General features: G+C 65.1%; 35 protein-coding genes and 4 pseudogenes. 31 read left to right on the top strand and 8 right to left on the bottom strand.

The annotated features are described in order from the left end of the window. Positions 1-113, bottom strand: a pseudogene (locus A5646_RS28990) (SDR family mycofactocin-dependent oxidoreductase); the annotation flags it as partial. A 16-nt stretch (positions 114-129) separates the two neighbouring features. Between A5646_RS28990 and A5646_RS14240 the strand changes: the two are divergent. From A5646_RS14240 to A5646_RS14230, 3 genes are all read left to right on the top strand, one after another. Continuing rightward, positions 130-951 carry a mycofactocin-coupled SDR family oxidoreductase gene (locus tag A5646_RS14240; RefSeq protein ID WP_067022183.1) on the top strand — a complete coding sequence of 274 codons (822 nt, stop codon included), beginning with the start codon at positions 130-132 and terminating at the stop codon, positions 949-951. 336 nt (positions 952-1,287) lie between these two features. Continuing rightward, positions 1,288-1,989, top strand: coding sequence for an alpha/beta fold hydrolase (locus A5646_RS14235; RefSeq protein WP_067022181.1), 702 nt, complete (start codon positions 1,288-1,290; stop codon positions 1,987-1,989). Positions 1,990-2,135: 146 nt separating this feature from the next. Continuing rightward, positions 2,136-2,993 (top strand): class I SAM-dependent methyltransferase, encoded by an 858-nt coding sequence (locus A5646_RS14230; protein ID WP_231997790.1) that lies wholly within the window; start codon positions 2,136-2,138, stop codon positions 2,991-2,993. 34 nt (positions 2,994-3,027) lie between these two features. On the opposite strand, the gene A5646_RS14225 is transcribed toward A5646_RS14230, so the two are convergent. Further along, positions 3,028-4,206, bottom strand: coding sequence for an acyl-CoA dehydrogenase family protein (locus A5646_RS14225; RefSeq protein WP_082984742.1), 1,179 nt, complete (start codon positions 4,204-4,206; stop codon positions 3,028-3,030). Positions 4,207-5,034: 828 nt separating this feature from the next. On the opposite strand from A5646_RS14225, the gene A5646_RS14220 reads away from it, so the two are divergent. Next, positions 5,035-6,081 carry an AraC family transcriptional regulator gene (locus A5646_RS14220; RefSeq protein WP_369806943.1) on the top strand — a complete coding sequence of 349 codons (1,047 nt, stop codon included), beginning with the start codon at positions 5,035-5,037 and terminating at the stop codon, positions 6,079-6,081. Then, the gene (locus A5646_RS14215; protein WP_082984741.1) at positions 6,072-7,115 is read left to right on the top strand and encodes an AraC family transcriptional regulator; all 1,044 of its coding nucleotides are present in this window, start codon (positions 6,072-6,074) and stop codon (positions 7,113-7,115) included. The genes A5646_RS14220 and A5646_RS14215 overlap by 10 nt, the downstream gene beginning before the upstream one ends. A gap of 58 nt (positions 7,116-7,173) precedes the next feature. On the opposite strand, the gene A5646_RS14210 is transcribed toward A5646_RS14215, so the two are convergent. After that, on the bottom strand, positions 7,174-7,533 hold the full coding sequence (locus A5646_RS14210) for a hypothetical protein (protein ID WP_067022173.1): 360 nt from the start codon (positions 7,531-7,533) through the stop codon (positions 7,174-7,176). Between the two features lie 84 nt (positions 7,534-7,617). On the opposite strand from A5646_RS14210, the pseudogene istA reads away from it, so the two are divergent. From istA to A5646_RS14180, 6 genes and pseudogenes are all read left to right on the top strand, one after another. Then, positions 7,618-8,863, top strand: a pseudogene (gene istA, locus A5646_RS14205) (IS21 family transposase). 148 nt (positions 8,864-9,011) lie between these two features. Continuing rightward, the gene (istB, locus tag A5646_RS14200) at positions 9,012-9,734 is read left to right on the top strand and encodes an IS21-like element helper ATPase IstB (RefSeq protein WP_231998327.1); all 723 of its coding nucleotides are present in this window, start codon (positions 9,012-9,014) and stop codon (positions 9,732-9,734) included. Positions 9,735-9,989: 255 nt separating this feature from the next. Further along, positions 9,990-10,994: an MBL fold metallo-hydrolase gene (locus A5646_RS14195; protein ID WP_067022171.1), complete on the top strand. Its 1,005-nt coding sequence runs from the start codon at positions 9,990-9,992 to the stop codon at positions 10,992-10,994. After that, the gene (locus A5646_RS14190; RefSeq protein WP_067022169.1) at positions 10,991-11,515 is read left to right on the top strand and encodes a carboxymuconolactone decarboxylase family protein; all 525 of its coding nucleotides are present in this window, start codon (positions 10,991-10,993) and stop codon (positions 11,513-11,515) included. Before A5646_RS14195 ends, A5646_RS14190 begins: the two co-directional genes overlap by 4 nt. Before the next feature lie 24 nt (positions 11,516-11,539). Next, positions 11,540-13,216, top strand: coding sequence for a CocE/NonD family hydrolase (locus A5646_RS14185; RefSeq protein ID WP_067022168.1), 1,677 nt, complete (start codon positions 11,540-11,542; stop codon positions 13,214-13,216). Positions 13,217-13,294: 78 nt separating this feature from the next. Continuing rightward, complete coding sequence (locus A5646_RS14180; RefSeq protein WP_067022167.1) at positions 13,295-13,894, top strand: TetR/AcrR family transcriptional regulator; 600 nt, start codon at positions 13,295-13,297, stop codon at positions 13,892-13,894. A 111-nt stretch (positions 13,895-14,005) separates the two neighbouring features. On the opposite strand, the pseudogene A5646_RS14175 reads toward A5646_RS14180, so the two are convergent. Together A5646_RS14175 and A5646_RS28130 are read right to left on the bottom strand one after the other, a co-directional pair. Continuing rightward, positions 14,006-14,722, bottom strand: a pseudogene (locus tag A5646_RS14175) (LLM class flavin-dependent oxidoreductase); the annotation flags it as partial. Between the two features lie 436 nt (positions 14,723-15,158). After that, the gene (locus A5646_RS28130; RefSeq protein ID WP_197497956.1) at positions 15,159-15,656 is read right to left on the bottom strand and encodes a nitroreductase/quinone reductase family protein; all 498 of its coding nucleotides are present in this window, start codon (positions 15,654-15,656) and stop codon (positions 15,159-15,161) included. Positions 15,657-16,382: 726 nt separating this feature from the next. Here A5646_RS28130 and A5646_RS28125 point away from each other — a divergent pair. The 12 genes and pseudogenes from A5646_RS28125 to A5646_RS14115 all read left to right on the top strand — a co-directional run. Beyond that, positions 16,383-16,748, top strand: a pseudogene (locus A5646_RS28125) (oxidoreductase); the annotation flags it as partial. 172 nt (positions 16,749-16,920) lie between these two features. Beyond that, on the top strand, positions 16,921-17,913 hold the full coding sequence (locus A5646_RS14165; RefSeq protein ID WP_082984739.1) for a Crp/Fnr family transcriptional regulator: 993 nt from the start codon (positions 16,921-16,923) through the stop codon (positions 17,911-17,913). Beyond that, on the top strand, positions 17,906-18,928 hold the full coding sequence (locus A5646_RS14160) for a nitronate monooxygenase (protein WP_369806942.1): 1,023 nt from the start codon (positions 17,906-17,908) through the stop codon (positions 18,926-18,928). The genes A5646_RS14165 and A5646_RS14160 overlap by 8 nt, the downstream gene beginning before the upstream one ends. A 24-nt stretch (positions 18,929-18,952) precedes the next feature. Continuing rightward, on the top strand, positions 18,953-19,243 hold the full coding sequence (locus tag A5646_RS14155; RefSeq protein WP_067022162.1) for a hypothetical protein: 291 nt from the start codon (positions 18,953-18,955) through the stop codon (positions 19,241-19,243). Positions 19,244-19,273: 30 nt separating this feature from the next. Beyond that, positions 19,274-20,905, top strand: a complete 1,632-nt coding sequence (locus tag A5646_RS14150; RefSeq protein WP_082984737.1) for a GMC family oxidoreductase — start codon at positions 19,274-19,276, stop codon at positions 20,903-20,905. Further along, the gene (locus tag A5646_RS14145; protein WP_067022158.1) at positions 20,905-21,795 is read left to right on the top strand and encodes an alpha/beta fold hydrolase; all 891 of its coding nucleotides are present in this window, start codon (positions 20,905-20,907) and stop codon (positions 21,793-21,795) included. The genes A5646_RS14150 and A5646_RS14145 overlap by 1 nt, the downstream gene beginning before the upstream one ends. Before the next feature lie 515 nt (positions 21,796-22,310). Further along, complete coding sequence (locus tag A5646_RS14140; protein WP_067022156.1) at positions 22,311-23,519, top strand: cytochrome P450; 1,209 nt, start codon at positions 22,311-22,313, stop codon at positions 23,517-23,519. Positions 23,520-23,587: 68 nt separating this feature from the next. Continuing rightward, complete coding sequence (locus tag A5646_RS14135; protein ID WP_066868068.1) at positions 23,588-24,220, top strand: ComF family protein; 633 nt, start codon at positions 23,588-23,590, stop codon at positions 24,218-24,220. Between the two features lie 333 nt (positions 24,221-24,553). After that, positions 24,554-25,219 (top strand): ribosome hibernation-promoting factor, HPF/YfiA family, encoded by a 666-nt coding sequence (gene hpf / locus A5646_RS14130; protein ID WP_067022154.1) that lies wholly within the window; start codon positions 24,554-24,556, stop codon positions 25,217-25,219. A 151-nt stretch (positions 25,220-25,370) separates the two neighbouring features. Continuing rightward, positions 25,371-28,199, top strand: coding sequence for a preprotein translocase subunit SecA (secA, locus tag A5646_RS14125; protein WP_067022152.1), 2,829 nt, complete (start codon positions 25,371-25,373; stop codon positions 28,197-28,199). A 131-nt stretch (positions 28,200-28,330) separates the two neighbouring features. Beyond that, entirely contained in the window at positions 28,331-29,881 is a 1,551-nt protein-coding gene (locus tag A5646_RS14120; protein ID WP_067022150.1) for an HD domain-containing phosphohydrolase, read from the top strand. A gap of 65 nt (positions 29,882-29,946) precedes the next feature. Continuing rightward, positions 29,947-30,756: an adenylate/guanylate cyclase domain-containing protein gene (locus tag A5646_RS14115; RefSeq protein ID WP_067022149.1), complete on the top strand. Its 810-nt coding sequence runs from the start codon at positions 29,947-29,949 to the stop codon at positions 30,754-30,756. A 92-nt stretch (positions 30,757-30,848) separates the two neighbouring features. On the opposite strand, the gene A5646_RS14110 is transcribed toward A5646_RS14115, so the two are convergent. Next, positions 30,849-32,570, bottom strand: coding sequence for an ATP-binding cassette domain-containing protein (locus A5646_RS14110; protein WP_082984736.1), 1,722 nt, complete (start codon positions 32,568-32,570; stop codon positions 30,849-30,851). Positions 32,571-32,733: 163 nt separating this feature from the next. Between A5646_RS14110 and mddA the strand changes: the two genes are divergently transcribed. The 3 genes from mddA (at position 32,734) to A5646_RS14095 (ending at position 35,207) form a co-directional block, all read left to right on the top strand. Beyond that, entirely contained in the window at positions 32,734-33,498 is a 765-nt protein-coding gene (mddA, locus tag A5646_RS14105; protein WP_067022147.1) for a methanethiol S-methyltransferase, read from the top strand. Positions 33,499-33,565: 67 nt separating this feature from the next. Beyond that, positions 33,566-34,048, top strand: coding sequence for a cation:proton antiporter regulatory subunit (locus A5646_RS14100; RefSeq protein ID WP_066868047.1), 483 nt, complete (start codon positions 33,566-33,568; stop codon positions 34,046-34,048). Between the two features lie 4 nt (positions 34,049-34,052). Next, the gene (locus A5646_RS14095) at positions 34,053-35,207 is read left to right on the top strand and encodes a cation:proton antiporter (protein ID WP_066868044.1); all 1,155 of its coding nucleotides are present in this window, start codon (positions 34,053-34,055) and stop codon (positions 35,205-35,207) included. 37 nt (positions 35,208-35,244) lie between these two features. On the opposite strand, the gene A5646_RS30420 is transcribed toward A5646_RS14095, so the two are convergent. Continuing rightward, complete coding sequence (locus A5646_RS30420) at positions 35,245-35,814, bottom strand: Rv3235 family protein (protein ID WP_369806941.1); 570 nt, start codon at positions 35,812-35,814, stop codon at positions 35,245-35,247. 209 nt (positions 35,815-36,023) lie between these two features. Here A5646_RS30420 and A5646_RS14085 point away from each other — a divergent pair, with 209 nt between their 5' ends. The 5 genes from A5646_RS14085 (at position 36,024) to A5646_RS14065 (ending at position 41,541) form a co-directional block, all read left to right on the top strand. Then, positions 36,024-37,445 (top strand): wax ester/triacylglycerol synthase family O-acyltransferase, encoded by a 1,422-nt coding sequence (locus tag A5646_RS14085; RefSeq protein WP_066868037.1) that lies wholly within the window; start codon positions 36,024-36,026, stop codon positions 37,443-37,445. 41 nt (positions 37,446-37,486) lie between these two features. Then, positions 37,487-38,347, top strand: coding sequence for a polyphosphate kinase 2 (ppk2, locus tag A5646_RS14080; protein ID WP_066881900.1), 861 nt, complete (start codon positions 37,487-37,489; stop codon positions 38,345-38,347). A gap of 5 nt (positions 38,348-38,352) precedes the next feature. Next, entirely contained in the window at positions 38,353-38,865 is a 513-nt protein-coding gene (locus A5646_RS14075; RefSeq protein WP_066868031.1) for a hypothetical protein, read from the top strand. A gap of 110 nt (positions 38,866-38,975) precedes the next feature. Continuing rightward, complete coding sequence (locus A5646_RS14070) at positions 38,976-40,163, top strand: ferredoxin reductase (protein ID WP_369806940.1); 1,188 nt, start codon at positions 38,976-38,978, stop codon at positions 40,161-40,163. Between the two features lie 97 nt (positions 40,164-40,260). After that, positions 40,261-41,541 carry a fatty acid desaturase gene (locus A5646_RS14065; RefSeq protein WP_066881909.1) on the top strand — a complete coding sequence of 427 codons (1,281 nt, stop codon included), beginning with the start codon at positions 40,261-40,263 and terminating at the stop codon, positions 41,539-41,541. A 110-nt stretch (positions 41,542-41,651) separates the two neighbouring features. Here A5646_RS14065 and A5646_RS14060 read toward each other — a convergent pair. Next, positions 41,652-42,489: ABC transporter substrate-binding protein (locus A5646_RS14060; RefSeq protein ID WP_156765603.1), on the bottom strand; the 838-nt coding region annotated here is incomplete at its 5' end.

The following is a 42,489-nucleotide window of genomic DNA, read 5'->3' as shown; positions in this document are numbered from 1 at the left end:
TCGATAGCAATGATGTCAGCGCCTTCCTCGGCGAACCGCACCGCATGCGAGCGGCCTTGCCCACGCGCCGCGCCGGTAATGAGTGCAACTTTGCCTTCGAATTGTCCTGCCATCATTTCCTCCTAACCGTTGCCGATCAATGTGCGCGCGCCAACCGGCGCGGCGCGTGGGCAAGGCCGCTCGCATGCGGTGCGGTTCGCCGAGGAAGGCGCTGACATCATTGCTATCGATCTGTGCGCGCAGATCGATAGCGTGACGTACGAGATGGCGAAACCCGAAGACCTCGATGAAACCGTGAACCTCGTCGAGAAGGCCGGACGACGCATCGTGGCCGAACAAGCCGACGTTCGAGAAGTAACACAGCTCAAATCCGTAGTTGCCAAAGGCATGGACGAGCTGGGGCGTATCGACTTCGTGTTGGCCAACGCCGGGATATTGCCGGGTCTTGGAGGCACTGACCCGACCATTTCGGCTTATCTCGATGCGGTGAACGTGATGCTCAACGGCGTTTACTTCACCATCGAGGCCGCCCTGCCGGCCTTGCTGAGCCACGGCGATGGTGGCGCCATCGTCATCACCAGCTCAGCTGCCGGGTTGAAGTCGGTTGCCTCGTCCTTCGACATGCGCGACCACGGCGCCGCTGGATACGTCGCTGCAAAACACGGTGCGGTCGGTTTGATGCGCTATTTCGCACACACGCTGGCCGAGAAGAATATTCGCGTCAACTCCGTGCACCCGAGTACCGTTGCTACCCCGATGGCCATGAGCCAACAGGTTGCCCGGTTCGCTGCCGAACATCCAGAATTCACTGAACGGTTCCAAAACCTGCTTCCGGTACCGGTCATCGAGCCGGCCGACATCACGGAGGCGATGGTCTTCCTGTGCGGCTCACCTGCCCGGTGCATCACCGGCGTCACTTTGCCGGTGGATGCCGGCTTCAATCTGAAGTAAGGCGACCATTTCTGCCTCAACTACGCGGGCCCATCGAGGATGGCCGCGCTCGACCGGAGCCGTCAGTGAGGAGAACGGCTGAAGCGGTGGGATTGCACAAGTGCGAAGATTCGCGTGTTGCGGCCGCACGATTGAGCGACATTGCACGTTGCGCACCTCTCTCGCTGCGTCGGCTGGCCACGAGCGCACGCTCCGGGGCTAGTCGTATTGCGATGCCCTTCCTAACGTCGCCGTCATGGAATATAACTACCGCTTCGGGTGCGCCGATCGCACGCTGCTGCAACACAACGTCGGGCAAGCCTCGTCAACACATCTCGAATCACCTGGAGTCGTCTAATGGCAGGCGATTCTGTGAGTGACCAGCCGACGCTGGCGTTTGTGCACGGTGCTTTTCACCGATCGTGGGTGTGGAAGGCGGTACTTGATCAGCTGGCGAGGCGAGGGTGGCGAATGAAAACCGTCGATTTACCAAGTGTGGCACCAGAAGTCGAGCCCAGGGTGGGTATGCACGCCGACGCGGAAGTCATTAGCGAAGTCCTCGGCCGGACGAATGGCCCCCAGATCGTCGTCGCACACTCATACGGGGCAATACCGGTCACCCAGATTGCCCACGAACTGCCCCAAGTGCGTCACATCATTTATGTTGCGGCGTTCCAACTCGAGGTCGGCGAAAGCCTTTTGGGCTCAGTCGGCGGACGAATCCCATCCTGGTTCAGAGTCGACGGCGACAGCGTTACCGCGCGGCGCCCCCTCGAGGTTTTCTACAACGACGTCGAACCGCGGACTGCCGCCTGGGCGGAAAGCCGACTGCTGCCAAGCACCTTCTCCGCGTTCACCGACCCCGTCACCGCGGCGGCGTGGCGATACGTCCCCTCCACCTACGTCGTCTGTGAACGCGACCAGTCCGGTCCGCGGTCTTGGCAAGAAACCATGGCGCGTCGTGCCGACAGGATCGAGCGCCTTTCGGCGGGGCATTCGCCGATGCTGTCACAACCCGGGGCATTGGTCGACATCGTCGAGAAGGTTGCCGCACTGTGACGCGCGAGATCATCTTCGCGCCTCGCTCGTCCTACGAGCGAGGCGCGCGAGGCTCCGGCCGGCGTACGAGCTATGGATACCAGATGATATTGCGCAACTGATGTGACAGAGCCGGTCGGGAGCATGCGTGTTCTGAGGTGGAGGAGATGGAGCGGTACGGCATCAACGGGATGTTTGGCAAGGATGCTGGGATGAAGCTTGTTGCTAACCAGCGGAATTGGGATGCGCGGGCACCGATCCATGCGCTCAGCGCGTTCTACGGCATCGGTGAGCGCGATCCGATGAGCTGGTTCGCGCCCTTCGAGTGGCAAGACCTCGGCGAAGTCGAAGGGCGTGAGGTCGTGCATCTGCAATGCCACTTGGGGACGGAAACGATGGCTTTCGCCCTCGAGGGCGCGCGGACCACCGGACTGGACTTCTCGGGTGCTTCTTTGCGGGAGGCGCGGCGGATTGCACACAAGGCGGGCCTGTCAATCGAGTACGTACACGCCGACGTCTATGCTGCGGTCGAGGCACTGGGAGCGGAACGCTTCGACGTTGTCTACACGGGCAAGGGCGCCCTATGTTACCTGCCTGACTTGACGGCATGGGCTCAAACGGTAGCGCTTCTACTCAAGCGTGGCGGCTTCCTTTACCTGGTCGAATTTCATCCGCTGTTGAACGCGCTCGGCCCTACTCAATCCCCAAACCTTCCCGGCGACTTGGTGATTCGTCATGACTACCTCGGCGGGGGCGGTGCCGTCGAACGTGACGGCAGCCATAGCTACACCGACGGTCCGCCGCTGGCTGGCGACACATTGCACTACGAGTGGCCACACGGCTTAGGCGACGTCATCACCGCAATTGCGCAAGCCGGCTTGACCATCGAAAGCCTCACCGAAACAAGCCTTCTTCCATGGCAGCGCTGGCCGCAGATGGTCCGAACGGACAATGGATGGTGGGTGATGCCGGAATGCGAACCGCGATTTCCGGTTCTCTATGGCCTCAAGGCAACCAAACCATAGTGGTATCAGCGCACGACCCTCGTCGGTCCGCGCGTCAGTAGACGGCGACCGGAGGCTGCGTGCCGAAATACAGTGCCCCCGACCAGTCCCATACTCGCTTTGTTGTCAGCGCGTGTTGGGCCACCATGTTGAGGTCGCGCAATTGCCGTTGCAGCGGAGATGACCGGTGTAACGCCCCCGCGCCGACCGCATCGACTAAGAGTTGTACCGCGTCACGACAGGATGTTCCGGCGTGGACGACGGCACCTGCCCAGCGGGCGCGTTGGTCAAAAGAAGGCTCGTTCCCGGCCTGCAACGTCGCAAACACGTCACCTAGTGTGTCGAAGATGTAGCTTCGGGACGCACCTATCATGGCCGCCGCCCTTGCCACGCCGGCCAAAACGACCGGGTCCTCCTTCGCGGGAAGGCTGGTCACCTTACTGACCTTGGTCTGCAACGTTTCTCGCGCGTTATCCAACGCTTCGGCAGCCACGCCAAGCGCGACGCCGACACCGCACGCGGGCAGCAGTCCATACCAGGCGTACAAGGGTTCGGGCCGTTGGTGTTGTCCAGGGAGGAAGGTGTATTCCTCTGGAACGTAGGCGTTTTTAATCGCATAGTCGTGGCTGCCGCTGCCGGCCAGCCCGACTGGATCCCAGGTGTCGAGTATCTCCCAATGTTCGGCTGGCAGCATCGCGACCCGGTACTCGGGCTTACCCGATCGGCTGAGTCGTGGCCGACCGTCCTGGGTAACTATGGCGCCACCCGCGATGACGTCAGCGTGTGTGACCGCGCTGCCGAACGCCCATCGCCCCGACAGGCGGTAACCGCCCTCACACGCTTCGAGGCGGCCGGCCGGACCTTGAAACGCCGCACTGATCATGTCCAATTCGGGAAAGAGAGTACGCGCCGCGGACTCATCGATGTATGAAGCGAAGAACCCGCTTTCCATGCCAATCATGGCGCACCACGCCGCCGACGCGTCTGCCCTGGCCAACCGCTCGATGACCTCGACCTGGGTGCAGACGTCAAGCTCGGGGCCGCCCCATGCGGCGGGCATCGCCATCCGGAACACACCGGCCCACCGCATAGCATCAACGACGGGTTGACTAAGGCGACGAGCCGTTTCCGCTTCGTCGCTGTGCTCGCGGATGACGGGGTCGATCTTATTCACCCGATGCCAAATCGCTGATGCGTCCGAATCGGCGACCAACGGATCACGCAGGATAGACACAATTCACCTCCCAGGGTGTCGTTTTCGTACTACACGCGTAACGCTAGGGAGACAACATGCTTTCGGGTATCCACGCGGCGCAAGCGCCCAGACGGCGAGCGCAAGGGCTGGTGGTCGATTGCCATGTTGGACTGCGCGCGGTGTGACGCACGAACCCGAAGGAAACACATTTCACCTATCGCCGCGATCACCGGCGCCGGGACGACGAAGATTCGTCGTTGATGGCGGGATGATGCCCCAGAGGTTCTCTGTCCGGTTCGCGCACCGCGGTGGAGATTCGTGCAAACAGCCGCGCTGCGTGGCCCGGCACAGGCTGCGCCGTTATCCTCACGTGAACTGGATGGCGCCGGCGGACGGTACCGCGTTCTGCTATCAAGCGCCAGGTTCCAGTGACCGGCTACAGGGTGAGATCGGCCTCCGCAATAATGCTTGGCTCCGCCGCGGTTGAAGAGTATTTTTCGGGTGATGCCGATTGCGATGCCGGAGCACTTTCTTCGCAACCCGTTGCCATTCGAATTCATAACTATCAACGTGGGCGTCCAGAACGTACGTGATTCGAGTAGTTTTTATGCCGGCCGGCTACGCATGGTCATATGGCACATTCCCAAGGACTACTTCCACATCGCCTGTCGAATGCACACAGATCAGTGAGGTAGCCGCGTGAGCCATTCGTCCAGGTCGCCTTCCACCATGCAATTGGATGTCCAGGGCTCGTACGGCGGCTAGCCACATCGCGCGCCATTCTGGCCAGATTGCGCATACGCCCTGCTGCGCCATACCGGATCGAGGCTAGCGGCGTTACCGTTAGGTGCGCAGTGTGGACGAGGTGTGGCCGCAGAAAGCGAGGGAGAGGACGCAGTGGCGGAACGACCGATAACAGGCGCGTCGCGAAGGCACACATGGACGCGAGCCACGAGGTTCGACGACTTTGCCATCGCGTGCTGCGGCCGGCGCCACCTCCATCTGCTGAGCGACCCGGATTCGTTTGCATTGGTACAGCGGGCCGGTCGCATGGGGCCAGTCACGCTCGCCGAAATCGTCGTCGGGTCCGACATGTCGATGGATTGCTGTGAAGGTTGCGACAATTACCGGGTTCTTATGCTGAGCGCGGGCCGTACGGAGTGTGTAGAAAAGGGTGAGCGTGCCCCCGCCGGCCCCGGCACTGCCGCCGTGTTCTCTCCGCAGGATCATCGCGAAACGCGATGGGTGGCAGGCGCCAATCTGATCTGTTTCAACATTGATCGTTCCGCCGTCGATGATGCTCTCAGCGATGCATTGGGTCGGCAGGTGACCTCGCAAATAGAATTCACGCCCATCTTGCCAGTTACTACGGCACCGGCCCAGAGCTGGATCAACATGTTGGGACTATTCAAGGAGCAATTCTTCCGGCCGGAAAGTCTGTTGAATCAACCGCTGATCGGAATGCCGTTTGTCGACAGCCTCGTGCGCGGGTTATTACTCGCCGCTGAGCATCCCTACCGTGACGCTCTCGCGGGAGATCCGCGGCTGGTCGCGCCTCGTGCGATTCGTACCGCGGTCGACATCATCGAAGCGGAAGCACATCTGCCGTTGACGCTGTCTTTGATCGCCGCGCGTTGTCACGTAAGCGCTCGTTCGCTACAGCTAGGTTTCCGACGTCATTTGGAGATCTCGCCGATGGCGTATTTACGCCAGGTGCGGTTGCGTCGAGCACATCAGAACTTGCTCGAGTCCGACCCATCCACGGTCACCGTGGCTTCGGTTGCGTACCGGTGGGGCTTCACCAATCTCGGCCGGTTTGCCGCCGCCCACAGCGCCCGCTACGGTGAACCGCCGGTGAAGACGTTGCGCCGGAAAGTGATCGGCGCAGAACGCAGGAGAATGCGATGCGCATGAGGGAGCAGAGCGCGCTAACGGCCTCGACGGAAGACACCAATACGTGGGTTGAGGTGCGTTCGTTGGATGACTTCGCCGAACTACGCCACGGCCGGCTCGAGTCTTCACGGTACTGGTGGCCAGATATTGGTCCGCTAGGAGACACAAGGTCCTTTTCCTTCACGCACCGCAGGCGTTGTCTCGGTCCGATTAACGTACTTGACATAGGTTTTCACGACGAAGTATGGGTGAACGGCGGCGAAATTCGCCCGCACTACCACGTGGCTCTGCCGCTCGCGACGTCGGCCGAGATGAATAGCCGTTTCTCAATTGCCGCACCTGGCTCCGTCCCGGTTTATCGGCCCGAGGGACAAGCCGGCATCTCAGGCTACGTCGGCCGCCTGCTGGCCGTGATGTTGGATCGCCACGCTGTCGAGGAGGCTCTCGGGGATGCCCTCGGGCGCTCGGTCAGCTCCCTAATCGACTTGCAACCCAGCATGCGGACCACTTCTCAAGCCGTTCGTAGCTGGATCACCATGGTGTCGCTGTTCACCGAGGAGCTCTTCCGGCCTCGCAGCATCGTGCATCAGCCAATCGCCGGGATGCCATTCGTCGACAGCCTGGTCCGCGGCTTCTTGCTGGCCACAGACCACTCATATCGCGCGGCCCTGGAAGGCGAAGCGACCGAGCCGCCGCCGCGCGCTGTCCGGGCAGCAATCGACATCATCGAGACTGAAGCTCAACTGCCGCTTACGATTTCTGCGTTGGCCGCGCGCACTTACGTGAGCGTGCGTTCCCTGCAGCAGGGCTTCCGAGCTCACGTCGGCACTACGCCTATGGCCTACCTCAGGGAGGTCCGTCTGCGACGCGCCCACCAGCAGTTGCAACAATCCGATCCATCGGTCGATACGGTGGCGTCGATCGTATCTCGTTGGGGATTCAGCAATCAGGGCCGTTTCGCTGCCGCGTATGCAGCTCGCTATGGCGAGATGCCCGCCGTGACTCTGCGTCGTCCAGGCGGCTCCGCAAGAACACAGCCGAGACTTATTGCCTAGATCCGCCACTGCACGTCGGCACGCCTGTCGGTGCGCATACTGAAGGCCGGTCTCGCTGTCACAGCTTTTGCAGCCCACGCAGGATCCGTTGCAGCGGGATACCGGCGGAGAGCGCGCGACTTAGGCTTGGCTGCAGCACGCTCAGGTTGCAGAGCACGATGTAGCGCACGCCACTGTCGCGCCACACCGCGGCTTGGTCAATGATGTCGTCCGGAGTGCCCGTCAAGAAGGCCGCCCTCATGAGTTTTCGAGGCACCGCGGCAGCCGCCGCGAGCACGGTCGCAGCATCGAGGGTCTGCGGAAGCGCATCGGAGAAGCCGGCGAAGTCGTTTCCAAACGGGTGCTCGGCACCGTGGCGCGCCCAGAAATTGGCGGAGATGTTGAGAGCGAACGATTTTGCGATATCGGAATCGAGCACCGCGTCGACGTCTGTTGACGATCCCTGAAAAGTAGACCTCCACGGGTCCCGCAAGTTTGACCCACCCGATGGTCTTTTGGAGGGGTGATTTCGGTGGAGGATTGGGCCCAGATCAGGCGATTACATCGGGCCGAGGGGGTGCCGATCCGCGAGGTGGCACGCCGGCTGGGTGTCTCGCGGAACACGGTGCGAGCGGCCTTGGCCTCTGATCGACCACCGCAGTACCAACGTCCTCCGCATGGCTCGGTGGCAGATGCCTACGAGTCGCAGATCCGGGCGTTGCTCGTGGAGTGGCCGAAGATGCCCGCGCCCGTGATCGCCGAGCGGATCAGATGGCCGCATTCGATGTCGCCGCTGAAGAAGAAGTTGCAACGCATCCGAGTACGTAGGGATCGATCCGGTCGACCGGTTCGTCTACCGGCCCGGCGAGATCGCCCAATGCGATCTGTGGTTTCCCGAGCCGCGGATTTGTGTCGGCGAGGGCCAGCACCGCATGCTGCCGGTGTTGGTGATGGTGTTGGGGTTCTCTCGCATGATCAACGCGGTGATGCTGCCCTCACGCCAAGGCGGGGACATCTTGTCCGGCATGTGGTCGTTGATATGTGGCTGGGGCCGAGTGCCAAAGACGCTGGTGTGGGACCGCGAGGCCGCGATTGGAGGCACTGGGCGGGTGTCTGCGGCGGCGGCGGCGTTCGCCGGCACGTTGGCCACTCGTATCCAGTTGGCCCCGCCCCGAGATCCGGAATACAAGGGCCTCGTCGAGCGCATGAACGGCTACTTGGAGACCTCGTTCCTTCCGGGGCGGCACTTCGCCTCCCCATCGGATTTCAACGATCGACTCTCAAAGTGGTTGATCAAAGCCAACACTCGTGCAGTTCGGGTGATCGGTGCCCGACCGGTCGATCTGTTCGAAACCGACACTCAGGCGATGCTGGCGCTCCCGCCCATCAGCCCGTCGGTTGGCCTGGCGTATCGGGTCCGGTTGTCGCGTGACTACTACGTCCGTGTCGACGCCGTGGACTACTCGGTCGATCCTCGGGTCATTGGCCGATTCGTCGACATCACCGCCTCGCCGCAGGAGGTCACGGCGCGATGTGAGGGCCAGGTCGTTGCTCGTCACCAGAGGTGCTGGGCCAGCCACGCCGTCATCACCGATCCCAGCCACGTGGCCACCGCCGCGGGGCTGCGCACCGCGCTGACCGACCAACGTGCCAGCCGCGTTGCCGCAAGCCGCCGTCATCACGGTGACGGTCACCCGGTAGCGCTACGTGCGCTACCGGACTACGACGCCCTTTTTGGTGTCGAATTCGGTTCCACCCCAACAATGTGAGGACACGTTCGTGACCACGGCGCCGAAGACCCAGAAACAACCTTATCCAGAGCTCTCCACGCCGATGCCTGCCGACACCCCGCCGTTGGCGTCGATACCCTCCGATGGATTGCCCGCCCAGATCGCCTACCTAACCCGCGCATTGTAGATTCCCACCATCGGCCGCTGCTGGGAGGGCCTGGCCGATCAAGCACGCGACGACAATTGGTCCCACGAGGAGTACCTCGCCGCACTGCTGCAACGCCAGCTCGCAGACCGCGAATCCGCCGGAACCGTCATGCGTATCCGCACCGCGCACTTCCCGGCGGTCAAGGCATTGGAGGATTTCAACCTCGACCATCTCCCCTCTTTGCGGCGAGACGTATTGGCGCACTTGGCAACCGGAATGTTCGTGCCGAAGGCCGAGAACGTCATCCTGCTTGGTCCGCCTGGGATCGGCAAAACCCACATCGCCATCGGGCTCGGAGTCAAGGCTGCCCACGCCGGCTACTCGGTACTCTTCGACACCGCCAGCAACTGGATCGCCCGGCTGGCCGGGGCACATCACGCCGGTCAGCTTGAGGCCGAGCTGAAGAAGGTCCGCCGCTACAAGCTCATCATCATCGACGAGGTCGGCTATATCCCGTTCGACCAGGACGCGGCAAACCTGTTCTTCCAGCTCATCGCCTCGCGCTACGAACAGGGCTCGAGCATGGTCACCTCGAACCTGCCGTTCGGCCGCTGGGGCGAAACCTTCTCCGACGACGTCGTCGCCGCAGCCATGATCGACCGCCTCGTCCATCACGCTGAAGTGCTCACCCTCACCGGCGACTCCTACCGCACCCGTACACGTCGCGAACTCCTCGGCAAGAACCGCACCAACGGCAGCTGAGCCCCACACCAGCGGTGAGTGTAGAAGCGCGCCCCACGCCCTCCTCGTGGAACATGTCGCCGGCCGCTGGATGCCAAGCTCATGATCGACCTCGAATGTTGCTTCGCCGGATGGCCACCCTGGCAGCGAATCGGCAATCCGCTTGTGTTCCACAAGCGTGGAGTTCTACACTCGTGGAGTTAATGCGGTTTGATCGCTCGAACACCGACGCAGGTGCCTGCAAGGGATCGGGCCTGTGGAATTGGAGGAGGACTTGTGTCAGAGAAGACGTATCCGCACACACGGGGTCTGCATGATTTGGGCGGCGGCGCGTACGCGTGGCTGCACGGACCCGGGATGGGGGGCGGCACCGCGAACGCGGGGCTGATCACCAACGGCGGGGAATCACTGATCATCGATACGCTTTTCGATCTCGACCACGCACGGGCATTCCTGGAGGCGATCGAGCCGATCACCGCCAATGCGCCGGTGAAGTATGTGGTGAACACCCACAGCGACGGTGACCACATCTACGGCAACCAGTTGTTCGGTGAGGACGTCGACATCATCGCCACCGAGGCGGCGACGGCCAAGATGTTTCAGAGCACGGCGGACCTGTTCGTGGCCACGACGGTCAGCGGCGAGCAGCCGGACAGCTACTTCGCGCCGATCAAGGCGGCCTACGGCGCGGAGTTCGATTTCCGGCCCGTCCGGGTGCGCAAGCCCAACGTGACGTTCTCCGGCCGCAAGACTCTGACTGTCGGTGCCTTGCAGGTCGAGCTGATCGACCTCGGACCGGCCCACACCGCCGGCGACCTCATCGTCAGCGTCCCCGAACTCGACGTGGTGTTCACCGGGGACCTCTTCGGCGCGGGCATCGGCACGCCGGTGTGCTGGGACGGCCCGCTGGACCGCTGGATCGAGGCCGTCGATGTCATCCGCAAGCTCGACGCCCGCACCATCGTGTGCGGTCACGGCCCCCTCCTGACCGGTGATGACCGCGCGAAGGCGTACGACTCGGTCACCGAGTACCTGCAGAACACCCTTGATGCGGCAACCCGCGCCTTCAACGACGGCCGATCGGTGCTCGAGGCCATCGAGTACTCGCCGTACTACGGCAAGTTGCCGAACGAACTGCTGCTGCAAAACACCAGCATCGCGTTCCACCACCTCGACAAGCGCTTCCCGAAACCTCAGCAGGAGGAGGGCATCTTCGCCACCGCGTTGTTGGCAGCCGAGGCGGCCCAGCTGGAGAAGTTCGGTAAGGACGCAGCGAAATGAGGGTTCCCGACATCGCCGGCGTGGACTTCACCGGGCTATTGCCCGCTGGTGTCGAGGCGCCGAACATCATCAGAATGCTGTCGCGCACCGGAGTCAACATGCGGCCGTTCTGGGCATTTGGCATGGCGTTCCGCGACAATGACCAGCTCTCGGACCGGCAGCGTGAGTTGGTGATTCTGCGGGTGGCCGCGTTGACCCGAAGCGAATTCGAACGGGTGCAGCACGAGCCGATGGCCCGTGTGGCCGGATGCACTGATGCTGAGGTGGCCGCCGCTCTGGACCTGGCGCGCGACTTGGACACCGTCTTCGCGCCCGATACCGCGGCGCTGCTGCGCTTCGTTGATGACGTCGTCGCCAGTTTCGGCGACCCGGCCGCCGTCGAGGGGGTGCAACCGCACTTCACCGACGATCAGATTGCCACCTTCACGCTGCTCGTCGGGCACTACGTGATGACCGCGATGTTCCTCAAGACCACCGATGTCCCCTTGGACCCGCCGGCAGTGCCCCCGCCCGCCAACTGACCACCACAAGCGCTGAGGAGAAAAATGACGAACATTCCTGTCGCTTTCCGACCAGCCCCGTCCCCTGAACTTCCGGAGGCCAAGTGGCGCGGCTTCCAGCCGGGCACCACGGTCCTAAAAGCCGGGTCGACCCACGCACCAGGCGGGCGGGCGCTGTCCTGTGACATCCGCCTGGACCGCGACGTCGAGGTCGCGTTGCGCGACGGAACGATCATCTACGTCGACGTGTTCCGGCCGCTCACCGAGGACCCGGTACCGGCAATCATGGCGTGGAGCCCCTACGGCAAACAGGGAGGGTTCATCACACTCGATACCTTCCCCAATCGTGCGGGAGTGCCTCACGACGCGGTGTCCGGTCTGCAGAAGTGGGAAGCCCCCGATCCGGCCTACTGGTGCGCGCACGGCTATGCCGTGGTCAATCCCGACGCCCGCGGCGCCTACGAATCGCACGGCGACATCCAAGTCTTCTCCCCCCAAGAAGGCCAAGACGCCGCCGACACCGTGGAGTGGATCGGCACCCAGCCCTGGTGTTCAGGCAAGGTCGCGATGGCAGGCAATTCGTGGCTCGGGGTGGCGCAGTGGCTGACCGCCGTGCAGCGACCGCCCCACCTTGCGGCGATCGCACCCTGGGAGGGCTTCAGTGACGTTTACCGCGAGCTGACCTACCTCGGCGGCATACCGCAGCCCACGTTCATCGAAGGTTTGGTCTCTCATCAGTACGGCCGCAACAAGATCGAGGACGTGCCGGCGATGATGACCAAATACCCTCTGTTCAACGAGTATTGGGACACCAAGCGCATCCACACCGAGGTGATCGACGTGCCGGCCTACGTGGTGGCTAGCTACACCAATGCGCTGCACACCCGGGGCACGCTGCGCGCCTACGCCACCCTCGACCCCACCAAGACGTGGCTGCGCATTCACAACACCCAGGAGTGGCCTGACTTCTACGCCCATCAGGACGACCTGCGCCGCTTCTTCGATCACGTGCTCAAGGGCCTGGACAACGGGTGGGAGCAGACACCGCGCGTGCGGATGGCCATCTACGATCCTGGGCACGACGACGTGGTCGATATGCCGCAGACCGCGTTCCCCCCGCCTGCGGCCATCGAGCGCAGCTTCTACCTTGACGCGGCGCACTCCACGATCAGCGAGCAAGCCGACGGGATCGAGGAAGCGTCGGTGAGTTACGTCGCGGCCAGCGAATCCGCGGTTTTCGAAGCCGATTTCGGCGACCTGACGATCGCCGGTCCGATGTCGCTGCGCTTGTGGGTGCAAACCGACGGCGAGGACGACATGGACCTGTACGTCGCCGTCCAGAAAACCGGTGCCGACGGCACCGTCCTCGTGCCCGACGTCTTTCCAGGCCTGTCCAGTCACGGTGCCAAGGGCCAACTGCGGGTGTCGCACCGTGCCCTCGACGCCACCAGAAGCACCCCTTTGGCGCCGTACCACACCTACGACAACCCTCAGCCGCTGAAGGTTGGGGAGATCGTGGCCGTCGACATCGAGATCTGGCCGATGGCGATGCGCTGGCACGCCGGGGAGAAACTGCGAATCGTGGTCGCCGGCAGAGATTTTCAGACCACGATCGGAGCGGCCGGTGAAAAGGCGACCACCACCAACCCTGGCCGCCACATCATCCACACCGGCGGACGCTACGATTCCCACCTTCGGGCACCCGTGCTCCCGTCAGACTAAACCGCAGCCGGTCATCGCAGAAATGAGAGATCAGTGACATCGCCGACGCCGGGACCGGCACCACACCAACAGGATTCTGTGGCGAAGAATCCCGGTGGACGCCGGCCCGGCGACAGCGGGACCAAGGACGCCATCCTCGATGCCGCGCGGGATCAGTTCGGTGCCAAGGGGTATCAGGCAGCCACGATCCGAGGCATCGCCGCCCAAGCCGGCGTCGACCCGGCACTGATCCGGCACTTCTACGGCAATAAGGAGCAGCTTTTCGCGGCCACCCTCGATCTGCCGACCTGGTTTGGAGACCACATCGAGGGGGTCTTCGACGGGGACGTAGACGGTCTGGGTGAGCGCTGTGTCCGGTCCTTCCTAAACCTGTGGGAAAACCCCGAATCCAGTGCCCCGGTGCAAGCCATGCTGCGGTCTGCCTTCGCCAGCACCGACGCCGCCGAACTGCTGCGAGACTTTCTCAGCGCCCGAGTCACCCGAAAACTGGCCAGTGATCTCCCGACCGACCACCCCGATGTGCGGATCGCGCTGACCAGTTCAACTCTGCTCGGCGTCGCCATCGCCCGCTATGTCACGCATGTAGAGCCTATCGCCGACCTCGAAATGGACACGCTGGTCGCTATGCTCGCCCCCTTGATCCAGCAGATATTGACTGACCAGCTACCCGGCTCCTAGCTCGACAACTGGGTCTGGTTGAACTGAACGGTGCGTCTCACCAATCTTCGCTGCGACAGCGGGTCAACTTTAAGAGACCCGTAGAGGGTCAATTTTCAGAGACCGTTGACAGACGTCATCGGTGGACCGTCCCGTGATGACGAACAGCCAGACGGCGGGAAGAATGCTCACGGGATCGCGGCCGGCATTGGAGGCCGCGGTGCGGACCACATGCAAGCGGTTGGCGTAATCCTGCGCAGTCTGCGGGAATCCCGGAAACCCCGCGTCGCCGTAGCGGCCGGTGATGCCCAGGGTCCGGGATCCGTGTGCCGCTACCCAGATCTGGGGCCATCGTCCACGGTATGGTGGTACTGCGAAAATCGCGTCCCTTAACGGGAAGTACGGCGAGTCGCGGGTGACTAGCTCACCCCGTGAATCCCACAGCGCCCGGATTGTGGCGATCGCTTCTTCGAATCGGCCCACGGGATGGTGCCAGTCGACACCATAGGGTTCGTTGCCTTCGCGTTCCCCGGCACCGATGCCTAAGATGGCCCGTCCACGGGTGAGAAGCTGCAACGTGGCCGCGGCCTGCGCGGTGACGGCCGGATTGCGACGACCGGCGTCGGTCACACCAATACCCAGACGCAACCGGCCGAGCCGGTTGCGGGCGGCGAGGTGACCGAGGATTGTCCACGGTTCCAGGTAGGCGTCGACCTTCGGGACAAGTCTGGCCATTCCGAGGTTCATCGGTGTCGCGACGGTGCGCGCCAGCATGGCATTGAGGTGATCCGGCACCCACAGTGAGTCGATCCGGCTGGACACCGCGGACAGGTAGTTTGCCTTGACCATCGCGGTGGGCGACAGAACGGTATTCAGCGGCTCGCTCACCAGCCCGACCTTGATGTTCGCCATGTTCAATCCGTTCAATCTATAAGTGCCACGAGGTTTAAGACTGGTAGGTCGTACTTTTCGTTACCGCGAACGACGTCGTGATCGACATCGCCCGCATCCTGCCGAAGCACGAGCAAATACAACTGGGCCCGACGTTAGAGTGGTCCCGAGCGCGCGGGTAGCCCCCAGAGCACAGCACTTCGTACCTATCGCGCAAGATTTGGCGGTACGGTCCAACCCCTCAAATTAGTAGCTGAGTACGGGTGCTGCCGACTACCTCGGTACACAGCTGGTGAACCGCACCGGTGCGTTACAGCCTTTCCTACGCTTGCGTGCTGTGCTGTCCTTTGGCAACAGTCTGAATTCGTTTGACTGACATGCAATCTTTGCCGCATCAGGACGCCGGTATGAAGGCTACGACCGGGATGGATCTCTTACCCGCTATGCCTTGGTAGTGACCGTAGGGGGAAGCGGCTCCTCGGACCAGACCGAAGAGTCGGTCCCGTTCGGTGCCGGTGATTTCCTCTGCAACGAATCGGCCGCGAAAGCACCCGCCATCCAACGTCACCAAGGGATTCGCCTTGACGTTGTAATACCAACTCGGGTTCTGGGGAGAGCCGAAGTTAGATGCGATGACGATCACCCGTCCCCGATCGGTGAAATACACGACCGTAGAAGTGCGGCTGATGCCGGATCTGGCGCCGGTGTGGGTGAGTACCAGCGCATGAAACGGAGCGACGCAGGACAAGCGACCTCGGCTGAGTCGCACCAGAGTCGGGTCGAGGCGCGTCCCGACATTGCGCATGAACCATATGCCGGGCGTCGAGCTTGCCAGCCGGGTCGTGAAACGGTGAGCGCGGCTATCCGACGGCTCTGATCGCGGAATCATCATGTGACACAGCGTAGTTGAGCGCAACTCCGATCCTTGATGGCTAAGGTCAGACCTGCGCATTCTGTCTCGAACCTATCGCTCGGGGTCTGGCAGCAGGTCGACTAGCCACCGCGTCCACTACTTCGGCCACCTTGCGCATCCTGCGAGCCATTGTCGACCGTCTCGGCGCGCAGGACCGGCTATTGGGATCCCCGGGCGCGTGGAATGCCATGCGATGGACCAGGTTTCTGTCCCGAGAGTGTCAGTGCGCATTTAGGCCGGCGGTCTGCGCGCAGTGGCTAGTCAGCCGTCGGCCGCCTCACTAGCGTCGGTTGGCAATTACTCCTTTGGGCGCCCGGCCAGTTTTCTCCCATGATCGTTCAGAGGTTCCGTTATGCCGATTGAACCCGTGCAGAACGCTTAGAGCGTCGCATCGCCGAGTTGTCCGCCATTGATCCGCAGTTCGCCGCTGCGCAGCCGAGCGCGGCGGTGACCGCGGCGATCCAGCGGCCGGGGCTGCGACTGACGCAGGTGATGCAGACGGTGATGGAGGGCTACGCGGAGCGGCCCGCGCTCGGGCAGCGCGCCGTCGAGTTCGTCAACGACCCGCAGACCGGCCGCACCTTACTAAAGTTGCTGCCTCGGTTCGAGACCATCACCTATCGCGAGCTGTGGCGCCGTGTCGGCACGCTTGCAAACGCGTGGACCCATGAGGTCGTCCCCGGGGGCCGGGCCCTCGAGGACGGGTCCGGCTTCCAGACCTACCACGTGATGAACCCGTACGACGAGGGCATCGGTCTGGACGAGTACGTCGACTGGCTGGTCGAGGCCGGATACTCGATCGAGCGCATTGCCGACTACTCCGAATGGCTGCGGCGGTTCGAGACAGCGCTGCGCGGCTTGCCCGAAAAGCAGCGCAACGCCTCGCTGCTTCCGCTGCTACACAACTACCAGAAACCCCAACAGCCCGCCACCGGGTCAATGGCCCCCACCGACCGATTCCGCGCAGCCGTCCAGGACGCCAAAACCGGCCCAGGTAAAGCCATCCCACACATCACTCCGGCGATCATCGCTAAATACGTCAACGACTTACGACTGCTCGAATTGCTGTGATCGCAAGTAATCAAGAAGCGATCCGAATGGTCGCAGCAGCATTCAACCCGCCGGTGCCTAGCAGCCCGTGGTAAGCGGATTGGTATGGCGTAACTGCGTGTATGCGCGGACCGGCCAAAGAGCTGCGTGTGGCGGCTAGTCGATCTACAGTCACGTCCATACCGTAGGTTTCATGAATCGTACTGCGCTCGCTGTGCTGTCGCCGGCGGTATGGCTAGGGGTGCCGATGTTCCGGCGATCCGCGCCCAGGCATAGGCATTCGCTGGGCGCGGACGGGAATGCGTCAATAGATACGTTGCAGACGAACGGTTTAGGTGCCGTTCCTTCATCGGCATCACCGACTTGTGCCGGTTTGTGCAGCAGCACACTGGACCGAGTAAACAATCCTGCGGACACCCCACCGGATCGGTTGAACCGTCATTCGCATGCAGGAGGGTCGCGCGTCGGTAGCGAAAGGTCCGTTGCGTATCAGGCGCTCATCGCGTCAGGGCTCTTCAGCAAGGTAGATTCGGGCATCCTGTCCGCCGCGGTCGAGCAGCTTGAGATAGTGCGATTCCCGGCACGGGCCGCCATGGCTACTCAAAGTAGCCGCGGCGGTGAGGTTTACGTCATCGTCTCGGGAAAGGTCAAGGTCGCTTACCGTCACCGTGAGGGCAAGGAGATGGTGTTCAGCATTTTAGGCCCCAAAGAGATGTTCGGTGCCCTAATGCTTTTCGACCCCGAAGCCCGCGAAATCACGGCAACTGCGCTCACCGAGGTCGTCGCGGTGTCGATACAACGCGATCAGTTTCGGGGTTGGATAGCCCAATGCCCAGAGTTCAGTGATCAGGTGTTGCGACTGTTTGCGCGGTGGGTGAAGGCGTCGATGAACTCCTTGGTGGACTTCGCTTTCGGCGATGTGCAGGGCCGTGTCGCGAATCAGCTGTTGTTGCTGAGGAAGCGATTTGGCCAGCGGGAGGGTGAAGTTGTGCGGGTTGTGCACGACCTGACTTTGACGGACTTCTCTCTTTTGACCAGCGTTGCGCCGGAGACGGTCTGCAGGATATTGCGCGAATTTCAGAACCGCGGCTGGATCCGTCTGGAGGACAACAGCGTGGTAATCGTCGATGCCCAGGCGCTTTCGTCGGTATCACATACCAACGTGCGGGAGGTCTCTTGTGCTTGACCGATTCGCGTTGGCGGATCTCAGCGCTCCGGTGCTGGGAGCACCCATGGCCGGCGGACCATCGACGCCCGAGCTGGCGGCTGCGGTGACCAACGGCGGCGGCCTTGGCTTCCTCGCCGCCGGCACGTTGTCAGCCGAAGACTTAGCCGAGGCCATCGCCGCGGCGCGGAGGCTGACATCAGGTCCCCTCGGAGTCAATCTGTTTGTGCCTCAGCGACAGGTGTGCACCTCGGAACAGCTCACTGCATTCGCGGCAGCCTTGGCGCAGGAAGCGCGACGCTACGGTGTGGCGCTTGGTGAACCGCGTCATGGCGACGACGAGTGGGACGCGAAACTCGATGTGGTCAGCGATCTGCGGCCCGAGGTCGTGTCGTTTACCTTCGGCTCGCCGAGCGGGGAGGAGTGTCGGCGTTTGAGCGGTCTCGGCATCATGAGCGTCGCCACAATCACCGCGGTTCACGAAGCGGTGATTGCGCTGACGTGCGGTGTCGATGCCTTAATCGCGCAGGGCCCCAACGCGGGTGGGCATCGGGCGACATTCGACGCACTCGCCGTGCCGCCCAATGATCCGCTCCTGGACCTGGTTGCCGTTCTGGTCGACTGCTTCGACTGTCCGGTTGTGGCAGCCGGAGGTGTAGGTACGCGTGATGACGTCAGTCGGCTGCGCGATGCGGGTGCCACGGCTGTGCAATGCGGTACAGCGTTTCTGCTCGCCGACGAAGCCGCAACCAATCCGCTGCATCGGGCCGCATTGCGAGATCCGCGGTTCACCGAGACTGTGCAGACACGCGCGTTCACCGGCCGATATGCACGAGCACTGCGTAACCGCTTCATCGAAATGTACGAACCTGCAGCGGTATTCGGCTTCCCCGAGGTAGCACTGATGACCGCACCGATTCAACAGGCCGCGGTGAAATTGGGTGACCCGCACGCCACCGCACTGTGGGCTGGTGGCGCCTTCCGCCACGCAAAGACCGGCCCAGCCGCCGACATCGTGCGCGAGCTGGTCGGTTAGCCGGCATAGGAAAGGCCCACTGCAATGGAATTCGGTGGCGACAAAGGCGCGATCATTACCGGCGCATCGCGCCTCATTAGTGCGGGCTTGGTCGAAGCGTATCGCACACACGCCCGTCGGGTGATCGCCAACTCTCGCACTATCACTGAATCGGCCCACCCCGAAGTCGTAACCGTCGCGGGTGATATCGCCGACCCCGGCACTGCCGAACGCATCCTCACGGACGCGTCGACACGTGCCCTGTACCTGGAAGCTGCGATGTTCATGGCCGGCGAGGTCCTGCACATCGACGGCGGCCAGAGCGCGGGCCACTGAATAGGGGAAACAAGCGGAAAGGACGAACGAATGTCGAATCACTGGCCGGAGAGCGTTGATCACGAACGACACCGCCGAATTCGAGAGAATCAGAATCGATTGGCGGCCGATCTCAAGCAGTCCTACGACTTCATCGTCTGCGGCGCAGGATCATCCGGCTGCGTGGTCGCCCGGCGGTTGGCCGAGGACCCGGGAGTCAGCGTCTTGTTGTTAGAGGCCGGGGGCGCCGATGACCTCCCGTCTGTCACCGAATCGACGCTGTGGCATACGAATCTGGGCAGCGCAACGGATTGGGCGTTCCAGGCCGAGCCGAACCCGTACCTCAACGGCCGCAGGCTCATGCTATCGATGGGCAAAGTTCTGGGCGGCGGCTCGAGTATCAACCTAATGGCCTGGGCCCGCGGCCATCGGTCGGATTGGGACTTCTTCGCCGCGGAGTCGGGCAACGACGCGTGGAGCTACCAGTCCGTGTTGGACGTCTATCGTCGCATCGAAGACTGGCAAGGCGCCCCGGATAATGAATACCGGGGCACGGGCGGTCCGATCTTCGTGCAGCCGAAAATGAATCCGCATCCGGCGGGTCCCGCGGTGTTAGAAGCCGCCGATTGTCTCGGCATTGCCCGCTTCGACAATCCGAACGGAAAGATGATGGAGGGCAATGGTGGCGCGGCGATCATGGACCTGCGCACGCGGTGCGGCAAGCGCCAATCCATTTTTCGGTGTTACACGTATCCCTACATGGACCGGCCCAACCTGACTGTACTGACGGCTGCATTGGTGCGACGAGTGACCATTGAACGCGGCCGCGCCGTGGGAGTCGAAGTCGAGTATCGGGACCGAGTCCGGCACTTCGGTGCCGAAGCCGAGGTTGTGCTGTCAATGGGTGCAATCCATACCCCGAAGACGCTGATGCTTGCCGGAGTGGGCGACCATAGGATCCTGCGGTGCTTGGGAATTGCGGTGGCCGAGGACTCACCTGGCGTCGGCCGCAACTTGCAGGACCATCTCGGCATCCCATGCATCTGGGAATCACCCGACGAGGAGCCGTTGCATAATTCCGGCGACACCACGCTGTTCTGGCCGAGTCACGGCGGGCGTGCGGAGCCCGATTTCTTCGCCTGCCAAGGCGCGATCCTGTTCTCGAGTCCGGAGAACATCGCCCGCTTCGGGCTGCCCGATACCGGTTGGATGCTGCTGGGTGCCCTGACGCGACCCAGGAGCCGTGGCGCAGTCGAGCTGACGAGCGCAGACCCCAACCAGCCCGTCCGGGTGGTGCACAACGGTCTGTCGCATCCCGATGACCTGCGGCTGGCTCGCAAATTAGTCGAGGATATGCGCAAAGTCGGCAATGCCGCACCACTGCGTCCGTTCGTCAAACGCGAAGTCATGCCCGGGCCGCTGAGAGGCAGGGAGCTGGTCATCTACATACGTGATGCCGCGGTCACCTTCTGGCACGTGGTCGGCACGGCGAAGATGGGCCGCGACCGGATGGCCGTCGTCGATGGCAGCCTGAAAGTCCATGGCATCGAAAACCTGCGTGTCGCAGACGGATCCATTATGCCGAGGATCACGAGTGCAAACACGATGGCGCCCTGCGTCGTCATTGGGGAGCGCGCCGCCGAAGAGATCAAGGCAGAACACAGTCTGGCGGCCTCGGCGTGATGGCGCTCAGCGCGATGCCCGAACTCGACGGGGTCGTGCACCGGTTCATCGAGGTTGGCGACGGTGTCACGATTCATGTAGCCGACGCAGGCGCCCCCAACTCTGTGACGGTGATGCTTATCCATGGGTTCCCACAGAACTGGTGGCTGTGGCATCAGCTGATTCAACCGCTGACCGAGGATGGGTTGCGGGTGCTTTGTCCTGACTTGCGCGGTGCCGGTTGGAGTTCGGTGCCCCGCGGCCGGTACTACAAGTCCGATATGGCGGACGATCTCGCGATCGTGCTCGAAAGGCTTGACACGGGACCGGTGCATCTCGTTGGCCACGACTGGGGAGGACCGGTCGCATTCCTTCTGATGCTGCGGCATCCCAAAATGGTCCGCGGCTTCTTCGGACTCAATACGGTTGGACCTTGGTATGTGATTGACGACGCGTTCCTGCGCGGTCTGTGGAGCCTGTGGTACCAGCTTGCTTTGTCGTTGCCAGTTCTCGGCCAACGGTTGATCGGCGACAGCAAGGGGCGCTTCCTGGCAATGTTAAGCCGTTGGCTCGGCGCGGGATTCGTCCCCGAGGACATGCCGCTCTATATTCAGCTGATGGGCGACCCCAGTCGCGCGCTGGCCGCGTCGCGCTGGTACCGCACCGCCCAATGCCGGGAAATCCCGCGCTGGCTTCGTGGTCAGTACGCACAGTGTCGCATCGATGTGCCGGTGCGGCTATTGCGTGGAGCCAAAGACCCGGTGATTACGTCGACGCTGCTGCGTGGCTACAACAGCCGAATGTCCGACCTCGAGGTTGAAACCATCCAGGACGCCGGCCACTGGATCGTCGAGGAACGACCCGAACTTGTGCTGCAACGGCTGCGCACCTTTGTTCTCGAGACGAGTTAGCCACGAGATGAAACATTTTTATGGTATCGGACCGCGGTCCTCGCGGATCGCGGAATCGGCCTTAGTGCGCAACGCATTCGGTTCAGTTCTGAACGTCGGTGTCGATCATATTTACTCCCCGTAAGCGGGCGGAATCGTAATGCGTCTGGAGGTTTCGATACCCAGATATGTCGTGCAGGTCGTGGTCACGAGCCAGCCTCGCCGCCCCAGCGAAATGAGAATCGTGTGCGCAGCACTGATGGTGGCCAGAAGGCGTCCGAGATGATCGAGTGGACAGTCAAACCGTCTCGGCTGCATGAGCAGATAGCGAACTGTATGGCCCCGTGTCGAGTTGCGGCTGACCGAATGGCTCGAGACCATTGACTCCGCGACCGCGCGGCGCGTCGCCGTGCGGACCATGGCCGGCCTGCAGAGCGTGATCGAGGCGGTGGTGGGGTAGCGAGCTTCGCTTCCCGGCTGCCGCGGCGCGTGCGGCGGCTTCGCCAATACCGTTGGTACGCATAGCGTTAAGCCGCATGAATGCCACGCAACACACACTCGACATCGATCTCACCGACGGCCATTTCTACGCTGATGGGCGCGCCCGCGAAGCGTATCGCTGGATGCGCGAAAACCAACCAGTTTGCCGTGACCGCAACGGCCTCGCGGCGGCTGCGACGTATCGGGCGGTCCTCGACGCCGAACGCAATCCGCAGCTATTTTCCAATGCCGGCGGAATTCGGCCGGCGTACCCACCGATGCCCTACATGATCGACATGGACGACCCGGACCACCTCCTGCGCCGCAAGCTGGTCAGCGCGGCATTCACCGGAAAGCGGGTAAGGAACAAGGCGTTGCCCATCATCAGGATGTGCGACGCGCTGATCGACGCTGTCTGCGAGTCGGGGCACTGTGACTTCGTCCGTGACATCGCCGCGCCGCTACCGATGGCGGTGATCGGCGACATGCTCGGCGTGCTGCCCGACGAGCGCGCCACACTGCTGAAATGGTCCGAAGAGCTGGTGGGCGGTCCCCGGTCGCCGGACGACGAGGCATCCGTGCAGGCGGTGATGGAGGCGTTCGCCGCCTACACGGCGTTCGCCAAGGACGCCGTCGTCAAACGCCGGATGGAGCCCACCGACGACCTGTTCAGCGTGCTCGCGAATGCCGAAGTAGACGGACGGAGGATGTCGGACGACGAAATCATCTTCGAGTCACTACTGATCCTCATTGGCGGGGACGAGACCACCCGGCACACGCTCTCCGGCGGAATCGAACAGTTGCTGCGCAACCGCGACCAATGGGAAAGGCTGCGCCGCGATCGAAGCCTGCTGACCGGAGCCGTGGAGGAGATGCTGCGCTGGACCTCGCCGATCAAGAACATGTGCCGCACCCTGGCGGCGGCAACCGAGTTCCACGGCACCCGGCTGAGCGTCGGCGAAAAAATCCTGCTTCTGTTCGAGTCCGCGAACTTCGACGAGACAGTGTTCGAGAACCCAGACGAATTTCGCATCGACCGCCAGCCGAATAATCACCTGGCATTCGGCTTCGGCACCCATTTTTGCCTGGGTAACCAGCTGGCGCGGTCGGAACTCTCGTTGATGGTCGCGCGCGTGCTGGACCGGCTGCCCGACCTGCGGCTTGCCGATGGCGTCGAAGTGCCGCTGCGCCCGGCGAACTTCGTCAGTGGGCCCGAGTCAATGCCGGTGATCTTCACGCCGTCGAAACCCATTGGCCCGCGATGATGGAAGCCACGCGTGGCGGCCTAGCTCCCGGCCGCATAGCTGTCACACCCACCCGCCACACTGACGCCATGCTCGACCTGTTCCTGCCGGCCGAATGCGGCGGTTGCGGGGCGCCGTCGACCCGCTGGTGCGACGCGTGCGCCGCCGAGCTGTCGGTGCCGGCCGACCAGCCGCATGTGGTGACCCCGCGCATCGACCCGGAGGTCCCGGTGTTCGCGCTCGGCCGCTACGCCAACGCGCGCCGGCACGCGATCCTGGCGCTCAAGGAGCGGGGCCGGGCGGACCTGGTCGAACCGCTGGCGCGGCCCCTGGCCGTCGGCGTGCACCGGTTGCTGTCGTGGGGGATCGTGCCCACCCCGCTGACCGTCGTTCCCGCGCCCACCCGGCGCTCGGCCGCGCGGCGGCGCGGCGGTGACCCCGTCGCCCGGCTGGCGCGCGCCGCGGTGGCGCGGCATCCGGAGATCGCCGTCGTCGCGGCGTTGCGGCTCAAGGCGCTGACCCGTGACTCGGTGGGCCTGGGCACGGCCGCGCGCGAGCGCAACATCACCGGCCGGGTGGTGTTGCGCGGCCCACCGCCGCGCACCGAAGTCATGGTCGTCGACGACATCGTCACCACCGGTGCGACCGCGCGCGAGTCGGTGCGCATCCTGCACGCCGCCGGGGTCCGGGTCGCCGCGGTGCTGGCGCTGGCCGCCGTGTGAACCTCACCGCCCCCAGGCCGAGCCCGTGAGCCGGCCAAGAGGTTGTGAAGAACTCGCAACAGCCGGACCAAATTAGTGGCTCGGCAGGCGAACACGAGCTAACGTCGAGAACAACGAAGAACGACTCATCGGTCTGACTCACTGGTCGCGATTTTCCAGGTGGGACCCATCCGCGGGAAGGGGTGAGTAATCGACACCTTGCACCGGCGGGCAGCCTGCGGCGGTAGCCAGTCTCGAACCGCTCTCACCTCGTCGGCGCATCAAGCAGCCGGGCACGCAGGGCGCGTGCGACGTGAAAAGAGAAACGAGTTGTCACGTATGTCAAGGCTATCCGTGGATTCCGGTCAGATTCTGGACCAACCGCCCATCACCGATGAGCAAGCCCCACCGACAACCACCGCCGATGTTGTGTTCAAGGGCCGCAACGTTGAAATCCCCGATCATTACCGTCTGTACGTCTCGCAAAAACTCGCCCGGCTCGAGCGGTTCGACCGCTCCATCTATCTCTTCGATGTCGAGCTCAAGCACGCGCCCAACCGGCGCCAGCGCAAATCCTGTCAGCGCGTGGAGATCACCGCCCGCGGCCGCGGCCCGGTGACCCGGGCGGAGGCTTGTGCCAACAGTTTCTACGCCGCGTTCGAGTCCGCGGTCGACAAGCTGGAGAACCGGCTGCGCCGCGTCAAGGACCGTCGCAAGGTCCACTACGGGGACAAGACCCCGGTGTCACTGGCCGCGGCCACCGCGGTGCCACCCGTCCCGCCGGACAGCGCGCCGCAGCCCGCGCCCGCCGAGCGCGACGGCGTGGAACCTGACCACGAGCCCGGGCGGATCGTGCGGACCAAGGAGCACCCGGCGACGCCGATGACGGTCGACGACGCGCTCTACGAGATGGAGCTGGTCGGACACGACTTCTTCCTATTCCACGACAAGCAGACCGAACGGCCCAGCGTGGTCTACCGGCGGCACGCCTACGACTACGGCCTGATCAGGCTGTCCTGACGGGGCTGGTTGGGCGGCGACCCGCTACGCCCGGCGTTGCCGCGCTTGCGATCGCCGCTACGGCGGTACCCACGGGGTCGTCGCCTACCATGGGAGTCGCTCAAGAAAAGACTCCTACCAACAGGGGCACATCCCAAAAGGGGACAACACCGTGCTGTCGAAGTTGCTGCGCCTTGGCGAAGGTCGCATGCTCAAGCGTCTCAAGCGGGTGTCTGACTACGTCAACACCTTGTCCGACGAGATCGAGAAGCTCACCGACGCCGAGTTGCGGGCCAAGACCGACGAGTTCAAGAAGCGGCACGCCGACGGCGAAAGCCTCGACGACCTGCTGCCCGAGGCGTTCGCCGTCGCCCGCGAGGCCGCGTGGCGGGTGCTCGACCAGCGGCACTTCGACGTGCAGGTGATGGGCGGTGCCGCACTGCACTTCGGCAACGTCGCCGAGATGAAGACCGGTGAGGGCAAGACCCTGACCTCGGTGCTGCCGGCCTACCTCAACGCCATTGGCGGTAAGGGTGTGCACGTCGTCACCGTCAACGACTACCTGGCCAAACGTGACAGCGAGTGGATGGGCCGCGTGCACCGCTTCCTCGGCCTCGAGGTCGGGGTGATCCTGGCCCAGATGACGCCGGACGAACGCCGGGTCGCCTACAACGCCGACATCACCTACGGCACCAACAACGAGTTCGGCTTCGACTACCTGCGTGACAACATGGCGCATTCGCTCGACGACCTGGTCCAGCGCGGGCACAACTTCGCCATCGTCGACGAGGTCGACTCCATCCTGATCGACGAGGCCCGCACCCCGCTGATCATCTCGGGCCCCGCCGACGGCGCCTCCAACTGGTACCTCGAGTTCGCCCGGCTGGCGCCGCTGATGGAGAAGGACACCCACTACGAGGTGGACCTGCGCAAGCGCACCGTCGGCGTGCACGAGCTGGGCGTGGAATTCGTCGAGGACCAGCTCGGCATCGACAACCTCTACGAGGCCGCCAACTCGCCGCTGGTCAGCTACCTCAACAACGCGCTGAAGGCCAAGGAGCTGTTCAACCGCGACAAGGACTACATCGTGCGCGACGGCGAGGTCCTGATCGTCGACGAGTTCACCGGCCGCGTGCTCTACGGCCGCCGCTACAACGAGGGCATGCACCAGGCCATCGAGGCCAAGGAGCACGTGGAGATCAAGGCCGAGAACCAGACGCTGGCCACCATCACGCTGCAGAACTACTTCCGCCTCTACGACAAGCTCGCCGGCATGACCGGTACCGCCCAGACCGAGGCGGCCGAGCTGCACGAGATCTACAAGCTCGGCGTGGTGCCGATCCCGACCAACAAGCCGATGATCCGCGCCGACCAGTCCGACCTGATCTACAAGACCGAGGAAGCCAAGTACATCGCGGTGGTCGACGACGTCGTCGAGCGCTACGAAAAGGGCCAGCCGGTGCTGATCGGTACCACCAGCGTGGAGCGCTCGGAGTACCTGTCCCGTCAGTTCCAGAAGCGCCGCGTGCCGCACAACGTGCTCAACGCGAAGTTCCACGAGCAGGAGGCGACCATCGTCGCCGTCGCCGGCCGCCGCGGCGGCATCACCGTCGCGACCAACATGGCGGGCCGCGGAACCGACATCGTGCTCGGCGGCAACGCCGACTTCCTCACCGACCAGCGGCTGCGCGAGCGCGGCCTCGACCCGGTCGAGACGCCCGAGGAATACGACGCCGCCTGGCACGAGGAACTGCCGAAGGTCAAGGAGGAGGTCGCCGCCGAGGCCGCCGAGGTGATCGAGGCCGGCGGCCTGTACGTGCTGGGCACCGAGCGGCACGAGTCCCGGCGCATCGACAACCAGCTGCGCGGTCGCTCCGGCCGGCAGGGCGACCCGGGCGAGTCGCGGTTCTACCTGTCGCTGGGCGACGAGCTCATGCGCCGGTTCAACGGCGCCGCGCTGGAGGCGATGCTCAACCGGCTGAACCTGCCCGACGACGTGCCGATCGAGGCCAAGATGGTCACCCGGGCGATCAAGAGCGCCCAGACCCAGGTCGAGCAGCAGAACTTCGAGGTCCGCAAGAACGTCCTGAAGTACGACGAGGTGATGAACCAGCAGCGCAAGGTGATCTACGCCGAGCGCCGCCGCATCCTGGAGGGCGAGAACCTCAAGGAGCAGGCGCTGGACATGGTGCGCGACGTGGTCACCGCCTACGTCAACGGCGCCACCTCCGAGGGCTACGCCGAGGATTGGGACTTGGAAGCGCTGTGGACGGCGCTCAAGACGCTGTACCCGGTGGGCATCGACCATGCGACGCTGACGCGCCGCGACGCCGACGCCGACCTCGACGACCTCACCCGCGAGGAGCTGCTCGAGGCGCTGCTCAAAGACGCCGAAAACGCTTATGCCATAAGGGAAGCCGAGCTCGAGGAGATCGCCGGCGAGGGCGCGATGCGCCAGCTGGAGCGCAACGTGCTGCTCAACGTGATCGACCGCAAGTGGCGCGAGCACCTCTACGAGATGGACTACCTCAAGGAGGGCATCGGGCTGCGCGCGATGGCCCAGCGCGACCCGCTCGTCGAGTACCAGCGCGAGGGCTACGACATGTTCATGGCGATGCTCGACGGCATGAAGGAAGAGTCGGTCGGGTTCCTGTTCAATGTCACCGTCGAGGCGGTGCCCAGCCCGCAGGTCGCGCCGGTACAAGCCCCGGAGGGGCTGGCCGAATTCGCCACCGCCGCGGCCGGCAAGCAGGGCGGCGCGGCGACGGCCGTGCGCGAAGAGGCCCCAACCCAATTGCGCGCCAAGGGCATTGACAACGAAGCGCCGGCCATGACCTACTCCGGACCGGCGGAGGACGGCTCGGCGGCGGTCCAGCGCAACGGCGGCGATTCCAAGACGCCGGCCGGGGTTCCCGGGGGTGCCAGCCGGCGCGAGCGGCGCGCCGCGGCGCGGCAACAGGGTCGCGGCGCCAAGCCACCCAAGTCGGTCAAGCGCCGCTAGCCGCGCGCCCAACCTCGCCAATACGTTTCTCGGCCCGGCAGCAACGCCAATGCCCTAGGCTTAGCAGGCATCGGCTTGTGTGTGGCTACAGTGACGCCGCGCCGGTGAGGGTCGGGAAAGGGGCGAATTCCATGCCCTTCGACGGAGCCGTGTCCCGGACGGACATCCTGGCCGCGCTATCTGTGGCGATCGACCTCGGGCTCGGGCAGCCGACGGATCACATGCTGCGGTCGGCGGCGATGGGCTCGCGATTGGCGATGCGGCTCGGACTCGACGAGCGCGAGCGCGGGACGGTTTTTTACACGGCCCTGGTGATGTGGATCGGCTGTCACGCCGACTCGCACGAGTATGTGCAGTGGTTCGGCGACGACATCGCGGTGCGACATGACAGCCACTACATCGACTGGTCCGGCGCGCCATACCGCCGCTTCCTGATGAGCAATCTGGGCCGTGGGTCGACGTTGCCGAAACGAGCCCGGTTGGCGGCCAAAGTTTTCTGGGACGCACGCGGGAATCTCGGCGGGTTGGTGCACTCCCATTGCCTCTCGGCGGCATTACTCGCCGAGGAGATCGGCCTGGGCGCCGATGTGTGTCAAGCCCTGCCTTATGCATACGAGCGATGGGACGGCAGCGGTCTTCCCGCCGGGGCCGCGGGAAACCAGATACCGATGGCCATGCGGGTGGCGCAGATTTGCGACATCGCCGAAGTGCACCATCGCGCTTACGGCGCCAGCGCTGCGATCGCCGAGATTCGCCGCCGTAGCGGCAAGCAGTTTGACCCGGATATCGTCGCGGTGTTCACCGCGGCCGCCGACGACCTGCTGCTCGAGCACGAAGATGTCTGGTCGACCGCTGCCGACTTGGCTCCGGATCCGGGCGAAGCGCTGAGCGGTCCCGCGCTGGACCGGCTGCTGTGCGCGATGGGTGACTTCGCGGATCTGAAATGCCCGTTCACTCTTGGTCATTCACGCGCCGTCGCGCAGCTGGCCGAGAGCGCAGGGAAATGCGCCGGGCTGGCGCAAGACGAAATCGATATCTTGCGTCGGGCCGGCTACGTTCACGATCTCGGTCGCATCGGGGTGTCGAACCGGGTGTGGGAAAAGCCGGGCGCGTTGACCCACGTCGAACGCGAGCGGGTGCATTTGCATCCCTATCTGACCGGCAGGATTTTGGCCCGGGTCGGCGGACTGAAGGCGGTCCGGGAGGTCGCGGTGAACCATCACGAGCGACTGGACGGCTCGGGCTACCCGAACGGTCTGCGCGGTGATGACCTGTCGGTTCGCGACCGGCTGCTCGCTGCCGCCGAAAGCTATTGCTCCTCAATGGAACCGCGTCCGTATCGCGATGCGCGCGACGAAGCCGCCGCGGCCGGGAAACTGCGAGACGAAGCGGTCCGCGGCCACCTGGACGGCGACGCGGTCGAAGCCGTGTTGCAGGCCGCGGGCCATCGGCCGTCGCGCAGAGCCGCCAGGCCGGCGGGGCTGACCCGGCGCGAGGCCGAGGTGTTGCTCCATGTCGCACAGGGACACTCCAACAAGGAGATCGCCTCGGCGTTGTGGATTTCCGAGAAGACGGTTCGTAATCACGTCGAACACATCTACGCCAAGATCGGGGTCTCGAACCGGATCGGGGCCAGCCTGTACGCGACCCGGCACGGCTTGGCCGGCGGGGCACCCAACTGACCCGTTGCGATGTTTGGGGCGAATGCCCCATGTGCCGGTGAGCGAATCTGGGCGAATATTTCCGCATGATCAGCAATGCCACCGGCCCAGCCGCCGCGGCCGTCCCGTTGGAACCGCAACCGGCGCCGTCGTCGGCGCTGTGGAACCGGGTGCTCACCGACGGCCACGCTTCCCTGGTCAGGGCGAGGCACGCGTTTCGCTACCTGCCCTCGGCGCCGCGATGCAAGCTGTGCAACAACCCGTTCGGTGGACCCGTCGGTCGGCTCTTCGCCGTAGCCGGCTTCCGCCGGTCGCGCAAGAATCCCAACCTGTGCATGCGCTGCTGCGATGCACTGCCGCAAGGCGGAGCCGAGGTCGACATCGCGGTGCTGTTCGCTGATGTTCGCGGCTCCACGGCGCTGGGACACTGTAGGGCCGCCGCGGACTTCGCTGCGGTGCTCAACCGGTTCTATTGTGCCGCAACGCAAACCCTGCTGCGCCATGACGCGGTGATTGACAAACTCATCGGTGATGAAATGATGGCGTTTTTCGTGCAAGGCATCAGCGGCCCCACCTATCGCCAACGGGCCGTCGAGGCGGGCGTCGACCTGCTCGAAGCGGTCGGGTACGGCACTGCGGGTGGACCCTGGCTGGACGTCGGCGTCGCCGTGCACGCGGGTATCGCGTACGTGGGCAACGTCGGCGAGGCCGTCGTCGATTTCACCGCACTCGGTCGTCCGGTCAACGCCGCGGCCCGGATGCAACAACTCGCCTCCGGTGGCGAGTTGTTGATCGCCGGTGGGGTCGCCGACGAAATGACGGCCCACCTGGCGCGGCGCACGCTGAACCTGCGGGGACACGACGAGCCGATCGACGCCTTCGTCCATCAAGCCTGAGCCGGTGCCGTATTCAACCTTGTTGTGCCCCTTGGACTTACAGGCAGCCGATCCCGCGGTCCCGGTGCAGGACCGCGGGCCCGGCGTGGCCGTCATCGCGTGGCTGCACCGGGCCGGGATCGCCGGTCCAGCAACCACGCGGTGGCCAGCGTGAGGACGACGGCGAATGAGGCGAGCGCGATGAGGCTGACCGCGTTGCCGCCCGCAAAGGTCTGCCGGTAGGCGGACATGGCGGGCAACGTGGCGGTGTAACGGTCGAGTTGCAGGTCGCGGCCCAACGCATCGAAGGCGTGCCGGTTGGACAGCACGAGGCTCATCAGGCGCCCGGGCGTGGCCATCTGGTCGACGGGGACGATGGCGCCACCGAACAGCACCTGCGGGAAGCACAGCATCGGCAGGGCAAGGGCCGCCTGCGCGGCGTTGGAGACCGCGGCCGAGGCGAAAAGGCCAAGCGCCAGTGCCGAAATCGCTTCGATCACAATCGTGGTGAACAGCAAGGCGTACACGTGCCACCCGAGCGCGGGGAGCCGACCAAGCGCGCGCAGCACTATCAGCAACACCGCGCTCACTCCGGCCAGAAGCGGAAGCAGCGCCGTCACCTTCGACCCCACATAGGCGCTCACGCTGAGCCCGGCCAGGCGCTCGCGCCGGAAGACGGCCATCTCGCCGACGAGCTGAAGTAGACCGTAGGTCAGCCCGAAGAAGAAGCCGTCGAACGCAATCCAGAACACGATCTGGGCCGGGCCGACGCCGGCGGCGTCACCCGGATCGAAGGCACCCCGTTTGAACAAGGTCGCCATCATTGCGGTCACCAGCACCGGCGAGCCGAGCAGGATCGCCAGGGTGAGCCGATTACGGACGAGAACATCGACGTTGCGCCGGGTCAGCAGCCACCATTGTCGGATCATGCCCGTGCCGTTGGCATTAGGCGCCGCGGCGGCGACTGCCGGACGAGTGAAGCCGGGCCGGGCGTCTGGTGCCTTGCGGCTCTGCGCGAATCGCTCCGCCCAGGTCCGCGGCGCGCGTTCGGCCGCCAGGCGCTCGTACACCTCGGTGAGGTTTTGCACGCCGAAATAGCGGCGGGCCGCGTCCGGGCTGCCGGTGAAGGCCAGATGGCCGTCGCGGGCCAGGAAGACCACCCGGTCGCACTGGTCGATGGCGGCCGGTTCGTGGGTGGTGAGGACGACGGTGACACCGCGCTGGCTGAGCCGGCGCAGCAGCCGCATCACCTCAGCGGCGGTCGAGGGATCGAGCCCGGAGGTGGGTTCGTCGAGGAAGAACAGGCGTGGCCGGGTCAGCAACTCCACCGCGATGCTGGCCCGCTTGCGCTGACCGCCGGACAGCTGACGAACCGGCACGTCGGCTCGATCGGCCAGGTCGAGGCTGTGCAGCGTCTCGTCGACGATCCGTTCCGCTTCCCGTGCGGTGGTGTCGCCGGGAAGCCGCAGTAGCGCCGCGTAACGCAGGGTGCGGCGCAGCGGCATTTCGAGATGGATGATGTCGTCTTGGGGCACGTAGCCGACTTTCGCGACGGCCCCCACGCCGGCGCGACGCGCGACGCCGCCGTGGCGAAGTTCTCCGGTCGACGGAGGTTGCAGCCCGGCGAGGACCTCCAACAAAGTGGTTTTGCCCGCTCCGCTGCCGCCGGCGATGGCGACCAGTTCGCCCGGCTCCACCGACAGCGACATGTTGTGCAGCAGTTGGCGGCCACTGACGCGCCGGCTGACGTCCACGGCGTCGATCCGTGCGCCGTCCGGCACCCGCTCCGGTTGATCACCCAGCAGCGCGATCGCTGGGCATGTCGGTTCGCTCATGATCTGGTCTCCGTACTTTCTCGAGGTTGACCTGTCACCGGTAATCGTCGGTCCACCGCGTGCGCCGCCACATGAGGCGTTTGCCCCAAATGGAGGGCACTATGGCTGAAATTGAGGCACATGCCCTATATGTGTGGGCGTCGACTAGGCGCACAATCAGCTAATGAGGCGTTACCTGACGGTCGGCTACGGCGCCGCCGCTTATCTGCTCTTTCTCGCCGTATTCCTCTATCTCGTCGCGTTCCTGGGCAACTTCTGGGTGCCGCGAACGGTCGATCACGGGCTCTCGGCGCCCGTCGGCCAGGCGGTGTTGGTCAACATGATCCTGCTCGGCGTGTTCGGCCTCCAGCACAGCGTCATGGCGCGGCCGGGGTTCAAGGCGAGGTGGACGCGGCTGGTGCCGCCGTCGATAGAGCGCAGCACCTACGTGATGCTGTCCAACGTCGTGCTGGTGCTGCTCTATTGGCAATGGCGGACGATGCCGGCCGTCCTCTGGAAGGTGGAGCTGCCGGCCGGGCGCCTGGCGCTGTGGACGCTGTTCTGGCTCGGCTGGGCCATCGCGCTGGCGTCGACGTTCATGATCAACCATTTCGACCTGTTCGGGCTCCGGCAGGTCTATTTGGCTTGGCGCGCAAGGCCTTACACCAACCTCGAATTCCGCGTCCGGTTCTTCTACCGCCTGGTGCGCCACCCGCTGATGCTCGGCTTCGTCATCGCGTTCTGGGCGGTACCCACCATGACCGCCGGGCATCTGCTCTTCTCCATCGTGATGACGGGCTACATCCTGATCGCCACGCAATTCGAAGAGCGCGACCTGGTGGCCGCGCTGGGCGATGACTACCGCGACTACCGCCGACAGGTGCCGATGCTGCTGCCGCTGGGGCGCCGGTCGCGCGGTGGCCCCACCCAACCGGCCGAGCTGCACTAACTTTCGGGCGGCAAAAAGATCCGCGCCCGGCGACACCGGCGGCGCGCGACCTGTCAGGATTGACGGTATGGACGTCAAGGAGGTGCTGCTCCCCGGGGTCGGTCTGCGCTACGAATTCACCGATCAGAAGGGCGATCGCATCGGCATCATCGCGCGGCGCAGCGGCGATTTCGACGTCGTCGTCTATGCCCGTGACGACCCGGACGAAGCCAGGCCGCTGCTGCACCTCAGCGACCAGGAGGCCGAAGCCGTGGCCCAGATCCTGGGGGCGCCGCGGATCGCCGAACGGTTCACCGAGCTGGCCCGCGAGATCCCCGGGCTCGAGACGGGCCAGGTGCACATCCTGGCCGACAGCCCGTTCGTCGATCACCCGCTGGGCGACACCCGGGCGCGCACCCGCACCGGGGCATCCATCGTGGCGATCGTGCGTAACGAGGAGGTGCTCGCCTCACCCGGGCCCTCCGAAATGCTGCACGTCCAAGACGTTCTGATAGTCATCGGCACCGAAGACGGAATCGCGGGCGTCGAGAAGATTATCGACAAAGGCTGAGCCGGTGCAGATTTCGGGGACGCTGCTGCTCCAACTCGGCGCCCTCCTGGCCACCCTGGCCGTATTGGGCGCCGCCGCACGCCGATTCGCGTTGTCGCCCATCCCGGTGTACCTGCTGGCCGGCCTGGCCCTGGGCAACGGCGGCATCCTGCCGGTGGCGGCCGGCGGGCAGTTCATCACGACCAGCGCGCCCATCGGCGTCGTGTTGCTGCTGCTGACCCTGGGCTGCGAGTTCTCGGCGGCCGAATTCTCTGCCAGCATGCGCCACCATCTGCCGTCGGCGGCCGTCGACATCGTTCTCAACGCCGCGCCCGGCGCGATCGCCGGCTGGCTGCTGGGGCTCGACGGCGTGGCGATCCTGTGCCTGGCCGGCGTCACCTACATCTCCTCGTCGGGCGTCATCGCGCGGCTGCTCGAGGACCTGCACCGGCTCGGCAACCGGGAGACGCCGGCCGTGCTGTCGGTGCTGGTGCTCGAGGATTTCGCGATGGCCGCCTACCTTCCGCTGTTCGCGGTCCTGGCATCCGGCGGCGGGTGGCTGCACGCCGTCGGCGGCATGGTCGTGGCGGTGGGCGCCCTGGTGGCCGCGTTCGCCGCGTCCTACCGGTGGGGCCACCACGTCGACCGGCTGGTGGAGCACCCGGACTCCGAACAGCTCATGCTGCGGGTGCTGGGCATCACCCTGATCGTGGCGGCCATGGCCGAGTCCCTGCACGCCTCGGCCGCCGTCGGCGCGTTTTTGGTGGGCCTGACCCTGACCGGTGAGACGGCCGAGCGGGCCCGCCAGGTGCTGGGCCCGCTGCGGGATCTGTTCGCCGCCATCTTCTTCCTGGCCATCGGGTTCTCGGTGGACCCGCACGAGTTGGTTCCGATGCTTCCGGCGGCGCTGATCCTGGCCGTGGTGACCGCGGCGACCAAGGTGGCCACCGGGGTGTTCGCGGCCCGGCACGACGGGGTAGCGCGGCGCGGGCAGCTGCGCGCGGGCACCGCGCTGATCGCCCGGGGCGAATTCTCGCTGATCATCATCGGTTTGGCCGGCAAGTCGTTGCCCGCGGTCGCCGCGCTGGCGACGTCCTACGTGTTCATCATGGCGATCGTGGGGCCGGTGCTCACCCGCTACGTCGGCGGCCCGCGGCCGGCCGGCGCCGCACCGGCCTGACCCCGGCCGGGTCAACCCATCCGGTCAGCCCCTCCGGTCAGCCGATGTGCAGGGCCACCACCATCCACCGGGTACTTCCCGCCGCGCTGACCTGTTCGACGCGGCAGGCGATGGCATGGATTCGGTTGCCGCGGCTATAGGAACCGAAGACTTCGGCCGCCGAGTCCGGGTCCCGGTGACCGGCCGCCTGCAGCCGCATGCGGCGCAGCACCGCGGCACCGCGCCGAGCGCCCGCCTGGCCCGCCGCCGAGCGGGCGACCGCGGCCACCGAATCCACCAGGCTCGGGGCCAGCAGCGGATTCAGCTGGACGGCCGGTCGGCGCCGGTCGATGACTTCCAGCACCCGGCGCAGCGCGGCGTCGGCGAAGACGGCCGCCTGACGCAGCCGCGCGGACATGACCGGGTCGCGATCCGATGCGGCCGCCCTGCTGGGCGGGCCGGTATAGGGCCGCGGCGCTGCGTGGGTGCTGCGGCGGCGCAACAGGGGCCGCGAGGGTTGACGGCACTGCGGGGTAGGGTGCGAAACGTCCTGCGTCGGCGGTTCGTAATCGACGACTGGTATGACGGTGAAAGCGTCAGCTGGATTAGCAACCGGATTGGTGTTCAACGCGCACTCTCCAAGTCTTCGGCCGGACCGCAAGCCTGCTGGAGAGGGGCAGACAGTGGTTAGTCAGTGGTCATCATGGCACAACTCGTCCGCACGCGTACCCACGCGGAGTTAGCGCGGCGACGCCCGGTTACCGTGGGCGGGACGGGGCCCCCAGGGCCCGGGGCCCCCGCACACGGGCGACGAACTGACCAGGAGGACAGCGCCGCATGGTGAGTCGCTTGTCCCCGCCGGACGCATCGTTTTTTCGGCTGGAGAACACCGCCACCCCCATGTACGTCGGATCGCTGGCGATCCTGCGCCGCCCCCGTTCGGGCTTGAGCTACGAAACGCTGCTCGCCACCGTCGAGCAGCGGCTGCCGCAGATACCGCGCTACCGGCAGAAGGTGCGGGAAGTGCGGGTCGGCACGGCCCGGCCGGTGTGGCTCGACGACAACGACTTCGACATCACCTATCACGTCCGGCGTTCGGCGTTGCCCTCGCCGGGCAGCGACGAGCAGCTGCACGAGCTGATCGCGCGCCTGGCCGCGCGGCCGCTGGACAAGTCGCGCCCGCTCTGGGAGATGTACCTGGTCGAGGGCCTGTCCAAGAACCGGGTGGCCCTGTACACCAAGTCGCATCAGGCGCTGATCAACGGCATGTCCGCGCTGGAGATCAACCACGTGATCGCCGACCGGACGAAACGCCCGCCACCGTTTCCCGAGGACATCTGGGTACCGGAGCGCGATCCCGGCGACACCCGGCTGATGTTGGGCGCGGTCAGCGAGTGGGTCACCGGCCCGGGCGCCCAGCTGCAGGCCGTCGGCTCGATGATCGGTGGCCTGGTGACCAGCCACACCGAGCTGCTCGACGCCGGTCGCCGGGCCGTCGACTTCGTACGCACCGCGGCCCGACGCGCCGCGCCCAGCAGCCCGCTCAACGCCACCGTGTCACGGCATCGGCGCTTCACCGTCGCCCGCGGCAGCCTCGAGGACTACCGCGCCGTGCGCGCGCGTTACGACTGCGACGTCAACGACGTGGTGCTCGCCGTGATCGCCGGCGCCCTGGGTAACTGGCTGATGTCGCGCGGGGTGGCGGTGTCGCCGACCGCGACCGTGCGGGCGATGGCGCCGCTGCCGGTGTATGACGACGGCGACCTCGACGCCAGCGGCCCCGGTCAGGCGATCAGCCAGGTGATGCCCTTCCTCGTCGACCTTCCGGTGGGCGAGCCCAACGCCGTGGTGCGACTGTCGCAGATCGCCCACGCCACCGAGTCGAACCCGACGGCCGCGCATCTGGTGGACGCCCGGACCATCGTCACGCTGTCGGGTTTTGCCCCACCGACGTTGCACGCCATGGGCATTCGGGTGGCGACCGGTTTCCCGAGCTTCTCCAGGCGAACGTTCAACCTGCTGATCACCAACGCGCCCGGCGCCCAGTCGCAGATGTACATCGCCGGCACCAAATTGCTCGAGACGTACGCGGTGCCCCCGCTGTTGCACAACCAGGCGCTGGCCATCGGGGTGACGTCCTACAACGGCGAGCTGTACTACGGAATCAACGCCGACCGCGAGGCCATGAGCGATGTCGAGCTGCTGCCCGGTCTGCTGCACCAAGCGCTCGAAGAACTGCTGGAGGCTTCCCGGTCCTAGTCGGCGGTGAAAACCCCTGCGTGGGGCTATCATTCGTTGCTGTGAGCACCGCGAAAAGCGACGGAGCGCCGTCGAAGCCGAACAAGAAGAAGTCGGCTTCCCCGCCCGTGCGCAAGATCACCGACGAGGTCTACGAAGCCGAATTATTCCGGCTGCAAACGGAATTGGTGAAGCTGCAGGAATGGGTGCGCTATTCCGGGGCGCGGGTGGTGGTGCTCTTCGAGGGCCGCGACGCCGCGGGCAAGGGCGGTGCCATCAAACGGATCACCGAGTACCTCAGCCCACGGATCGCCCGCATCGCCGCGCTGCCGGTGCCCTCGGATCGCGAACGCGGCCAGTGGTATTACCAGCGCTACATCGCCCACCTGCCCACCAAGGGCGAGATCGTGCTGTTCGACCGGTCCTGGTACAACCGGGCGGGCATCGAGAAGGTCATGGGTTTCTGCACGCCGCAGGAGTACGCGTTGTTCATGCGGCAGACGCCGATATTCGAGCAGATGCTCATCGACGACGGGATACTGCTGCGCAAGTACTGGTTCTCGGTGTCGGAGGCCGAGCAGTTGCGCCGGTTCAAAGCGCGACTGAACGACCCCGTCCGGCGCTGGAAGCTGTCCCCGATCGATTTGGAATCGGTATACCGATGGGAGGATTATTCACGCGCCAAGGACGAGATGATGGTGCACACCGACACCCCGGAGAGTCCGTGGTACGTGGTGGAATCCGATATCAAGAAACACGCGCGACTGAACATGATGGCCCATCTGTTGTCCACGATTCCCTACCGCGAGGTCGAGACGCCCAAGGTCAAGCTGCCCGGGCGTCCCGTCGTCAGCGGCAACTACCAGCGCCCGCCGCGTGAGCTGTCGACGTACGTCGCCGACTACGCGGCCACGCTGATCTAGCCCCCATGACCGTTGTCTATATCCCGGCCACGGTGCCGATGCTGCAGCAGCTGGTCGCCGACGGTTCGTTGTGGCCGGTCAATGGCACGGCGTTCGCGCTGACGCCGACCCTGCGGGAGGCCTACGCCGAGGGCGACGACGACGAGCTCGCCGACGTCGCACTGCGCGAGGCGGCGCTGGCCTCCCTGCGCCTGCTGGCGGCCCAGGGGGCCGAAGCGCCGTCGGAGTCGCCGCCGCCGCGCCGAGCCGTGCTGGCCGCCGACGTCGAGGGCGTCACGTACCGTCCCGACCTCGACGACGCCGTGGTCAGGCTGGCCGGCCCGGTTGCGATCGATCACGTGATCGCCGCCTACGTCGACAACGCCGCCGCCGAATCGGCGGTGGTGCGGGCGATCGAGGCCGTCGACGCCGCCGACCTGGGCGACGAGGATGCCGACCTGATCGTCGGCGACGCCCAGGACCACGATCTGGCCTGGTACGCCAACCAGGAGCTGCCATTTCTGCTGGAGCTGATGTGACGCCGAATGTGAGGCAGTCCTCGCCGCAGCGCTAGCTACGACACCGTAGGTTACGGTACCGTAGGTTTCGTGAAGCACACAGAATCGATCACAATGTGAGCGTCAGTCAGATGCCGCGTAGTGAGCAGGAGCTTCCCCTGGGCAGACGTAACCCATCGATCACGGGCAACGTCGTCGACACCAAGCGACCTGTTGTCGCCGGCGCGGACCGGCATCCCGGCTGGCATGCGCTGCGCAAGCTCGCCGCGCGTATCACCACGCCGCTGTTGCCCGACGATTACCTGCATCTGGCCAATCCGCTGTGGTCGGCGCGCGAACTGCGGGGCCGCATCCTGCAGGTGCGCCGCGAGACGGAGGACTCCGCGACCCTGGTGATCAAGCCGGGCTGGGGCTTCAACTTCGACTACCAGCCGGGCCAGTACATCGGCATCGGACTGCTGATGGACGGGCGCTGGCGCTGGCGGTCGTATTCGCTCACCTCGGCCCCGGCCGGCAAGACCCCGCGCTCGGCGGCCGATCCGGCCCGCACGGTGACGATCACGGTCAAGGCGATGCCCGAGGGATTCCTGTCGTCGCACCTGGTGGCCGGTGTCGAGCCGGGCACCATCGTGCGGCTGGCCGCGCCGCAGGGCAACTTCGTGCTGCCCGACCCCGCGCCGCCATCGATCCTGTTCCTCACCGCGGGCTCCGGGATCACGCCGGTGATGTCCATGCTGCGAACACTGGTGCGCCGCAACCAGATTGGGGACATCGTCCACCTGCACTCGGCGCCCACCGAATCCGACGTGATGTTTCGCGCCGAATTGGCCGCCCTGGCCGACGAGCACCCCGGCTATCGGATGCGGCTGCGCGAGACCCGCAGCCAGGGCAGGCTCGACCTCTCCGTGCTGGACCGCGAGGTGCCGGACTGGCGCGAACGCCAGACCTGGGCCTGCGGTCCGGAAGGCATGCTCACCGAGGCCGAGCGGACATGGTCGGCCGCGGGCATCGGCGAGCAGCTGCACCTCGAGCGGTTCGCGGTGTCCAAGGCCGCACCCAGCGGCGCCGGCGGCACCGTCACCTTCGCCCGCAGCGGGCGCACCGTCGGTGCCGACGCCGCGACGTCGTTGATGGATGCGGGGGAGAGCGCCGGCGTGCAGATGCCCTTTGGATGCCGCATGGGGATCTGCCAATCGTGCGTCGTCGGCCTGGTGGAGGGTCACGTCCGCGATCTGCGGACCGGCCAGGAGCACGACCCGGGGACCAGGGTGCAGACCTGCGTGTCCGCCGCTTCCGGCGATTGCGTGCTCGACATATAAAGGCTACTCACTGGTAACCTACGGCTTCGTAGGTTACGATAGCGTAGGTCTGGAACACGATTACGACTGAACAAACCACCGCAGGGAGATGACGACGATGGCGATCACAGACGTCGACGTATTCGCCCATTTGACGGACGCCGACATCGAAAACCTGGCCGTTGAGCTCGATGCCATCCGCCAGGACGTGGAAGACTCGCGCGGCGAGCGGGACGCCCGCTACATCCGCCGCACCATCGCGGCCCAGCGCGCGCTGGAGGTGACCGGCCGGCTGCTGCTGGCCGCCAGCTCGCGGCGCTCGGCCTGGTGGGCGGGGACGGTGACCCTGGGCGTGGCCAAGATCGTCGAGAACATGGAGATCGGCCACAACGTCATGCACGGCCAGTGGGACTGGATGAACGACCCCGAGATTCACTCCTCGACCTGGGAGTGGGACATGAGCGGGTCGTCCAAGCACTGGCGCTACACCCACAACTTCGTGCACCACAAATACACCAACATCCTCGGGATGGACGACGACGTGGGCTACGGCCTGCTGCGCGTAACCCGCGACCAGCGCTGGAAGCGCTTCAACCTCTTCAACCTGGTGTACAACACCCTGCTTGCGCTGCTCTTCGAATGGGGAGTCGGCCTGCAGCATGTGGAGCTCGGCAAGATCGCCAAGCGGCGGATGGACAACGACGAGGCTCGCCAACGGGTCGACGAGTTCTTGGCCAAGGCCGGTCGACAGGTGCTCAAGGACTACGTCGCGTTCCCGGCGCTGACCTCGCTGTCGCCCGGAGCCACCTACATGTCCACGCTGAAGGCCAACGCCGTTGCCAACGTGATCCGCAACGTGTGGGCCAACGCGGTGATCTTCTGCGGCCATTTCCCCGACGGCGCAGAGAAATTCACCAAGACCGACATGATCGGTGAGACCAAGGGGCAGTGGTATCTGCGTCAGATGCTGGGCAGCGCCAACTTCGAGGCCGGCCCCGCGCTGCGCTTCATGAGCGGCAACCTGTGCCACCAGATCGAGCACCACCTGTATCCCGACCTGCCGAGCAACCGGTTGCACGAGATCTCGGTGCGGGTGCGCCAGGTGTGCGACAAGTACGACTTGCCTTACACCACAGGCTCTTTCCTGTTGCAGTACGCCAAGACGTGGCGCACGCTGGCCAAGCTCTCGCTGCCGAACAAGTACCTGCGTGACGACGCCGACAACGCCCCGGAGACCCGCAGCGAGCGGATGTTCGACGAACTCGAACCAGGGTTCCTGGGCACCGATCCGGCCACCGGGCGCCGTCGCGGCCTCAAGTCCGCGATCGCGGCCGTGCGCGGCTGGCGGAGCGGGAAGCGGGCGGCCGCCGCGCGGCGCGCCGACGACCTGGCAGCCTAGCCGCCGGTCGGGGCGTCCGACCGCGGCAACTGCGCGCGCCGAACATGTTCTCACGGTGAAGATTTCGCTGATTTGCCGCCAGGAATGCACGCTCGGCGCGACCGTTGTGACTAGCCGGTCCGGTAGAAGTCGGCTGCCGCGACCGGGGCAATGCCGAGTTCGCGTGCGACCGCGTCGATCGACTGCTGCGCGACGCGCAGGTCCACCCGGTAGTCGGGGGTGAAGTAGGGCCCGACGTAGCGCTCGTAGTGTCGTTGCGCTTCTTGCGGCGTGAGCCGGTCGAGGAACCAGTTGACGTATTCGACTGCGCGGCTTGGGTGTTCGGCGAGCAGTCGCAGCGCGCGCTGATTGGCCCGGACGAGGGCCCCCAGCGCGGGGCTATCCGGTGGAATGTGGACCGGGTCGACCGCGACGCCCACCGTGGGGATCTGGAAGTGATCGCCGACCCAGGCCAGCAGGTGAAAGCCCTCTTCGGCGGCGACCTGTTCGGGGGACAGCGTGCTGCCCACGTAGGCGGCATCGATCGAACCGTCGCGCAGCCGGCGCAGGTCCATCTGGTAGTCACCGGGATGCCGCACCACGCACTGCAAGTCGCGGTCGGGGTCTAGGCCGTGCTTGCGCAGGACGATCCGGGCGAATGTGCCCGGCGGGTTATCGGCGGCGTGCACGGCCAGGCGGCGCCCGCGAAGATCGGCCATGGACTTGACCTCGGCATTGCCGAGGAACCAAAACAGCGGGCGATCGGTGTTGACGCTCAACGCCTTCCAGCCGATCCCGTCGTTGAGTCGGGACAGCAAGGCCCGACCCAGGCCGATCACCGCGACGTGGCGCAGCCGCTGTGCTTGCCAGCCGACCCCGTCGCGGATGGCGACGTGCACACGATCGATCTGGCATACGTCGGGCGTGGCATTCACGAGGAGCTGATCGCCCACGTCGCCGATCAGGAGG

This window comes from Mycobacterium sp. 1245499.0 (assembly GCF_001673615.1).
GTDB lineage: Bacteria > Actinomycetota > Actinomycetes > Mycobacteriales > Mycobacteriaceae > Mycobacterium > Mycobacterium europaeum_A.
Note: the sequence above shows the minus strand (reverse complement) of the source record. Positions and strands in the feature narration are given on the sequence as shown.

Excerpts from the sequence above, each read along its gene's own strand:
- A5646_RS14075 (WP_066868031.1), top strand. The coding sequence starts at position 38,353 with ATGACCGTTGTCTATATCCCGGCCACGGTGCCGATGCTGCAGCAGCTG.
- A5646_RS14070 (WP_369806940.1), top strand. The coding sequence starts at position 38,976 with ATGCCGCGTAGTGAGCAGGAGCTTCCCCTGGGCAGACGTAACCCATCG.
- A5646_RS14185 (WP_067022168.1), top strand. The coding sequence starts at position 11,540 with ATGACGAACATTCCTGTCGCTTTCCGACCAGCCCCGTCCCCTGAACTT.
- A5646_RS14150 (WP_082984737.1), top strand. The coding sequence starts at position 19,274 with ATGTCGAATCACTGGCCGGAGAGCGTTGATCACGAACGACACCGCCGA.
- mddA (WP_067022147.1), top strand. The coding sequence starts at position 32,734 with ATGAGGCGTTACCTGACGGTCGGCTACGGCGCCGCCGCTTATCTGCTC.
- A5646_RS14085 (WP_066868037.1), top strand. The coding sequence starts at position 36,024 with ATGGTGAGTCGCTTGTCCCCGCCGGACGCATCGTTTTTTCGGCTGGAG.
- A5646_RS14140 (WP_067022156.1), top strand. The coding sequence starts at position 22,311 with ATGAATGCCACGCAACACACACTCGACATCGATCTCACCGACGGCCAT.
- A5646_RS14190 (WP_067022169.1), top strand. The coding sequence starts at position 10,991 with ATGAGGGTTCCCGACATCGCCGGCGTGGACTTCACCGGGCTATTGCCC.
- A5646_RS14100 (WP_066868047.1), top strand. The coding sequence starts at position 33,566 with ATGGACGTCAAGGAGGTGCTGCTCCCCGGGGTCGGTCTGCGCTACGAA.
- A5646_RS14165 (WP_082984739.1), top strand. The coding sequence starts at position 16,921 with ATGAATCGTACTGCGCTCGCTGTGCTGTCGCCGGCGGTATGGCTAGGG.
- A5646_RS14120 (WP_067022150.1), top strand. The coding sequence starts at position 28,331 with ATGCCCTTCGACGGAGCCGTGTCCCGGACGGACATCCTGGCCGCGCTA.
- A5646_RS14110 (WP_082984736.1), bottom strand. The coding sequence starts at position 32,570 with ATGAGCGAACCGACATGCCCAGCGATCGCGCTGCTGGGTGATCAACCG.
- A5646_RS14230 (WP_231997790.1), top strand. The coding sequence starts at position 2,136 with ATGGAGCGGTACGGCATCAACGGGATGTTTGGCAAGGATGCTGGGATG.
- A5646_RS28130 (WP_197497956.1), bottom strand. The coding sequence starts at position 15,656 with ATGATGATTCCGCGATCAGAGCCGTCGGATAGCCGCGCTCACCGTTTC.
- A5646_RS14145 (WP_067022158.1), top strand. The coding sequence starts at position 20,905 with ATGGCGCTCAGCGCGATGCCCGAACTCGACGGGGTCGTGCACCGGTTC.
- A5646_RS14235 (WP_067022181.1), top strand. The coding sequence starts at position 1,288 with ATGGCAGGCGATTCTGTGAGTGACCAGCCGACGCTGGCGTTTGTGCAC.
- A5646_RS14115 (WP_067022149.1), top strand. The coding sequence starts at position 29,947 with ATGATCAGCAATGCCACCGGCCCAGCCGCCGCGGCCGTCCCGTTGGAA.
- A5646_RS14155 (WP_067022162.1), top strand. The coding sequence starts at position 18,953 with ATGGAATTCGGTGGCGACAAAGGCGCGATCATTACCGGCGCATCGCGC.
- A5646_RS14065 (WP_066881909.1), top strand. The coding sequence starts at position 40,261 with ATGGCGATCACAGACGTCGACGTATTCGCCCATTTGACGGACGCCGAC.
- A5646_RS14215 (WP_082984741.1), top strand. The coding sequence starts at position 6,072 with ATGCGCATGAGGGAGCAGAGCGCGCTAACGGCCTCGACGGAAGACACC.
- A5646_RS14135 (WP_066868068.1), top strand. The coding sequence starts at position 23,588 with ATGCTCGACCTGTTCCTGCCGGCCGAATGCGGCGGTTGCGGGGCGCCG.